Annotated in this window: 63 protein-coding genes and 1 pseudogene; 3 read left to right on the forward strand and 61 right to left on the reverse strand. The window is 59.7% G+C overall.

All coding sequences use genetic code 11. From position 1 onward, the window contains the following. The 3 genes from ONB25_07865 to ONB25_07875 all read left to right on the forward strand — a co-directional run. The coding region (locus ONB25_07865; protein MDZ7392792.1) for an ATP-dependent protease at positions 1–527 on the forward strand (527 nt) is incomplete at its 5' end. Between the two features lie 23 nt (positions 528–550). Next, positions 551–907 (forward strand): TSUP family transporter, encoded by a 357-nt coding sequence (locus tag ONB25_07870; protein MDZ7392793.1) that lies wholly within the window; start codon positions 551–553, stop codon positions 905–907. 93 nt (positions 908–1,000) lie between these two features. Continuing rightward, positions 1,001–1,792, forward strand: coding sequence for a metallophosphoesterase (locus ONB25_07875; GenBank protein ID MDZ7392794.1), 792 nt, complete (start codon positions 1,001–1,003; stop codon positions 1,790–1,792). 471 nt (positions 1,793–2,263) lie between these two features. Here ONB25_07875 and ONB25_07880 read toward each other — a convergent pair whose 3' ends face one another. From ONB25_07880 to tuf, 61 genes and pseudogenes are all read right to left on the reverse strand, one after another. Next, entirely contained in the window at positions 2,264–2,821 is a 558-nt protein-coding gene (locus ONB25_07880) for a Fe-S-containing hydro-lyase (protein ID MDZ7392795.1), read from the reverse strand. Between the two features lie 41 nt (positions 2,822–2,862). Continuing rightward, entirely contained in the window at positions 2,863–3,705 is an 843-nt protein-coding gene (locus ONB25_07885) for a fumarate hydratase (protein ID MDZ7392796.1), read from the reverse strand. Further along, entirely contained in the window at positions 3,702–4,364 is a 663-nt protein-coding gene (locus tag ONB25_07890) for an MBL fold metallo-hydrolase (protein ID MDZ7392797.1), read from the reverse strand. Before ONB25_07890 ends, ONB25_07885 begins: the two co-directional genes overlap by 4 nt. A gap of 100 nt (positions 4,365–4,464) precedes the next feature. Further along, positions 4,465–4,716 carry a 50S ribosomal protein L27 gene (gene rpmA / locus ONB25_07895; GenBank protein ID MDZ7392798.1) on the reverse strand — a complete coding sequence of 84 codons (252 nt, stop codon included), beginning with the start codon at positions 4,714–4,716 and terminating at the stop codon, positions 4,465–4,467. 25 nt (positions 4,717–4,741) lie between these two features. Then, a complete protein-coding gene (gene rplU, locus ONB25_07900; protein ID MDZ7392799.1) occupies positions 4,742–5,056 on the reverse strand; it encodes a 50S ribosomal protein L21 in 315 nt (104 codons plus the stop codon). 71 nt (positions 5,057–5,127) lie between these two features. Next, positions 5,128–6,648, reverse strand: coding sequence for an Rne/Rng family ribonuclease (locus tag ONB25_07905; protein MDZ7392800.1), 1,521 nt, complete (start codon positions 6,646–6,648; stop codon positions 5,128–5,130). Positions 6,649–6,937: 289 nt separating this feature from the next. Beyond that, positions 6,938–9,547, reverse strand: coding sequence for a TIGR03960 family B12-binding radical SAM protein (locus ONB25_07910; GenBank protein ID MDZ7392801.1), 2,610 nt, complete (start codon positions 9,545–9,547; stop codon positions 6,938–6,940). A 124-nt stretch (positions 9,548–9,671) separates the two neighbouring features. Further along, the gene (locus tag ONB25_07915; protein MDZ7392802.1) at positions 9,672–11,114 is read right to left on the reverse strand and encodes a 2-oxoacid:acceptor oxidoreductase family protein; all 1,443 of its coding nucleotides are present in this window, start codon (positions 11,112–11,114) and stop codon (positions 9,672–9,674) included. A gap of 2 nt (positions 11,115–11,116) precedes the next feature. After that, positions 11,117–12,166, reverse strand: a complete 1,050-nt coding sequence (locus tag ONB25_07920) for a 3-methyl-2-oxobutanoate dehydrogenase subunit VorB (protein ID MDZ7392803.1) — start codon at positions 12,164–12,166, stop codon at positions 11,117–11,119. Beyond that, on the reverse strand, positions 12,159–12,425 hold the full coding sequence (locus ONB25_07925) for a 4Fe-4S dicluster domain-containing protein (GenBank protein MDZ7392804.1): 267 nt from the start codon (positions 12,423–12,425) through the stop codon (positions 12,159–12,161). Before ONB25_07925 ends, ONB25_07920 begins: the two co-directional genes overlap by 8 nt. 243 nt (positions 12,426–12,668) lie before the next feature. Continuing rightward, positions 12,669–13,286, reverse strand: a complete 618-nt coding sequence (locus ONB25_07930) for an MBL fold metallo-hydrolase (protein ID MDZ7392805.1) — start codon at positions 13,284–13,286, stop codon at positions 12,669–12,671. Continuing rightward, positions 13,283–14,182, reverse strand: coding sequence for an ROK family protein (locus tag ONB25_07935; GenBank protein ID MDZ7392806.1), 900 nt, complete (start codon positions 14,180–14,182; stop codon positions 13,283–13,285). Before ONB25_07935 ends, ONB25_07930 begins: the two co-directional genes overlap by 4 nt. A gap of 11 nt (positions 14,183–14,193) precedes the next feature. Continuing rightward, the gene (locus ONB25_07940) at positions 14,194–15,381 is read right to left on the reverse strand and encodes a Xaa-Pro peptidase family protein (protein MDZ7392807.1); all 1,188 of its coding nucleotides are present in this window, start codon (positions 15,379–15,381) and stop codon (positions 14,194–14,196) included. Between the two features lie 27 nt (positions 15,382–15,408). Next, positions 15,409–17,268 (reverse strand): ASKHA domain-containing protein, encoded by a 1,860-nt coding sequence (locus ONB25_07945; GenBank protein ID MDZ7392808.1) that lies wholly within the window; start codon positions 17,266–17,268, stop codon positions 15,409–15,411. 15 nt (positions 17,269–17,283) lie between these two features. Then, the gene (locus ONB25_07950) at positions 17,284–18,159 is read right to left on the reverse strand and encodes a PHP domain-containing protein (protein ID MDZ7392809.1); all 876 of its coding nucleotides are present in this window, start codon (positions 18,157–18,159) and stop codon (positions 17,284–17,286) included. Positions 18,160–18,169: 10 nt separating this feature from the next. Continuing rightward, positions 18,170–19,237: a quinolinate synthase NadA gene (gene nadA / locus ONB25_07955; GenBank protein ID MDZ7392810.1), complete on the reverse strand. Its 1,068-nt coding sequence runs from the start codon at positions 19,235–19,237 to the stop codon at positions 18,170–18,172. A 35-nt stretch (positions 19,238–19,272) separates the two neighbouring features. After that, positions 19,273–20,019, reverse strand: coding sequence for a twin-arginine translocase subunit TatC (tatC, locus tag ONB25_07960; GenBank protein ID MDZ7392811.1), 747 nt, complete (start codon positions 20,017–20,019; stop codon positions 19,273–19,275). Between the two features lie 184 nt (positions 20,020–20,203). Then, positions 20,204–20,833 (reverse strand): electron transport complex subunit RsxA, encoded by a 630-nt coding sequence (gene rsxA, locus ONB25_07965; protein ID MDZ7392812.1) that lies wholly within the window; start codon positions 20,831–20,833, stop codon positions 20,204–20,206. Between the two features lie 37 nt (positions 20,834–20,870). After that, a complete protein-coding gene (locus ONB25_07970) occupies positions 20,871–21,470 on the reverse strand; it encodes an electron transport complex subunit E (protein MDZ7392813.1) in 600 nt (199 codons plus the stop codon). Positions 21,471–21,492: 22 nt separating this feature from the next. Beyond that, positions 21,493–22,125: an RnfABCDGE type electron transport complex subunit G gene (locus ONB25_07975; GenBank protein ID MDZ7392814.1), complete on the reverse strand. Its 633-nt coding sequence runs from the start codon at positions 22,123–22,125 to the stop codon at positions 21,493–21,495. After that, positions 22,122–23,180, reverse strand: coding sequence for an RnfABCDGE type electron transport complex subunit D (locus ONB25_07980; GenBank protein MDZ7392815.1), 1,059 nt, complete (start codon positions 23,178–23,180; stop codon positions 22,122–22,124). Before ONB25_07980 ends, ONB25_07975 begins: the two co-directional genes overlap by 4 nt. 48 nt (positions 23,181–23,228) lie before the next feature. After that, positions 23,229–24,575, reverse strand: coding sequence for an electron transport complex subunit RsxC (rsxC, locus tag ONB25_07985; GenBank protein MDZ7392816.1), 1,347 nt, complete (start codon positions 24,573–24,575; stop codon positions 23,229–23,231). Positions 24,576–24,693: 118 nt separating this feature from the next. Continuing rightward, positions 24,694–25,146, reverse strand: a complete 453-nt coding sequence (nrdR, locus tag ONB25_07990) for a transcriptional regulator NrdR (protein MDZ7392817.1) — start codon at positions 25,144–25,146, stop codon at positions 24,694–24,696. A gap of 15 nt (positions 25,147–25,161) precedes the next feature. After that, complete coding sequence (locus ONB25_07995; protein MDZ7392818.1) at positions 25,162–26,469, reverse strand: serine hydroxymethyltransferase; 1,308 nt, start codon at positions 26,467–26,469, stop codon at positions 25,162–25,164. A 56-nt stretch (positions 26,470–26,525) separates the two neighbouring features. Beyond that, positions 26,526–27,818, reverse strand: a complete 1,293-nt coding sequence (locus ONB25_08000; protein ID MDZ7392819.1) for a tetratricopeptide repeat protein — start codon at positions 27,816–27,818, stop codon at positions 26,526–26,528. 104 nt (positions 27,819–27,922) lie between these two features. Continuing rightward, on the reverse strand, positions 27,923–29,047 hold the full coding sequence (locus ONB25_08005; protein MDZ7392820.1) for a hypothetical protein: 1,125 nt from the start codon (positions 29,045–29,047) through the stop codon (positions 27,923–27,925). 101 nt (positions 29,048–29,148) lie between these two features. Then, positions 29,149–30,309: a DNRLRE domain-containing protein gene (locus ONB25_08010; GenBank protein MDZ7392821.1), complete on the reverse strand. Its 1,161-nt coding sequence runs from the start codon at positions 30,307–30,309 to the stop codon at positions 29,149–29,151. Continuing rightward, positions 30,306–31,529: an imidazolonepropionase gene (gene hutI, locus ONB25_08015; protein ID MDZ7392822.1), complete on the reverse strand. Its 1,224-nt coding sequence runs from the start codon at positions 31,527–31,529 to the stop codon at positions 30,306–30,308. Before hutI ends, ONB25_08010 begins: the two co-directional genes overlap by 4 nt. Positions 31,530–31,615: 86 nt before the next feature. Further along, entirely contained in the window at positions 31,616–33,283 is a 1,668-nt protein-coding gene (hutU, locus tag ONB25_08020; GenBank protein ID MDZ7392823.1) for a urocanate hydratase, read from the reverse strand. A gap of 144 nt (positions 33,284–33,427) precedes the next feature. After that, on the reverse strand, positions 33,428–33,901 hold the full coding sequence (gene rplQ, locus ONB25_08025) for a 50S ribosomal protein L17 (GenBank protein ID MDZ7392824.1): 474 nt from the start codon (positions 33,899–33,901) through the stop codon (positions 33,428–33,430). A 28-nt stretch (positions 33,902–33,929) separates the two neighbouring features. Continuing rightward, positions 33,930–34,916 (reverse strand): DNA-directed RNA polymerase subunit alpha, encoded by a 987-nt coding sequence (locus tag ONB25_08030; GenBank protein MDZ7392825.1) that lies wholly within the window; start codon positions 34,914–34,916, stop codon positions 33,930–33,932. 64 nt (positions 34,917–34,980) lie between these two features. Continuing rightward, positions 34,981–35,610: a 30S ribosomal protein S4 gene (rpsD, locus tag ONB25_08035; GenBank protein ID MDZ7392826.1), complete on the reverse strand. Its 630-nt coding sequence runs from the start codon at positions 35,608–35,610 to the stop codon at positions 34,981–34,983. 44 nt (positions 35,611–35,654) lie between these two features. Then, on the reverse strand, positions 35,655–36,032 hold the full coding sequence (gene rpsK, locus ONB25_08040) for a 30S ribosomal protein S11 (GenBank protein MDZ7392827.1): 378 nt from the start codon (positions 36,030–36,032) through the stop codon (positions 35,655–35,657). Between the two features lie 45 nt (positions 36,033–36,077). Continuing rightward, positions 36,078–36,449, reverse strand: a complete 372-nt coding sequence (gene rpsM, locus ONB25_08045; protein MDZ7392828.1) for a 30S ribosomal protein S13 — start codon at positions 36,447–36,449, stop codon at positions 36,078–36,080. Between the two features lie 33 nt (positions 36,450–36,482). Continuing rightward, positions 36,483–36,596 (reverse strand): 50S ribosomal protein L36, encoded by a 114-nt coding sequence (gene rpmJ, locus ONB25_08050; protein MDZ7392829.1) that lies wholly within the window; start codon positions 36,594–36,596, stop codon positions 36,483–36,485. 95 nt (positions 36,597–36,691) lie between these two features. Further along, a complete protein-coding gene (gene infA / locus ONB25_08055) occupies positions 36,692–36,910 on the reverse strand; it encodes a translation initiation factor IF-1 (protein ID MDZ7392830.1) in 219 nt (72 codons plus the stop codon). Positions 36,911–36,928: 18 nt separating this feature from the next. Further along, entirely contained in the window at positions 36,929–37,681 is a 753-nt protein-coding gene (gene map / locus ONB25_08060) for a type I methionyl aminopeptidase (protein ID MDZ7392831.1), read from the reverse strand. After that, positions 37,672–38,340: an adenylate kinase gene (locus ONB25_08065; GenBank protein MDZ7392832.1), complete on the reverse strand. Its 669-nt coding sequence runs from the start codon at positions 38,338–38,340 to the stop codon at positions 37,672–37,674. Before ONB25_08065 ends, map begins: the two co-directional genes overlap by 10 nt. Before the next feature lie 31 nt (positions 38,341–38,371). Further along, entirely contained in the window at positions 38,372–39,745 is a 1,374-nt protein-coding gene (secY, locus tag ONB25_08070) for a preprotein translocase subunit SecY (protein MDZ7392833.1), read from the reverse strand. Further along, positions 39,742–40,182, reverse strand: coding sequence for a 50S ribosomal protein L15 (rplO, locus tag ONB25_08075; protein MDZ7392834.1), 441 nt, complete (start codon positions 40,180–40,182; stop codon positions 39,742–39,744). The genes secY and rplO overlap by 4 nt, the downstream gene beginning before the upstream one ends. Before the next feature lie 58 nt (positions 40,183–40,240). Continuing rightward, entirely contained in the window at positions 40,241–40,432 is a 192-nt protein-coding gene (gene rpmD, locus ONB25_08080) for a 50S ribosomal protein L30 (GenBank protein MDZ7392835.1), read from the reverse strand. A gap of 19 nt (positions 40,433–40,451) precedes the next feature. After that, positions 40,452–40,985: a 30S ribosomal protein S5 gene (gene rpsE / locus ONB25_08085; protein MDZ7392836.1), complete on the reverse strand. Its 534-nt coding sequence runs from the start codon at positions 40,983–40,985 to the stop codon at positions 40,452–40,454. Between the two features lie 53 nt (positions 40,986–41,038). After that, positions 41,039–41,410, reverse strand: a complete 372-nt coding sequence (gene rplR, locus ONB25_08090) for a 50S ribosomal protein L18 (GenBank protein MDZ7392837.1) — start codon at positions 41,408–41,410, stop codon at positions 41,039–41,041. Positions 41,411–41,459: 49 nt separating this feature from the next. Then, a complete protein-coding gene (gene rplF, locus ONB25_08095; GenBank protein MDZ7392838.1) occupies positions 41,460–41,996 on the reverse strand; it encodes a 50S ribosomal protein L6 in 537 nt (178 codons plus the stop codon). 25 nt (positions 41,997–42,021) lie between these two features. Next, the gene (gene rpsH / locus ONB25_08100) at positions 42,022–42,420 is read right to left on the reverse strand and encodes a 30S ribosomal protein S8 (protein MDZ7392839.1); all 399 of its coding nucleotides are present in this window, start codon (positions 42,418–42,420) and stop codon (positions 42,022–42,024) included. A 32-nt stretch (positions 42,421–42,452) separates the two neighbouring features. After that, positions 42,453–42,638 (reverse strand): type Z 30S ribosomal protein S14, encoded by a 186-nt coding sequence (locus tag ONB25_08105; protein ID MDZ7392840.1) that lies wholly within the window; start codon positions 42,636–42,638, stop codon positions 42,453–42,455. Positions 42,639–42,665: 27 nt separating this feature from the next. Next, complete coding sequence (rplE, locus tag ONB25_08110) at positions 42,666–43,226, reverse strand: 50S ribosomal protein L5 (GenBank protein ID MDZ7392841.1); 561 nt, start codon at positions 43,224–43,226, stop codon at positions 42,666–42,668. A gap of 19 nt (positions 43,227–43,245) precedes the next feature. After that, on the reverse strand, positions 43,246–43,581 hold the full coding sequence (gene rplX / locus ONB25_08115; protein MDZ7392842.1) for a 50S ribosomal protein L24: 336 nt from the start codon (positions 43,579–43,581) through the stop codon (positions 43,246–43,248). A 38-nt stretch (positions 43,582–43,619) separates the two neighbouring features. Continuing rightward, the gene (gene rplN / locus ONB25_08120) at positions 43,620–43,988 is read right to left on the reverse strand and encodes a 50S ribosomal protein L14 (GenBank protein ID MDZ7392843.1); all 369 of its coding nucleotides are present in this window, start codon (positions 43,986–43,988) and stop codon (positions 43,620–43,622) included. A gap of 40 nt (positions 43,989–44,028) precedes the next feature. Beyond that, positions 44,029–44,286 carry a 30S ribosomal protein S17 gene (gene rpsQ / locus ONB25_08125; protein ID MDZ7392844.1) on the reverse strand — a complete coding sequence of 86 codons (258 nt, stop codon included), beginning with the start codon at positions 44,284–44,286 and terminating at the stop codon, positions 44,029–44,031. Between the two features lie 49 nt (positions 44,287–44,335). Beyond that, on the reverse strand, positions 44,336–44,545 hold the full coding sequence (gene rpmC / locus ONB25_08130; protein MDZ7392845.1) for a 50S ribosomal protein L29: 210 nt from the start codon (positions 44,543–44,545) through the stop codon (positions 44,336–44,338). Positions 44,546–44,548: 3 nt separating this feature from the next. Further along, positions 44,549–44,968: a 50S ribosomal protein L16 gene (gene rplP, locus ONB25_08135; GenBank protein ID MDZ7392846.1), complete on the reverse strand. Its 420-nt coding sequence runs from the start codon at positions 44,966–44,968 to the stop codon at positions 44,549–44,551. A gap of 56 nt (positions 44,969–45,024) precedes the next feature. After that, positions 45,025–45,642: pseudogene (gene rpsC / locus ONB25_08140) on the reverse strand (30S ribosomal protein S3). A gap of 42 nt (positions 45,643–45,684) precedes the next feature. Further along, a complete protein-coding gene (gene rplV, locus ONB25_08145) occupies positions 45,685–46,044 on the reverse strand; it encodes a 50S ribosomal protein L22 (GenBank protein ID MDZ7392847.1) in 360 nt (119 codons plus the stop codon). A gap of 30 nt (positions 46,045–46,074) precedes the next feature. Continuing rightward, positions 46,075–46,362: a 30S ribosomal protein S19 gene (gene rpsS, locus ONB25_08150; GenBank protein MDZ7392848.1), complete on the reverse strand. Its 288-nt coding sequence runs from the start codon at positions 46,360–46,362 to the stop codon at positions 46,075–46,077. A 10-nt stretch (positions 46,363–46,372) separates the two neighbouring features. After that, positions 46,373–47,197 (reverse strand): 50S ribosomal protein L2, encoded by an 825-nt coding sequence (gene rplB / locus ONB25_08155; protein MDZ7392849.1) that lies wholly within the window; start codon positions 47,195–47,197, stop codon positions 46,373–46,375. A 23-nt stretch (positions 47,198–47,220) separates the two neighbouring features. Further along, positions 47,221–47,523 (reverse strand): 50S ribosomal protein L23, encoded by a 303-nt coding sequence (gene rplW / locus ONB25_08160; protein ID MDZ7392850.1) that lies wholly within the window; start codon positions 47,521–47,523, stop codon positions 47,221–47,223. Beyond that, a complete protein-coding gene (gene rplD, locus ONB25_08165) occupies positions 47,520–48,149 on the reverse strand; it encodes a 50S ribosomal protein L4 (protein MDZ7392851.1) in 630 nt (209 codons plus the stop codon). The genes rplW and rplD overlap by 4 nt, the downstream gene beginning before the upstream one ends. Before the next feature lie 8 nt (positions 48,150–48,157). Then, entirely contained in the window at positions 48,158–48,781 is a 624-nt protein-coding gene (gene rplC, locus ONB25_08170) for a 50S ribosomal protein L3 (protein MDZ7392852.1), read from the reverse strand. A 40-nt stretch (positions 48,782–48,821) separates the two neighbouring features. Continuing rightward, positions 48,822–49,130 carry a 30S ribosomal protein S10 gene (gene rpsJ, locus ONB25_08175; GenBank protein ID MDZ7392853.1) on the reverse strand — a complete coding sequence of 103 codons (309 nt, stop codon included), beginning with the start codon at positions 49,128–49,130 and terminating at the stop codon, positions 48,822–48,824. A 63-nt stretch (positions 49,131–49,193) separates the two neighbouring features. After that, positions 49,194–49,363: elongation factor Tu (gene tuf, locus ONB25_08180; protein ID MDZ7392854.1), on the reverse strand; the 170-nt coding region annotated here is incomplete at its 5' end.

Raw genomic sequence — 49,363 nt, forward strand, 5'->3', positions numbered from 1 at the left:
AGTTCGCCCAGGACAAGCCCTTGAGCATGAGCGCCAGCATCTGCTTCGAGCAGAACTATAGCGGTGTAGACGGCGACAGCGCGTCGTCCACCGAGATCTATGCCCTGCTCTCCAGCCTGGCAGATCTTCCTTTGCGGCAGGACATTGCGGTGACTGGGTCGGTGAATCAGAAGGGCGAGATTCAGCCCATCGGCGGGGTCAACGAAAAGATTGAGGGCTTTTTCCGCGTGTGCAAGGTGCGCGGGCTTACCGGTCGGCAGGGGGTCATCATCCCCAGGCGGAATGTGCAGGACCTGGCCCTGCACAAAGAGGTCGTCGAAGCAGTCAAGAAAGGCAAGTTTCACATCTATCCGGTCGACACCATCGATCAGGGCATTACGATTCTTACCGGGGTGCCTGCAGGGGAACGCGGGCCTGACGGCCGTTTCCCCGAGGGTACTGTCAACGCACGGGTCGATGCGCGCCTGCGCGAGCTAGCGGAGGGGCTTCGGCAGTTTGCCCCGTCACAGGCACTTGAGCGGGAATAGAACGGAACCAAGGAGCAGAGAGTATGCAGAGCTTTTACTTTGCCTTGTTAGGTCTGGCAGCGGGCATCCTGGGTGGGGCATTCGGCATCGGTGGCGGCGCGCTCATGGTGCCAGTAATGGTTCTATTCATGAATGTGGAACCACACACTGCAATCGGCACCTCCCTATCGATCATCATCCCCATTTCCATTGCCGCGACCATTCGCCACGTCACTCTGCACAATGTGGACATGAGCATTGTCATCCCTGGGGCAATCGGTGGCATCTTGGGTGGCGTGATCGGTGCCACCATCATCGCCAGTCTCCCTGCCGTGTACGCGAAGAAGGGGTTGGCCATCTTTATGATCTACATGGCCGTGCGGTTGCTCCTCTCCAAATAGCGCGGAAAAGGTCCGAACGTGCGAGGCAATAGGCCGGGGAAATTCACATTGTGGGTGGAGGACCTGAAGGCATCTTTACATCCGGGCAGGGTCGTGCTTCCTCTCCTCGGGCTGGGCAGCAGGGGGCGCCGCAACGCCTTGAATATCTGCGTTAGGCATGAGACCCTGGAGCTACCTACCCTCCCGTCGCCCTTTTCCGGCTTCACGATCCTCTTCATGTCCGACTTGCACATCGACCAGGACCCTGCGCTACAACAGGTGGTCTTGAAAAAGATAGCTGACCTCAGGGTAGACGTAGCCTGCTTGGCAGGGGACTTCCGGCGGCGCATTCTTGGCGACCCAAGCTTCGCCCTCCGGTTGCTTGAGCCTGTCATCGCGGCGATAAAGGCGCGTGAGGGGGTTTTTGCCGTGCGCGGCAACCATGACAGCGCGCGGCTTATTGAGGGGCTAAGTTCGTTGGGCGTGCAGATGCTCGACAATCGTGCCCACACGTTCGCTCGCTCTGGCCAACGCCTGTGGCTGGCAGGGGTGGACGACCCCCACCTGTATCGCGCCCACGACGTACAATCGGCGCTCAGTGAGGTTCCCGCTGGCGAGTGCGTCATCCTGCTTGCGCACTCGCCAGAGGCGTATGAGGAGGCGGCCAAGGCGGGCGTGAGCCTGTACCTTTGCGGCCACACTCACGGCGGGCAAGTTCTGATTCCCGGCATTGGCTCCCTGGTGAAGAACATGCGCGCACCTATGGACTTTCACCGCGGCTTCTGGCGGCACGAGGGGATGCTCGGGTACACAAGCACCGGTGTTGGCTCAGGCTCGGTCTTTGCCCGCTTCAATTGCCCGCCGGAGATTGTGGTGTTCACGCTCGAGCCAGCTCAACGTAAATAGCGCGTGCACTGCGGGGGGAAGCGGCACGGTGAGGAGGCACAGAGGCGCAAAACCACATAGGGTGAGTTCCTTTGCCCTCTTTGAGCTCAATCCCAGAGTTTCGCGCCTGTGTGCAGAACAAAGTGCTGAGGTCCTCTGGCTGGTCCTGGTGAACCTGAGGCATGGCTCTGCGGGGGCTAGGCGGTGCTTGTCGGATGTGCCCTAGGTGCTACTGATGTATGCATACGTGGACGGAAGGTGGGATCGGGCCTCCATACCCATCTTTAGGGGTGCTGGGAGCCCCGCGGAAGCGGGGCAAATTCACCCCCGGTATTGAGCACTGATTGATCTCGACTTTCGAGCGTGCAGGAAAACCGTCGGTCGCGGTTGTTCCGGTGAGAGCGCCGTGCATTGAGGCAGAAAAGGCCGGCTCACCAGGAGCCGGCCTTCGAGTCCTATTGTGTCCTCCGATGGCCCTCAGTGCGGCCCACGTCACTTCACCTCATACTTTGCCCGCCCCTCGCGATAGATGTTGCCGCCGTGGCAATCCTGGGCCACGATAGCGGGAAAGTTTTTCACTTCAAGACGTTGGATGGCTTCTGCACCCAGGTCCTCATAGGCGACCACTTCAGACTTGAGGATCGATTTGGCGATGAGGGCGGCCGCACCGCCCACCGCGGCAAAATAGACCGCCTTGTGGGCCTGCAGCGCCTGAGCTACTTCGGCCCCCATCTCGCCCTTGCCGATCATCCCCTTCAGCCCCTGGCGGATGAGGGCTGGGGCATAGGGGTCCATGCGGTAGCTTGTCGTTGGTCCTGCCGAGCCGATGGGCATCCCAGGCCGGGCGGGCGAGGGGCCGACGTAGTAGATGAGCTGCCCCTTTACGTCGAAAGGCAGCGGCTTGCCCTCGGCCAAAAGCTCCACCAGGCGCTTGTGGGCCGCATCCCGGCCGGTGTAGATGACCCCGGTGATCAGCACGCTATCCCCTACCCGCAACTTTTCCACCTGCTCATCGGTCAACGGGGTGGTAATCTTGATTGCCTCTGCCATATGACCTTCCCTCACGCGTTGGTGGCTTCCGATGTCTGGCCTCAGATGACCGCCGTCTTGTGGCGCGCGGCGTGGCATTGCATGTTCACCGCCGCCGGCAGCGAAGCGATGTGACAGGGGTAAACCTCCACGTGCACGTCCAGCGCCGTCGTCCGTCCACCCAGGCCCTGTGGTCCAATCCCCAGCCTGTTGATGCGCTCCAAGAGCTCCACTTCCATGTCTGCGTAGAACGGGTCAGGGTGACGCTGTCCAATGGGACGCAACAGGGCTTTCTTGGCCAGCCAGGCGCACTTGTCGAACGTGCCGCCAATCCCTACCCCCACGATTACCGGCGGGCAGGGGTTGCCGCCAGAACGACTGACCCGATCGACGACAAAGTTCTTCACCCCCTCCACGCCGTCTGCGGGCCGAAGCATCCGCACTTCGCTCATGTTCTCGCTGCCACCCCCTTTCGGGGCCACAGTGATAGTCAATTTGTCCCCTGGCACGATTTCCGTCCATACCACGGGCGGCGTGTTATCTTTGGTGTTGACCCGCCGCAACGGGTCGGCCACAATCGACTTGCGCAGATAACCCTCGCCGTAGCCCTTGCGCACCCCCTCGTTTAATGCCTCCCACAGGTCGCCGCCAACAATGTGCACCTCCTGGCCAATCTCCACAAAGAGCACGGCAAAGCCGGTGTCCTGGCACATAGGGAACAGGCCCTCGCGCGCAATAGCTGCATTCTCGATGAGCTGGTCCAGGATGGCACGGGCAGTGGGCGACTCCTCCTTCTCCCGGAAGTGCCTAAAGCTCTCGATAACGTCCTCGTCCAGCTCGTAGTTAGCGGCAATACAGAGCTCCGCAACGGTCTTGACAACCTGGTCCACGTGGATTTCTCTCATAGCAGGTGCTCCTCGATGACCACAATCTTCATTTCCGTGGGCAGCGTCTCCTTCGTCACCTCGAAGCTGCTCCCCTTGACTCGTTCCACGTTCTTCTTCCCCTTGAGGAACTCATCCACCTTGGCCAAGGGGAACCCCAGGACATCGGTCTTGTAGTGCATGGGCACCACAATTCTTGGCTTGAGGGCGGTGACCACCTCCCAGGCCTCGTTATGGTCGATGGTGAAAAAGCCCCCTACTGGTACGAAGAGGATGTCCACAGGGCCGATCTCCTGCACATGCGCAGGCGAGAGGGTGTGCCCCAGGTCGCCGCAGTGGCATATGCGCAGGCCATCGGCCTCCATGACAAAAACCGTGTTGCGGCCACGCTCTTTGCCCCCGCTCTTGTCGTGAAAAGTGGCTACGCCTCTGAAGCTGATTCCCTTGGCTTCGTGTGTGCCGGCGCCAAGCACAACCTGGGGTGCCCCGGGAAGACCTTTGTGCCCAGCATGGTCTGGGTGGGTGTCATGGCTCACAAAGACCACGTCCACCTTTTGCGTAATCGGCTTGTACCCCACTGCTCCGTCGTAGGAACCGGCCACATAGGGGTCGCTGAGGACCTTCACCCCTTGGTCTGTCTCAAACAAGAAGGCATCATGACCAAGCCACGTGATCTTCATGGTGGGTCCCTCCTCTCGCTTAGCGTCACCGACTGTGGACAAACAAAAAGGTGGGCCTTTGCCTTAAGGAGCCCACCTCCTACGCTCTCTGCGTCATTGTTCAGGCGTAGACGCTGACCACTTTCTTGGCTCTGCCGCGACGCTCAAACTTGACGGTCCCGTCCGTGAGGGCAAAAAGCGTATTGTCTCTGCCGATGCCCACGTTTGCTCCTGGGTGGATGCGCGTCCCGCGCTGGCGGACCAAAATGCTGCCAGCAGTGACAAACTGACCATCAAAACGCTTCACTCCCAGCATCTGCGGGTTGCTGTCGCGTCCGTTTCTAGAGCTCCCAACACCCTTCTTATGCGCCATGTTACCAACCTCCTCCCAAGCCGCCTCAGGCGGCGACAATTTTCTCAATTCTCAGCCGCGTAAACGGCTGCCGGTGCCCCTTCTTGACCTTGTACCCTTTGCGGCGCTTCTTCTTAAACACGATCACCTTGGGCCCCTTGCCGTGCGCCACTACCGTGGCCTGAATCGTAGCCCCCTCAATCGTTGGCGTCCCGACCCGCACCTCCCCTTCGCGGGCCAAGAGATAGACCTGACCCAAGTCCACAGTGGCACCGACCTCAGCATCGACACGTGGCGCAATGACCTCAGCACCTTGTTCTACCCGAAACTGCTTTCCTGCTATGTCTACGATAGCGTACATGAAAAGGAACCTCCGTGGTTCATTGTCGTCCAAAGAAAGGCACGCAAATATAGCAAATCGGAGCCTCTTTGTCAAGCCTTAAATGTGTCGGTGATGTCCGCGTTGGTCTTCTTGGAGATGACGCGAAACTCGTTGAGGGGCAGGCTCGGCTCGGGCGTCACGGCAATATGCACGCGAAAGCGCCACATCATCTGTCTGATCCTACTCACCAACCCGCTCTCCAAGAAATCCGCCATAGCCGGATGGACGCGTAGTTCCAGGCGGCGCAGGCGACTCTGCGAGCGGAAGCGCTTTAACCAGCGCTCTATCTGGGTGGCCACAGTGGTCTTGGAGATCACCCGCCCGGTTCCCTCGCAGGTGGGACAGGGCTCGCTCAGGGCGTAGAGCAAGCTAGGACGGATGCGCTCGCGCGTCATTTCTATGATGCCGAACTCGCTGATCGGGGCAACGTTGACCTGGGCCCGATCTTTCTTCAGTTCCTGCATGAACTCGTTGTACAGGCGCTGCTTGTTCTTCTCGTCCGTCATGTCAATGAAATCGATAACGATGAGCCCCCCGAGGTCCCGGAGCCGCAGCTGACGGGCGATCTCCTTGGCAGCCTCGAGGTTGATCTTGAGGATGTTCTGCTCGTGGTCGCGTTTGCCCAAGTACTTGCCGCTGTTCACGTCGATGACCACCATGGCCTCGGTGTGATCCACAATGATGTAGCCCCCGCTCTTCAGCCACACTTTGCGGGCAATGCTCTTCTCGATCTCGGTCTCGATGTTGTAGGCATCGAATATCGGCTGGTTCTTCGTGTACAGCTGGACACGGTTGACCAGCGAGGGCGCCACGTCCTTAAGATAGGCCACAATCTCCTTGTAAAGCTTCTTGGAGTCGACTACCAGGCTGGTGATATCGCTGGTGAACAGGTCGCGAATCACGCTGGAGGCCATCCCTACGTCCTTGTGTACCAGAGCCGGGGGGCTCATCCGCTTCGCTTTTTGGTTGAGCTTCTCCCAGGAGGCGAGGAGCCCTTCCAAGTCGTTGCGCAATACCTCTTCGCTTTTGCCTTCCGCAACCGTGCGCACGATGAGCCCGAATCCCTCTGGGCAGATGCGCTTGGCAAGCTTCTTCAGGCGGTTGCGCTCGCGCACATTGGCAATCTTGCGCGAGACGCCGATCATCGGATCGTCAGGAACCAATACCAGGAATCTGCCGGGCAAAGAAAGCTCGGTGGTGACGCGCGCACCCTTGCTACCGATGGGCTCCTTGGTCACCTGCACCAGAAGCTCCTGCCCCTCGCGGATTGATGGCCCACTGTAGGCGTGGCGACGCTCTTTGCTCCGACGCCTGACCTCGATGACCGAATCGTAGGCACGAATCGTTTCACCCACGTCGGAAAAGTGCAAGAACGCATCTTGCGGCAGTCCGATGTCCACAAAGGCGGCGTCCATCCCTTTGACCACATTGACGACGCGGCCTATGTAGATATCGCCTACCATCCTCTCGCTCTCCGGCCGCTCGATGAACAGCTCCACCAGCCGGCCGTCCTCGAGAATGGCGATGCGCGTTTCGCTCGTTGCTGCGTTTATGATGATGTCCTTCTTCATATCCTCTATCCTAATGTTCCGCTGGTCAAGTGCAAGCTTCGCACGTGCCCAGCCTGTGTTGCCTTCCATCCAGGAGCCTCGGCGCTCGACACGGCCAACTTCCTCCCCGTGCGGTGCATCGGCGCGGGATACACGAGCGCCGACCGAGAGACGACCGGCGGGCTACCTTTTGCCTCACGCGGGCAAGCCGCAGCGTGCCTGGACTTGGCGCTAACGACCTCGCCACAAGGGGCTGCTGTGCAAGAGGGCTCAATTGCCGAGCGCGCGGGGCCGCGGCGTTTTCTGCTCCTCACACTTCCAGTGGAGTGCGAGCTACTTCGCCAAAGTTGATAGCCAGATTCGTTCGCAGAACGCGCATCGGGGGCAGGGCTGCCTCGGGACAATCAAGCAGCGCCGCCACCACCTCTTCAACGCGTGCGGTCTTGCCATTATCCAGGCCCAGCACAATAAACAACTCCTGGCCATCTGCCCGGACCTCGATGCGCCGCACGAAGGGCCTGATATCCACCTCGACGGTCCCGTCCGCCTTCTGCCGCTGCACGCGAATTGTCTCTCGCGCCAGAAGGGCCTCGATCCTCTTGGCCAGATCATCCGCTGGAGCCCCATTGGGGAAGGTGACCACGTACTCGGCTTGGGTGATCAGCGCGTTCAACGAGCTCCCCTTGCCGTACAGCGGTCGCATCTCCATCACCTCCAGCCCTTCCGGTAGCTCCGCCCCCACCAGTGCGGCCAAGTTGGCCTGCGGCGCGTGGAGGTACTGGAAGTCCAAGTATTCCGCCTCGCTCTCATGCCCCACCGCCAAGGCTGGTCCGTAGGCGATTTTTGGCCTTGGGTTAAAGCCCTGGGAGAAAGCCAGCTCAACCCCCGCTCGTGCGAACGCACGCTCGAATACACGGACCACGTCCAGATGGGAGAGAAAGCGCGCCAAACCGCGCTTGCGATAGCGCATACGCATGACCCGCGGCACGGGCGGTTGGCTCGCAGCCACAGCCCTTTTTCGACCTCGGCCGTAAAGGCCTGCTTTAGCGTCTTGCGCGATGGGCGCGACCGTCGGCTTTTTCCCCATCACCTTTTGGCATGCGACGTGCTCCATGAGGCCACAGGCATGACACCGGTCAAGGCGGCAATCTTCCGTAGGAGTGGCCCTCGCCGCCTTCAGGCGCTCGTTCACCAGAAAACGCTTACTCACCCCTTTGTCGATGTGGTCCCAGGGCAAAAGCGCATCGAGCGCCCGCGCCCCAAGATAAACCTCGGGATCGATCCCCATGCGGGCAAAAGCCTCTTCCCACACTCTGACGTCAAAGAGCTCCGACCACCCCTCAAGACGTGCGCCGGCGCGCCAGGCCTGCTCAATTGCCGCGCCCAAGGCCCGATCCCCACGCGCGAGCACCCCCTCAAGCCAGGCCACATTCGCATCGCGCCAGCTAATGTGGACGTTCTTTGCCTGCACCTTCCGGCAGATGTGCTGGATCTTGTCCTCCATCGTCCGCCGGTCGCACTGCTCTTCCCACTGAAAGGGCGTGTGTGGCTTGGGCACAAATGGCGAGAGCGACACATTCACCTTGTTTCCTTGACCATGCCGCCGGGCAACTCTCGCCACCTGGTTGATGAGCTCGGCAATGCCGTCCAGGTCCTCGGCCGTCTCGGTGGGCTGTCCAACCATGAAGTACAGCTTGATAACCGTCCACCCTTCGCTGAACGCCAGCTCGGCGGCACGAAGGAGGTCTTCGTTGGTGTTGGTTTTGTTGATCACCGCCCGTAGCCTCGCGGTGCCGGCTTCAGGAGCCAGGGTCAGCCCAGATTTCCGCACCCCCTTGGCGAACTGCGCCAGCTGACTGGTAAAGTGCTCTGGCCGCATGGACGGAAAGGAGACGTTCACCATCTTGTCCTTGAACGCAGCGCTCAGCCTTTCCAAGAGTTGGGGCAGCTGACTGTAGTCGGAGGTGGAGAGCGACAGCAGGGAAACCTCCTCGAAGCCAGAACGCTCGATCCCCGCTTGCGCCTGGTTCAGGATGTCCTGCACGCTGCGCTCCCGCACCGGGCGGTAGATGAAGCCGGCGTTGCAGAAGCGGCACCCTCTCGTGCAGCCGCGCATCACCTCGATGGTCAAGCGGTCATGGGAGATGCCGATGAGTGGCACTAACGGCGCCTGGGGGTAGTACTCAGACTTCAGCTCTTCCACTACGCGCGCCTGGATTTTCTCGGGCACGCGGCCATCCAACGGGCGAACCGCACGAGTGGGTGGAACCGAGCCCGGCGTCGGCTCATAGAACCGCGGCACATAGACCCCCGGCACCTCTGCCAGGCGGAGAAGCGCCTCTTCGCGCGAAAGCCCCTCCCTCTTAGCCGCAAGGACAACCCGGGCAATTTCCAAAGATGCCTCTTCCCCATCCCCAATCAGAAACGCATCAACAAAATCGGCCATGGGCTCCGGGTTGAAGGCGCACGGCCCTCCTGCCACCACCAAGGGGGTGAGTTCTCGGCGTTCCGCGGCCCGGATTGGAATTCCCCCCAACTCCAGCATGCTAAGCACAGTCGTGTAATGGAGCTCGTACTGGAGCGTGAAGCCGACGATGTCAAAGTCCGCTAGCGCATGCCGGGACTCCAGGGAGAAGAGGGGCATCTTCTCCCGGCGGAGGGCTTCCTCCATGTCCGTCCATGGCGCATACACCCGCTCGGCCACCAACCAGGGCTCCCGGTTCAACAGATGGTAGAGGATGTCAAAGCCGACATAGGACATCCCCATTTCGTACACATCGGGAAAAGCGAGCACAACCCGCAGTTCTGCATCGGCAAATGACTTGCGGACCACGTTCACTTCATTGCCCAGGTAACGGCCTGGTTTGGTGACGTGGGGCAGTATCCGCTGCTCCAAGACGTCTTTGTCAATAACCGCCATCTACCTTCAATGGGTCAAACCATAGCGAAAAATCCCCGTCACAGCACTCAGACGGGGATAACCCGCACCTGCGATCTGTCCCCCCCGAAGAGTTCCCTCTGAGCCAGGCCTTCCCCAGTCGAGCTCAGTTCCTGCTCCGAAACTCCTGCGCGTACTGGAACCCCGCCTGGACCGCCTTTTCGTTGATGGCGAGGAGTTCCTTCCGCTTGATGGCTTCGGGCAGAGTTGCCAGCACCTGTTTCTCGCTCAGAATCTCCGTAAACCCTATGTAAGCCCCGAGGGCCACCATGTTCGCGACGCGCGTGTTGCCCAACTCGTCGGCCATCTTTGTCGCGGGCAAGGGGAGCACTTCCACATCAGTGCGCTGCACCGACCGGTCAATGAGCGAGCTGTCGTAGATGATGAGCCCGCCCTGCTCTACCTCAGGCTCGAACCGGTCAAGCGACGGCAGGTTCATCGCGATGAGCACCGTCGGCACCGACACCACCGGTGAACCAACACGCAACGTGGAAAGGTTGACGTGGCAGTTGGCAGTGCCGCCCCTCATTTCCGGCCCGTAGGAAGGGATCCATGAGACGTTGTACCCGGCGCGCATGCCTGCCTCGGCCAGTACCAGACCCAGCAAGAGAACCCCCTGTCCACCAAAGCCAGCAATTTTCAGACGCGGATTCCGGTAGCGTTCCGCGGGCAAGACAAGCGCTTCGGCGTGGGCAGAAGGGCCAACCGGGATTTCCAGCAGCTCAGCCAGATTCTCGCTTACAAACGCTCGAGGCGCAAGCGGAGTGGCGGGTATCTCCTCGCTTCTGTCCCGGTACACGCCAAGGGGGAAGTAGTTCTGGAGTCGTTCTTCGATCCAACGCACCGCCTCGGTTGGGGCCATCTTCCACCCAGAGGGACAGGCAGAGAGGACTTCCACCAACGAGAAGCCTTTGCCTTCGGCCTGCACCTGCAAGGCTTTGCGCACTGCGCGTCGCGCCTGGGCGATGTGCTTGGCATCGGTCAACGCCACCCGCTCGATGTACACGGGCGCCTCCAGGGTTGCCAAGAGCTCGCACACGCGGATCGGGTACCCCTCGTTGGCCGCGTCACGACCCCGCGGCGAGGTGGTGGTCTTTTGCCCAATCAGCGTGGTGGGCGCCATCTGGCCCCCGGTCATACCGTAAATGGCGTTGTTGACGAAAAAGACAGTTATTTTCTCGCCGCGGTTGGCCGCGTGCACAATCTCGGCCGTGCCGATGGCGGCCAGATCCCCGTCTCCCTGGTAGCTAATCACGATGCTCTGTGGATGCACCCGCTTGATCCCGGTGGCTACCGCCGGAGCCCTTCCGTGCGCACACTGGATATTGCCGGTGCGAAAATAGTAGTAGGCAAACACACTACATCCCACCGGGCTGATCATGATCGTCCGATCCCGGAGGTCAAAATCATCCAGCGCCTCGGCAATGAGCTTATGCAGGATGCCGTGTCCGCACCCTGGACAATAGTGAGTGGTTAGCTTGTCCGCCCCCGTCTTTCGTTCGTAGACTTTATAAAACGAACTGGCTTTCCTCAGCACTTTCTCCGCCATGGTCAGCCCTCGATGTAGTTCAGAATGACCTGCTGCACTTCCTCGGTAGTAGGCACCATGCCTCCCATGCGGCCGTAGAACTCGACCGGGCACTTTCCCATCACTGCCAAACGGACATCGTCCACCATCTGTCCATTGGAGAGTTCGATGACCAAGAGTCGCTCAACGCGTGCCGCCAGGTCAGCCAGAACCTGCTTCGGGAAAGGCCACAAGGTGATGGGCCGCAGCATCCCCACCCTCTTCCCCTGACCACGAAGTAGGTCCACTGCCGATTGCACCACCCGTGAGACGATCCCATAGGCGACGACCACAAGGCGCGCCTCATCCACCTGGTAGGGCTCGTAGCGCACCTCATGACGCTCGATCTCGGCGTATTTAGCCTGGAGCTTTTTGTTGTGGCGCTCCAGGATCTCCGGCTCCAGCTCGATCGAGGTCACCAGCCGGAATTGGTCCTCATCATCTGCGTGAAGGGCCCAGTCCTTGGGCGGCAGAGAGGTGACCGGCGGCGGAAACTCCACCGGCTCCATCATCTGGCCGATGAAACCATCTACCAGGAGCGCAGCCGGGTTGCGGTACTTATCCGCCAGCTCAAACGCCAGCATCGTGAGGTCGCACATTTCCTGTGCCGAATTGGGCGCGAGCACAATGAGCTTGTAGTTGCCGTGCCCTCCGCCTTTGACCATCTGGTTGTAGTCGCTCTGCTCCGGGGCAATGTTGCCCAGTCCAGGGCCACCGCGATTGACATTCACCACCACCAGCGGCAGCTCCGCACCTGCGGCGTAGGACAGGCCCTCTTGCTTCAAGCTAATGCCCGGACTGGAGGAGGCGGTCATGACCCGTTGCCCGCCTGAAGCTGCCCCATACACCATGTTGATGGAAGCGATCTCGCTTTCCGCCTGAAGGAATGTGCCGCCAACACGCGGCATGTAGTAGGCAGCGGCCTCGGCGATTTCGGAAGCGGGCGTAATTGGATAGCCGAAGAAGTAGCGACAGCCCGCCAGGATCGCGCCTTTCACCACTGCCTCGTTGCCTTTGATCAGCTGCTTAGCCATTGACTTCCCCCTCCTCCCCCACGTATCCCTTCTTGTACACCGTGATGGCACCCGGTTCAGGACAAGCATAAAAGCAGATACCGCATCCAGTGCACCCCTCCCCTTTGTACCCGGCGGGATGATACCCCATGCGGTTCAATTTTGCCTGCGCATAGAGCACTTTCACTGGACATGCGGCAATGCATAACCCGCACCCCTTGCATTCATCCTCACGAAATACGACCTTCGCTTTTGTTAACACGGCCTGGGTTTCCACCATCGCGCCATCGCCTCCGAGTTGCGTTGCTCTCCTTCGCCCAACAAAAAGGGAGCCATCTTGACACTTTGGCTCCCTGAGGGTTAGTGCGGAATGTGGTTCGCCACTGCGTGAAAAAGCTTTGCTATTCTCCAGGGTCCTACCATTCAGTCCTTCCACCACAAGCGACCGCCTCAGAACCGGGCTAATTATAGCAAATTCCCGCTCAATATACAAGTGGTTTTTCCTTCGAGGCAGCAGGTCGAACTACAGGTATGGGTTAAGCCGGCGTTCGTCGCCGATCGTGGTGGCCTCGCCATGACCAGGGAGCACACGGAATTCATCAGGCAAAACAAGCAGCTTGTTCTTGATTGAGCGGCTCAAGTCGCGATATGAACCGCCAGGGAGATCGGTGCGTCCAACTGATTCGCGGAAGAGGGTGTCGCCAGAAAAGAGCACGTGGTCGTGGAGAAAGCAGATGCTTCCCGGGGTATGCCCTGGTGTGTGCACCACACGGAAGAGCAGACTCCCCACTTCCAGCTCGTCACCGTCTGCCAACCAAGTGTTCACCACCACCGCTTCCGGTTCAGGAAGGCCAAACAGCCGCGCTTGCAGCGACAGGGTGTCCAACACCTTTGCTTCCCCCCGATGGGCGTAGACTGAGGCCCCAGTCTTTCTTGCAATCGCCGGGACGGCAGAAACGTGATCGATGTGGCCGTGCGTGAGGAGAATCGCTCTGAGACGGAGGCCAAGACGTTGCAACTCGGCCACCAGAAGCTCGGGTTCGTCCCCCGGGTCAATGATGGCTCCCGTGTGGGTTTCCTCGCACCCGACCAGATAGCAATTGGTAGCAAAGGGGCTGAGCACGTACGCCTGGAGGATCACCCTCCTTCCTCCTTGTGTTGCCAGACGAGCGCCGCAGCCCCCACCACTCCGGCAAGGTTCCCTAAAGCCGCCTTGCGAACTTGCACATGTTGCGCGGGCAGGGGATTGACGTGCTGCCGCAGGGAGTCGAGCAGATGGCGACAGAAGAATTCCCACCCTTCGCTCACCGAGCCGCCCACCACCACGACGTCTGGATCAAGAGTATTCACAACGTAGGAGAGCATCACCCCCAAGTCCGCACCATAGTCTTGCCATGCCTGGAGGGCTTGCGTTTCGCCTTGTTTAGCGCGGAGAAAGACTTCGCTCGGGGGTACCCGAGCCCCGGTGAGGCGGGCGTAGGCAGCAGCCAGACCTCGCGAAGAACCATAGTCTTCAAAGCGGCCGTCCTTGAAAGGGCACATCCACAGTTCGGCCGCAGTTCCTGTGGCCCCGTTCAGCAGCGCCCCCTCGATAACGATGCCCCCGCCGAATCCGGTCCCCAGGGTCACACCGCAGACAATCCCGCAGCCCCGGCCTGCGCCATACAGCGCCTCGCCCAAGGCGAAACAATTGCCGTCGTTGTTTAGCCGCACTGGCTTCTGGACGCGCTCTTGAAGAGCAGCGGCGAGGGGGAAATGGTGGAGAGAGCGCAAATTGGGAGGGGTAAGCACGGTCCCGGTCACCAGGTCGAGGGGGCCTGGTGCTCCTACCCCCACGCCTTCGACCTCGGCGAGCCTCACACCTGCCGCGAGCGCTGCACCTTCTGCCACACGGGCGATATCTGCGACAATAGCCTCTGCGGCCCGCTCCGCACCAGTAGGCCTCTGCAGGAGTTCGCCCACCATCCGGCCCTTTTCGTCTATCACGGCCGCCCCGATCTTGGTACCGCCCAGGTCAACACCGATCGCCAATGCCATAATGACTCCTGCTATGCCCCCACCAAGTACAGCTCCTGTTGGGGCACTGAAAGAAACTCACAACCGTCTTCATGGACGACCACAATTTCCTCGATGGTGGCTATGCCGTGCCCGGGCACGGTGACGCGCGGCTCGAGGGTGTAGACTTGCCCTTGCTCCACACGCTCGTAGGGCCGGTTGCCATAACGCTCCCAGCGCGGGCAGAGGATGCCAGCACCGTCATGAGCCTTGCGCCCAATTTGATGACCCAAGGCGTGCGGGTACTCTTCGAAGCCACAGGAGACAATGTGGCTCCGTGCCACATCATCCACGGTCCAGCACTCCACACCGGGCTTCAGGGCCATGCTCGCCAGATCGATGGCCTCGCGCACCGCGGCGAACCCTCGCCGCACCTCTGCAGGCGCCTCCTTTTCGCCCGGACGCAGAAAATACCACGTGCGCTGCAAGTCAGAGCAGTAACCCTGATAGCGGATGCCAAAGTCGATATTGAGCAAGTGTCCGGGAGCGATGCGCCTGTCGGTGGGACCCGCATGCGCACCCGCTGATTCCGGGCCTGTGAACACCGCCGGGCACATCTCGGGGTCCCAAGCTAGTTCCACGCCGTGCTTTGCCACTTCATCCAGAAGGAGCTGCGCCACCTCCTTCTCGGTGAGGCCGATGCGCAGCTTCGGGCTGAGCACCTCGAACATCCGCAGGGTCAGCTCCACCGCCTGGCGGATCGCCTGCTGCTCGCTGGGAGACTTGCGCCCGCGCAGGGCGGCAACGATGCGCTCGGAGGAGATGAGACGCTCCCCGTAGGGGGTTCCATCCAAGTATTTCTGCAAAAGGAGAAACATGCCATGAGTCAGGCCGTCGGCCATGTTGTCCGATTCGGAGAAGTTGACTGCAATACTCCGCGGCGCCCACCTTTCGAGCACTTCCACTAACTGGGGACGGATAGACTCTTGATAGCCGATCACCTCGCGGTAGTAGCCGTGCTGCTTCTGATTGGCCACATCCAGGCTACCCACAATGGCCACCGTGTCACCATTGGCGCTAATGAGGAAGGCGGACTGCCAGGTACAGCTTGTGCCGACTATGAGCTCCAGGCATGGGTCCGGCATTGTGCCGCTTTCCCGGACAAAGGTCAGCCACACATCCACCCCCTGCTCACGCAGGATTGCTATTGTCTGGGCAATCTTTTCTTGGACAATGGACATGAGCGTCCTCTCTTTCGGGCAGGGCATTCAGCGCCCGCCTGCCGCCGCTTCTCCATCGGGAAACATCATCTCTTCGGCAAAGATGTCCTGAAAGTCGGGTATCGCCGAGATTTCCACGTACTCGACCTGGCGCGCCGCTGCCTCTGCGCGCTCCCTTTGCACCGTGGAAAGGAGGGCCATCTCCGCACCAGCGCAAGCAGCATTGCCCACAAAGCTGACCTTATGCGGCTCAACGGCCGGCAAGAGCCCGATGCGGATTGCATTGTCACGGCGCAGGAAGTTGCCGAACGCGCCGGCGAGGAGAATCTCCTCCAGATCTTCCGTGCGCACATTCAACGTGCGCATAAGAATGCGCGCGCCGGCCGCAATGGCTCCTTTGGCCAGCTGCACCTCCCGGAGGTCGCGCTGGGTGATGAACACGCCTTCAGCCAATAGGAAGGCGCGCTCGCCGTTTACGTTTTGTAGTCGGGACCGCAACGCCTGGGCGATCGAGGCCGGGCATTCTTCAGGTGCCAGCAGGCGACCGCTGGGCTCTACCAGTCCTGCGTGAAGGAGCACGGCCACCGCGTCGATCAATCCTGAGCCGCACACGCCTTGCGGCTGAGCCTCTCCCACCACGTGGCAGCGAATGTCGCCGTCCACCAGGTCCACGCGATCGATGGCCCCGGTTGCCGCACGCATGCCGTGACTAATGTGCGCGCCTTCGAATGCCGGGCCGGCAGCAGTGGAGCAGGCCACCAACCTCCCGCGCGCGCCCAGGACGATCTCACCGTTGGTGCCCACGTCGACGGCAAGCCTAGTGCGCCGATCGGCGTCCAGCCCCGCGGCAATGATGACCCCGACAGTGTCGCCGCCCACGAATCGGCCGATGCCAGGAAAGAAGTACACATGCGCGTGTTCATCAATGGCAATGCCCAGGTCCCCAGCCCGGCAATGGACTGAGCTGGTGAACGCCGGCACGTAGGGGTATTGCGCCAGCCAGTGAGGCGTGACACCCAGAGCCAGATGAGTCATGACCGTGTTGCCCACACACACCATTTCGACAATGTCGGTTGGTTCTGCACGCCCCTGGCATAACTCGGCGACGATTTCGTTAATCACACCAATCACTCGCTCCTGCAGGGCCCGCAGCTCAGCATGCGAACGACTGGCATATTGGATGCGCGCAATCACGTCCTCGCCGAAGACGCGCTGGGCATTGAGCCGTGCACTCACCGCCAGCACACGTCCGCTCCGCAGATCAAAGAGCTTGCCCACCACGGTGGTGGTGCCAATGTCCATCGCCACGCCCAGCAGAGGCCGATTGACTGCGGAGGGGTAGAGGTGCACCAGTTCGTTGCCCACGATGTGGGCGCGAAGGGAAGGCCCGGCCTCCCGCAGGGTTGCCGGGAGAAGGCGAAGCATGCCCAGGGGCACGGTCACCCGAGACTGGCCAGCCTCTGCCAGCGCCGCCACCAGGTCCTCAAGGTCTGAGGGGTTTCGCTCCAAGCTCTGTGACGGCAGGGTCAATTCCACTTCGCGGGCATTTGGGGCAGGTGCCACCTGTTCTCGGCGCCCTTCGGTGAGAATTGCCGGCAGGGTGAGAACGCGACTGTCTGGCGATTCCACAGCGCACAACCCCAGCACCTTCGCCTGGCAGGCTAAGCGTATCCCCGCGCGAAGTTCGTCTGGATCGAGAAGCCCCCGTTCCTCTTCACTGGGGTCACTTATCCGGCCACTCACGCGCACCCGGCACTTGCCACAGGTGCCGGCACCACCACACAGGGCATCGATTTCCACCCCCAGCTCGACCAACGCGCGCAAGAGGCTCGTGCCCACGGGAAAGTGCCCGGTGAGCCTTTGCGCTCCGTCGCTGTAAGAGACCTCCGCAGACAAATCGTGCCGCACTGCTTCACCGCCTCTCTACGTTAGTGGCCTTGCACCGTTACCAACTCGCGCGTGGTTTGCGCTTGCTGCGTACATCTTGCCCACTGCAGTGTAAGGGACCACGTAGGTACCAAGGGGAGCCTCATGCGCACCACCATGAAAATCCGACCCCCCGGTCTCCAACAGTCCGTGCCTGGCCACGAAGGAACGGTAGCGGTATACCTCACCGGGAGCGTGGCGCGGATGGACAGTCTCAATGCCCTGCAATCCCTGCTTCACCAAACTGAGGATGAAACTCTCCGGCATGCCACTCCCCGGGTGGGCCAAAAAACTCACCCCTCCGGCAGCGCTGATGAGCCGGAGGGCTTCTCCCGCGGAGATCCTGTACTTGGGCACGAAGGCCGGGCAATCGTCACCCAAGTAAAGCGCAAACGCTTCGCCCGCCGAATTGACAAACCCCGATTGGACCATGGCCTGTGCCACATGGGGTCTTCCCACACTGCCGCGCGGACTGAGTCGCATCACACTCTCGTAGGAAACCGGGCACCCCATGCTTTGCAGCAATTCCACCATCTTGTGCACGCGCCTAATGCGCTCCTCCCGGAAAAGGCGCAGATACTCGTTGAGTTCAGGGTGCGTAGGGTCAACCATATAGCCAAGGACATGGACATCCACGCCGCGCTCTGTGCTACTGAGTTCAACCCCAGGGATGACCTCCACATTAAGCTCTTTCCCTTCCTGCCGAGCCTCCTCACAACCTTCCACCGCGTCGTGATCCGTTATGCTAATGGCCTTCAACCCCGCCGCAGCTGCCAGCCTTACCAGCTCCGGAGGGCTATACAGGCCATCCGAGTACGTGGAGTGCAAGTGGAGGTCTGCCTTCACATTTCCGCTCAAAGGCAATAGCTGCATGCTGTGCTCCTCACCGCAGTTCGAGCATGCGCTCTAAGGCAATCAGGGCCTCGGAACGTATGGGTTCGACCACCGTGATCTCGTTCACCGAACCCAGCTCCTCCAGCGTCCAGCACAGATTGCGCAAGTTGATCCGGTACATGTTGGGACAGAGCGAATGACCCAGCGGGACTACCGTGCGGTCGGTGTATTGGGCAGCAAGACGCTGTACCAGGTGGATCTCCGTGCCGACGACGATTGTGGTCCCTGGTGCCGCCCCGGCCACGTATTTGACGATGTACGAAGTGGACCCCACGGCATCAGCCGCGGCGACCACCTCATGCACGCATTCGGGATGAACCACGACACGGCAGCCAGGGTACTTTCGTCTTGCCGCCTCCACCTGCTGAACGGTGAACCACGTATGGACATGGCAGTGTCCGTTCCACAGCACGATTACCGCCCTTTCGATATCCTGGCGGTGCAGCCCGCCTTGCTCATCCGCAGGGTCCCACAGCACTATCTGGTCGGGACGAATGCCCTTAGCCAGTGCCACATTCCTGCCCAAGTGCTGGTCTGGGAAGAAGAAAACCTTTTGCCCACGCGCTAATGCCCAATCCATAGCGGCGGCAGCATTCGTGGAGGTGCAGACCACGCCGCCATTGCGGCCACAGAAGGCCTTCAGCTCGGCCTTTGAATTGATGTAGGTTACCGGCACCACGTGCCGCAGGTCGCAATGCTGACCGATCAGTTGCCAAGCCTCCTGGACATCCTCCAGTTCGGCCATGGCCGCCAGCGGGCACCCGGCCAGATGGTCAGGCAGGAATACCCGTTGCACGGGGGTGCAGAGGATACGCGCGCTCTCGGCCATGAAATGCACGCCGCAAAACACGATAAAGCGGGCGGTATGGTGCTCCGCCGCCCTCTTGGCCAATGCATATGAATCCCCCACAAAGTCGGCCAGGGCAACGATCTCGTCGCGCTGGTAGTAGTGGGCGAGGAGCAACAGGTCTTGCCCAAGGCGCCCCTTCAACTCTTTGATGCGCCCCACCAGCTGTTCGCTATCTAACTCCTCGTAGCGCTGTGGCATAATGTCCATAGTACTCACCCTTCAGCCTTGCCAGGCTTGTACCCCTAGTCTGAAGACTTGCGCCTACGCTTTCCCCTGCGTGCAGCCAAGCCCGCCGTCAAGATGCTCACCTCGTAAAGAAGCATCATCGGCGCGGCCAAGAGAATCTGACTCAGCACGTCCGGCGGGGTGAGGATGGCCGCAATGGTCAAAATGGCCACCACGGCGTAAGGCCTCTTGGAGCGCAGGAACCTGGGTGTGAGCAACCCGAGGCGACCCAGAAAGAAACTGAGTAGCGGCATCTCAAAAACCACCCCGGACGCTAACATCATGTTGGTCACGAAGGCCAGATATTCGTTCACCCGGATAGTGGCCACAAGATTTGCGCTCTCAAAACCGAGGAAGAACTGAATGGCCAGAGGCACGATAACCAGGTACGCAAAGGCAGCGCCGAGTACAAAAGAGAAGGTGGAGATAAGCACTACCGATGGCACATAGCGCCGCTCCTTCTCCACCAGTCCCGGTGCCACGAACTGCCACAGCTGGTAGAACACCACTGGCAGGGCAAGCACAAGACCTCCGAACAACGAGACCTTGAGCCTCACCATGAACCCCTCAGCTGGGGAAAGAAACACCAGCTGCTTCGGAAACGGCTTCGTCAGATATGCCATCAGTTGGCCAGACACCCCGTAGCAAATCACACAACCAACGGCAATTGCGACCAAGCTCTTTATGAGCCGCCAGCGCAGCTCCTCCAGGTGGTCGAGGAACGGCATCCTCTTTTCGTCTCTTGTCTTCTTGCCTTTTACCACACCGTCCTCAGCCTCGGCTCGGCGCCCTGTTCAGTTCCTCCATGGCGGCCTGTCCCACCGTGCAAAGGTAGCTTTCTGGGCCCTTGTTGCGCTTTCAAGACAGATGAGCCCCTCGCAGCTGACCGACATCTCGGGAGGGGCTCAAGCAAACGGCGTTGACCTGCGCGGCGGAGGGGGCATGTGATCATTTCAGGGTCAGGCCGGAGAAACCGAGGAAGGCGATCGACATGAGGCCGGCCATGATAAAGGCAATAGGCACGCCCCGCAGTGCCGCGGGCACATCCGCCAGTTCCAACTTCTCCCGGATACTGGACATTAGCACCAGCGCAAGGGTAAAGCCCACCCCGGCCGAAAAGCCGTTTACCGCGCTCTGGATGAAATTAAAGTTTTCCCCCTGGTTCAACAAGGCCACGCCCAAGACCGCGCAGTTTGTGGTGATGAGCGGCAAGTAGATGCCCAGCGACTTGTACAGAGCAGGACTGCTCTTCTGGATGACCATCTCCACGAACTGCACAAGGCTGGCGATGGTGAGAATGTAGGCAATGGTGCGCAAGAAACGCAGATCGGGCGCCTGGTGCCCGGCCAAAATCAGCTTGAACACGCTGGACTCAGGAACCAACAGGTACTTCTCCACCAAAAAGGTGACCACCGAGGCCAACGTCATCACAAAGATCACCGCCGCACCCATGCCCACCGCCGAGTCCAAAGACTTGGACACGCCGATGTAGGGACAGATGCCCAAAAAGCGCATGAGCACAAAGTTGTTGATAAAGATCGCTCCGACGGCAATGATTAACAGGCTGCGGACATCCATACCAGACCTTCCAGTTTGCTGATGGCATGCCAGGAGATCAGGACCTGGCGCGTCTACGGTCCAACCAGTTAAACAGCCCCAGCAGGAAACCCACGGTGAGGAAACCACCCGGCGCCAAGATCATCAGAAGTACCGGCTCGAACCTCTCGCCAAAGACCGGATGACCCATTATCTTCCCCGCCCCCAGGAGCTCGCGGATCACAGCCAACACCAACAGGGCGAAGGTGAACCCCGCGCCCATGCCGATACCATCCAGCAGAGACAGGCCGACGCTGTTCTTCCCCGCAAACGCCTCAGCCCGCCCTAGGATGATGCAGTTGACAACGATCAACGGGACGAAAATGCCGAGTGCCTTGTAAAGCACCGGCGCAAAGGCGGCCATGACCATATCCACGATGGTCACGAATGTGGCAATGACCACGATGTAGATGGGGATGCGGATCTTGGCTGGCACACCTTTGCGGATAAGCGAAACAATCACATTCGAGCAGCAAAGAACAAAGGTGGCCGCTGCCCCCATGCCTATTGCATTTTCAATAGAAGTCGACACCGCCAGTGTGGGACACAGCCCCAGCACCTGTCTGAATACCGGGTTCTGCTCGTAGACCCCTTTCACCAACTCGCGTCGTGCTGACATCCTGAACAGTTCCTTCTTGGTCCTACTGCCTCACCTGCGTGGAGTACTCCGGGGAAGCCCCCTGGCCCTGTTCGGGCAAAGACACGCTCGCGCGCAGCCAGACCCGCAGGGAATCGATCGCAGCTGCTACCCCGGCGGCTACAGCCCGCGAGGAGATAGTAGCGCCGATGATGCTGACAATCGGACCGCCGTCTTTGTCCACCTTGCACTGCTCAGCCGTGCGTCCAACAAACTGGGCCTGGAAGTAAGGAACCTCTTCTCCCGCACGTGTCTCCATGATCTTTGTTCCAAGACCAGGTGTTTCGCGCTGAGCCAAGACCCTGATGCCCTTGATAGTGAACGCCGTATCTACCCCCACCAGTGTCTCCACATCGCCAGCGTACCCTTTGCTCTTTCCGGGCACCGCGTAGCCCAGCACGTGTTCCTTGCCAGCCCCTTGGAAGCCTACATAGTAGAGCACGCGACCGTCACGCGTCACGGCTTCTACTTGCTCTGCAGACACGCCCGGAAGCACCCACGCCAGTGCCTCCAGAGTTTTTAGCTGCCGCTGTCGCTCGATGCGCGGCTTGGTTATGCTATTCACTGCCGACAGGGACCCTGCAGCAACCACAGTCACCAGCAGCAAGATGCCGCTGAACTTCGCAATCTCCTTCACTTCTTCTCTCCCAAAATCCTCGGTCTGGTCGAGCGATCCAGCAAGGGAACGGTCAGATTCATGAGCAAGATCGAATAGCACACCCCTTCCGGATAACCGCCGATGAGCCTGATGATCATGGTAATGACCCCGCATCCCGCTCCGAACAGCAGGCGGCCGCGGAAGGTGACCGGCGAAGTCACCATGTCGGTAGCCATGTAGAAGGCACCAAGCATCACCCCGCCGGAAAGGAGATGGAATAGTGGCTTTCCAGAGAAAAGGCCGTCTGTGCCGGCAAAAATCCACGACAACAAGGCTACCGTGCCGAGATAAGCAAATGGGATTTTCCAGCCGATGTAGCGTTTGTAGAGGAGGAACAGCGCGCCAACAAGGAGGAGAAACGCAGAGGTTTCGCCTATGCACCCGCCCACTTTGCCCCAGAACAGGTTGCCGTAGGAGTCGTACAGAGCATTGACCGCCTTGGCATAGTCAGCGTACTTCGCCGGATCAGCCACCGCTGAGTTGGCCAGGACTTCACGCGCTCCCTTGAGCAGCTTCAATGGAGTGGCCTGGGTCACCGCATCGAGGCCAAGAGCGCTAATGGTAGCAGGCTCAATGCCGGAAAGAGAGCCCCCGCGTGGCGCAGCTGTAAAGACCGTCATGTGCGTGGGCCACGAAGCCAGCAAGAACGCCCGCCCCAAGAGGGCTGGGTTCATGGGGTTGTAACCAAGACCACCAAACGCATGCTTGCCCACGACAATCCCAAAAATCGCCCCCAGGGCCGGCATCCACAGCGGAACAGAGGCCGGCACGTTGAAGGCGACCAGGATGCCAGTGACCAGCGCGCTGCCATCTGCGATTGTGATCCTCTTGTGCAACGCCGCCTGTACTGCCGCCTCACTGCCAATCGCAGCCGCCGAGGCAATCAAGATAATCCACAGGGCCTTGAGCCCGAAGAAGTAGACTGCGCCCACCGCCGCTGGCAAAAGCGCCAGCACCACTCCATACATGATCTTCGGGATCGACTCCCCGTCACTCACATGTGGCGATGCCGAGAGATAACGCTCCTGCTCCATTCTCCATCCGCCTTACCTTGCCGGTCTGTTCCGCGCTGTGCCGCTGGGCTACGCGCTTTTTGCCCCCGCTGCCCTCTCCAGCTGATAGACTTTCATCTTTCCGTACTTCATCAAGTGCACAAAGGGGATACCGGCTGGACAGACAAAGCCGCAGCACCCGCACTCTATGCAATCCAGCAAACCATAGGTCTTGGCCATGCCAAAGCGTTCATGCCTGACAAGGGTCTGAATATGCGTCGGCACCAGTTTCATTGGGCAGGCGTCTACACATCGGGCGCAGCCAATACAGGGATGGGGCGCTGGCACTTTGCTCTCCGCTTTGCTGAGCACGACCACGCCGGATGTGCCCTTGATCACCGGCACCTCATCGGAAAACTGCGCAATGCCCATCATTGGCCCCCCCATGATGATCTTGCCTGCGTCCTCACTCAGGCCTCCGCACTGGGCAAAAAGGTGCGCAAAAGGAGTACCAAGGGGGACACGCAGATTCTTGGGCGAACGGACGCCTGCCCCGGTCACCGTCACCACCCGCTCCACGAGGGGCTTGCGCAAGGCCACAGCCTCGTAGATGGCTTTCGCCGTACCCACGTTGTGGACCAAGCAGCCCACATCCATGGGCAGGCCCCCGCGAGGCACTTCTCGCCCCGTGGCCGCCTTGATCAGCTGCTTTTCGGCACCTTGCGGGTACTTCGCCCGAAATGGGAGCACCTGATAGGGGTATCCACCCTCGGCGACCGCTCTACGCATCGTCTCGATAGCGTCAGGCTTGTTATCCTCGATGGCGATGAAACACCTCTTGCAGCCGAGAATCTTCACGATGACCTGAACACCGGCAAGGATCTCGCGCGGATGTTCAAGCATCAATCGGTGGTCTGAGGTCAAGTAAGGCTCGCACTCCGCCCCATTGATGATGAGCGTGTCGATGGGCTTGTTTGCCGGTGGGGAGAGCTTCACATGCGTGGGGAATGCTGCTCCTCCCATGCCGGCCAGTCCGGCTTCGCGAATGCGGCTGCGAAGCTCATCGGGGGAGCGCTCTAAGTAGCCATCGTCCGGTACCAGCGACGGACTCACTTCACCCTTGCCGTCGTTTTCTATGACTACCGACAAGACTTTGCCCCCCAATGGGTGCAGGCGGGGCTCCACTGCCTTCACCGTCCCGGAGACCGAGGCATGGCACGGTACGGAGACAAACCCTTTTGCCTCTCCGATTTTGTCGCCGATTTTCACCATGTCGCCCACTTGGCACACGGGTTCAGCCGGTGCACCGAGGTGCTGCTGGAGCGGGATCACCACCATGGGCGGCGGGACTATGTCCTCGATGGGAAGGCGCGCGGTGAGTTTGTTTTGTGGAGGGTGTACTCCTCCAGAAAAGGTTCGATGCTGTAGTATCCGCAAGGTAGACTCCGTCAGGATAGAACCCACACACCGAAAAGGGCACGACTCGACCCGCGTGGGTCGTGTCTGCCCTGTTTTTCACCATGCCGGGGTAGACCCTGGCAGGTCAGCGCCGAGGTCACTCACCCTTCAGCTGGCGCAGCTCTTCCAGGAACCCCTCTTTAGTCTGGAATTTGCGGTAAACCGAGGCAAACCGCACGTAGGCAACATCGTCCAACTCTTTGAGGCGTTGCGCTACCTTCTCGCCGATGAGCTTTGATTCCACCTCTTCCGCCCCCAGCTCGCGCAGTTCTGCTTCCACGCCCGCTACGAGGTCTTCCATAGCCTGGACCGAGATCGGTCGTTTGGTGCACGCCAATTGCACACCGTGCAGGATCTTGTTGCGGTCGAACGGCTCTCGGCGCCCATCGGCCTTAATGACCAGGATGGGGCCCACATCGGCATATTCTTTGGTGGTGAAGCGTTTACCGCACGCCAGGCACTCGCGTCGTCGCCGCACGAACTGCCCGTCGCCTCGCGTGCGCGAGTCGATTACGTGCGTATCCGGATGAGCACAAAATGGGCACTTCATACCGCCCTCGCCACGCTACTGGGCTACAGCCGCAGCCTCCATGAACGTGTACAGCGGGAACCGGGTACAGAGCTCGCGCACCGCGCCACGCACCTGAGTGTACACCTTCTCGTCGCCCATGTGCGACAGCACCTGGTCAATGAGCTCCGCGATGTAGACCATCTCGGGTTCCTTCATGCCACGCGTCGTGAGCGCCGGCGACCCCAGCCGGATGCCACTGGTCACAAATGGGCTCTGGTCATCAAAAGGCACCATATTTTTGTTAACCGTGATGCCGGCCTGCTCCAGTGCCCGCTCGGCATCCCTGCCGGTCAACCCTTTGTTCCGCAGATCCACCAACATGAGGTGGGTGTCGGTTCCGCCGGAGACGATCTGATAGCCACGTTCCATCAAGGCATTGGCGAGCGCCTTGGCATTGGCAATGACCTGCGCCGAATAGGACCTGAATTCCGGCTCCAGCGCCTCCTTGAACGCCACCGCCTTGGCTGCAATCACGTGCATCAGCGGTCCGCCTTGAAACCCGGGGAAGACGTTCGAGTCGATGATCTCGGAGATCATCTTCAGTCTGCCCTTGGGGGTGGTCAATCCCATGTCGTTTTCCTGATCTTTGCCTATCAGGATGAGTCCGCCCCGAGGGCCACGGAGCGTCTTATGAGTGGTGGAGGTGACCACATGGCAGTGCGGTAGCGGACTCGGCAGGAGGCCACAAGCGATCAGCCCCGCCGGGTGGGCAATATCGGCGATGAGCTTGGCACCCACGCTGTCGGCGATTTGGCGGAAGGCCGCATAGTCGATGGCCCGCGAATAGGCACTGGCGCCCGTGATGATCAATCGGGGACGCTCCCGCCGGGCCACTGCCTCCACCTCCCCCATGTCAATGTATCCGCTCCGGTCAACGCCATAGAACACCATCCGGAGGAAGCGGCCAGAGAAGTTGACCGGACTGCCATGGGTCAAATGCCCCCCGTGTGCCAAGTTCATCCCCATCACGGTATCGCCAGGATTGACAAAGGCAAAGTACGCGGCCATGTTCGCTTGGGAGCCGGAGTGGGGTTGTACGTTCGCGTGCTCGGCCCCGAAGAGCTTCTTGGCGCGTTCCCTAGCGAGCTCCTCCACCACATCTACGTGTTCGCAGCCGCCGTAGTATCGCTTACCGGGGTAGCCTTCGGCGTATTTGTTGGTCATCACCTGGCCCATCGCCTGGAGCACTGCCACGCTGACAAAATTCTCCGATGCGATGAGCTCCAGTTTGTCGTTTTGCCTGGCCACCTCGTCGGCAATGGCCTTGTAGACCTCTGGATCAGTGCGGCGTAGTTCTTCCACCTTCGTCCCCTCGTGAGTGGGAACAAGCCCTGCGGACTATGCCACCTTCATTGGCCTCAGTAGATCCACTGATAGCAATCCAGCCGTGTCCGCTTCTTGGTCCACTCCTCCTTGTGAAAGAAGATATCGTCCTCCGTGGGAATGAGGTTCTTCAGATAAGCCATGCGGCGCTGCGCATAGTCGCGCGTCTCGAGGTCTTCAGCCGCCTTCCGGTACTCCTCGTAGGCAAACCAGTAGACCAGCTTGTCATCAAACTTTGGGCTCCGCTCACCCCGCTGCGTCATGCAGGCATCAACGGATGCCTCATAGATCTCGCCGGCAACAAAGTAGGCATAGCCGTACTTTGGGTCCATCGAGGAGACCTTCCGTACCAACGCGCGAGCTTTGGCAAATTGCCCCAGCTCCTTGTAACATGACGCCTGTTCGCAATAGGCCCGCTTGTTGTCGGGTTTCAGCGCTATGACCTTGTCGTAGACCGCGATGGCCTCCTTGAACCGTTTCATGTTCTGGAGCGCACCCGCCTGAAGCTCCATGGCGTAGGTGTCGTTGGGCGTTTTGGCCAGGAGTTTCTCCAGGATGGTGACCGCCTTCTGATTCTCGTTGCGGTCGTAGTATGCCTTGCCCAGCTTGAGCATGGTCTCGGTATTCTCCGGGTCCAGCTGGTGCGCCTTTTCCAAGGCCTGCACGTAGCCCATTTCATCCCCACTTGCCCGGTACAGCGAGCTCAAGGTCTCCTGGCTTTGCTTGTCACCCGGATCCACCTCTAGCACTTTTTCCAACTGCAGTATGGCACCGTCTATGTTCTCAGCCTTGATGTAAAGGTTCGCAAGGGCCCGACGGTCGTCGACTCGGTTCGGTTCGATCTTCAACGCCTCTTCGTACTGGTGGATCGCCTCGGGCACACGGCCGATCACGCCGTAAAGATAGCCAAGGCTGCGGTGGAGGTGGGCATTTTGCGGAAACACCTCCACTCCCAGCTCATAGACGAGGAGCGCGCTATCAGGAACATTCAGCTTGATATAGGCATCGCCAAGAACAGTGTAGACCTCCTTCATCTCGTGCTGGGCCGTGTCCATCTCGATGACTTTCCAAAAGTGCGGGATGGCATCGCGGTAGCTTTTGTTCTTGTAGTGCTCATAGCCAAGACTCCACTTCTTGAGGATCTCGAGGCGCTGAGCGGCCCTGATAGAGTCCTGGATTGCTTTTCTACGGGCCATCTCCTGTTCCGGCGAGATCTTTGGGCCCGTCGCAGCACAGCCGGACCAAAGCGCGATGGAGCACAACCATGCACCCACAACCCCCACTGCCGTGATTCCAGCTACCATCCCCGGAAGGACCGTCCTTTTCACTGGCAAATCCTCCTCCAGCTACTATCCTTGACAACGATAACGGATTGGAATTTGAATTTGGCAAATTCGATGAAAAAAAGCAAGCACTATTTGCTGCGCTGCATCTACTGGCGTTGGAACCAGCGCTCTGCTCCGCCCAGGCCTATCAATACCCGGTGTACTCTCTCACGGGCTGGGTCCACACTCTCAGAGCCGCGGAGGATGAGTTCATAGGTAAGGTCAACCCTTCCCAAGAATGAAAAGAAGGGAAAGCCAAGCCCTGTCGTGAACACATATTCGGTTGGCCTTCGATCTCCGCTGGTCAAAACCGGGACATGGCCATAGCGAAAACCCGCGCGGTACGCCACTTTCCTGAGGTATGGATCGCTGAGCTTGCGACTTGGTACGTATTCGACGCCACCCATGAGAAAAGCCGCGTCCGCGTAGCTATACCTTTGGTCAGGGGAGCGTTCGACCGCCCCCCACTCTTGCCGGTAATAGTCGACGGCCAACGTAAGACCAAAGGGCCATTGGTAGCTTGCTCCCACGCCCCACATTACAGGCAAGTGCAAGACGCGCGTAAGGGAAGTGTCCGCTCCAATAAACGCATGCCGGATGTCTGTCGCAGCGTCCAAGTCCGTGCCAGGAGTGAGCACGGCGCCAAGAGCCAGGCGGCTGGTCGGACGGGTCAGAATCCCTACAGTGCCCCCAAAACCTTGAAGATGGGTGGAGAAACGATCGTGTGCACTGGTAAAGTCAGTGGAGGAGAATGTGGTCTTCCACGTCTCTTGGATTCGCCCGAAGTAAAGCTGAGCGGAAACTCCGAGATAAAGATAGTTGCTCGGCTTAACAAACACTGCGAGCTCGCCTCGGCTTAGGCCTCCCTGACCAGTCACCTCCCGCCAATACTGATACCCGGGCAAGGTATCTGTGTCGGAAACGGCATATCGCACCTCGCTGGCCGGCCCCAGTATGGCGGACAGAGAGATCTTTGATCCCAGGGGTACAAGCATAGAAAAGCTGTTCGCCTGGGCAAAGTGCGAGCGTGCATTTCCGTACTTCGTGGAGATGGTGCTGAAGTCGAAGGAGGCGTCAGTGAACACGCGCGTGAAGCCAGCAGGAAAGCGCGCCGCAGGGTTTCGCAGGTTAATTGAGAGATTGTCAGTGAGCGCGATACCCACGCCGCCCATGGCAGCGCCCTGACTGCCTGGATAGATCCGCCAGAAGCCGATTCCTTTGGAACTGTACACCGATCCGGCCCTCCCTGCATGGCAGGCAGAAAGCGCCACCGCGCACGCAAGCAGCGCCCGAAGGCAAGGTAAACGCAACCAACTCACGATCTCATCCTCCATCAAGGACGCGGTGGCAAGGTGTACTCAACCAGAAGGCGTGGCGGGCGAGCCTCGACAGCCCCAGATGCATACACCACGGCCTCCGAAATATCCAGTCCCTCACCAGTGGAGTAAAGCATCAGGCCACGGTTCGGCAATCTGCCCGACGTCCACGCCTGTACCATGGCGGTGAAATCGCTAATCTCACTGGACACCGAAAACGTTATCTTTTCGCTGGCCGGGACAATTGCCGCCACAGGCACGCTCATCGTCGTGTCCACAGCAATGGAAGCGGGGTCCCACGTATCACTTACCACCGGCCTTCCTGCAATTGCCATCCCAGTCTCACGCAATTTGGTAGAGGTTTGATCCAACCACAGCTCAAGCCGCGCGCGGTTGATGGTCGCATCTCTTGGAATGGAGTCCAGAGAGAATTTGAGCAGGATGCGCCAGCCCGTCCCATTGGCAATCATCAATCGGCCTTGTGGCGCGTCCCCCTCGTGAGTCACAAGGAAGGCATCGCGATCTGGTCGGATCAAGGTTGTGCCGGCAACGCCCTTGCGCACGTAACTCAGTTCCAGCTTGGGATAGCGCGTCGTATCCGTCGCTTGTCTGGAGTGAAACTCAACAATGGTCTGGCCGGTGCCGGTCACGTAGAGCCCGTAGTTTGGCGCGGTGCTATCGATCCACGCTTGTACCAGTGCGGGGTCAATCGACAGGCCCACCCGCAGCGAATCACCAGCCACCACTGTGCCCCACCCCACCTGTGGACCGTTTGGCCCAACAAGGCTATCCCACGTCACCGACTCTTCGCCCCAGCCCGCAACGACTTGGTGCACCGAAAGCTCAACTTGACCGGGTTCCCCGCGATAGGACGCGGGCGAGAGCCAGAGCGTCGCGCGGTCGACCACCGAGCTATCCGGCAGTGCGGCAAAGCGCACCACAAAAGCCGTCCGATAGCCTTCGGCCTGGCCCACAAGCAGAAAGGGGCTCTTCCCAGTAGTCACGCCCCCTCGCTCGTATGTGGCCTCAGCGACGGGTGGCGAGATCTCCACCTGCTTCACGCCGCCGACGTCGACTCGATCCAGGAGGGCAATGCCGTAGGGAAGCTTTTCGTTTCTCGTGCACCCGATGGCGAATACCACCATCGCCACCCCTATCGCGGCACACAAATGTCTCATGAACATCCCTCACTCGCTGCAGTAGCGTACTCTCGCGTAACTCCGGACGAAGGCCGCTGATACACAACGTGCCCTCTCTTGACTACCAAATCAACCAGTTGCACGCCGAAATGGTAGGCGATGTGGCGATAGTCTGGCACGTCCCATACGACGCAATCAGCCTGGGCGCCGGTCTCCAGGCGGCCAAGGCCCTCGCGACGGTCGATGGCCTGAGCCGCATGGAGCGTTGTGGCCATAAGGGCCTCTGCGGGCGTCATGTGCATGTGCGTGCAAGCCAACGTCATCATGAGAGGCAGGGACTCCGTCATGCAGGTGCCCGGGTTAAAGTCGGTGGACAATGCCACCGGCAAGCCAGCCTCAATCATCGCCCGCGCAGGTGCGTAGCGGTTCCTGCCCAGGAAGAACACAGCGCCCGGCAAAAGCACGGGTACCACCCCAGCTGCACGCAACGCACGAATACCAGCCTCATCTACAAAATCAAGATGGTCGGCAGAAATTGCGCCCACTTCAGAGGCCAGGCGCGCGCCACCTGAAGGTGCAAGCTGCTCCGCATGCACCTTGGGCTTCAGTCCATGCGCCTTTCCCGCCAACAGTACCTGGCGTGCTTCCTCTACGCTGAACACACCCTCTTCACAGAACACGTCGCAAAACTCTGCCAGTTTCCGCGCCGCCACGGCCGGGATAATCTTTTCTACCACCAGCTGGAGATAAGCGGCCCGATCGGCGCGAAACTCATCTGGCACCTCATGTGCCGCGAGCAGCGTGGGCACCACCTCCACCGGGTGGCAGCGTTGCAGCTCGACTACCACCTCCAGGGACTTGATTTCGTCCGCATAGCTGAGACCGTACCCGCTTTTCACTTCAATGGTGGTGACGCCGTTTGCCAAAAAGCGGTCCAGTCTTTCCAACGCTGCAGCCACCAGCTCGTCCTTGCGTGCGGCGCGCAACTGGCGCACGCTGGCTCGGATTCCTCCGCCTGCGGCAGCAATCTCCTGGTAGCTCTTGCCCATGGCTCGCAGCTCGAACTCCTGCTCCCTGCTCCCAGCAAACACGAGGTGGGTGTGCGCGTCTATCAGGCCAGGAGTCACAACCTTACCGGCGGCATCGATAACTACCGTATTGCGATGGCGCGCCACGGAAGCCAGTACCTCGTCCGTTGGGCCTACGGCCACCACCCTCTCGCCCCTGATCGCCACCGCTCCATCCTGGAATGTAACCATTCGTGCGTCCCCAGTGCCGGACGACTGGCCTAACTGGGGCGTCACGACTTGGGCAGCATGCAGGATAAGCAGGTCTGCGCGCACCTCTACCCCTGCGGCCACATAGGGATTTTCACCCCTTTTCCCCTGGCAGTGGCGATTGCCTCTGGGTAGCCGGCGTCCACGTGGCGCGCGATGCCGATTCCTGGGTCGTTGGTGAGCACCCTGTCCAGGCGCACCGCCATCTCTGGTGTCCCATCCGCTACGATCACCTGGCCTGCATGGATCGCCTTGCCATGACCCACGCCGCCGCCATCATGCACGGCCACCCAGCTTGCCCCCGACACCGCATTGAGGAGCGCGTTAAGAATCGGCCAGTCGGCCACGGCATCGGAGCCGTCCCGCATCCCCTCGGTCTCGCGCAAGGGCGAAGCCACCGACCCGCAGTCCAAGTGATCGCGCCCTATGACAATGGGCGCCTTCAGCTCCCCTGTCCTCACCATGTCATTGATCCGGAGCCCAAGCTTGGCCCTGTCCCCGTAACCCAGCCAACAGACTCTGGCGGGCAACCCCGGCAAGCGGGCAAAATCCAGGTACTTCTGCGCGAGCGTAATCCAATTCACCAGCACCCTGTCGTGGGAAAATTCGTCTAAAATGACAGCGTCGATTTTGAAGATGTCCTCTGGGTCTCCCGACAGGGCGGCCCAGCGGAATGGACCGCGCCCCTCACAGAAGAGCGGCCGAATGTATTCCAAGACGAACCCTTTGATGTCAAAGGCGTCGGCCACGCCCTTCTCGTATGCATACTGGCGGATACCGTTACCATAGTCAAACACCACCGCCCCGCGGCGCTTGAACCCAAGCATGGCGCGCACGTGCTCGGCCATAGACTCTTTTGCCAGCTCCACATACTTCTCCGGGTCCTCTTCACGCAGGCGCTCCGCTTGCTGGCGTGAAAGCCCTTTTGGCCAGTACCTCTTTGGCTCATGGGCCGACGTCTGATCGGTGACCACATCCGGAATGATGTTCCGGCGCAAGATCTCTGGATGCGTCTCCGCCGTGTTCCCCACCAGGCCGACAGAGAGCGCCTCGCCCCTCTCTTTGGCCGCCAACACCAACTGGAGCGCCTCGTCCAGGTTTTCGCAGAGGCGGTCACACAATCCCTCACGAATGACGCGCTCGATGACCTCGCGCCGGAACTCCACGCCCAAAAAGGCGGCACCGTTCATTTTGGCCGCAAGGGCCTGAGCCCCTCCCATGTTACCCAGGCCACCGGTCAGCAGAAACTTGCCGCGGAGCGAACCGCCGAAATGGCGTTTGGCTGCCGCAGCAAAAGTCTCGTACGTCCCCTGCAGTATCCCTTGCTGGCCGATGAAAATCCAACTTCCGGCGGTCATCTGACCGTACATGATGAGCCCCTTGGCGTCGAGCTCATCGAAGTAGGCGTCATTGTCCCACTGGGGGACGATCAGGGAGTTGGCAATCAGCACACGCGGCGCGTAGGTGTGGGTCCTGAATATGCCTACCGGCTTGCCCGATTGAATGAGGAGCGTCTCATCGTTCTCCAGGTCCTTAAGGCATCTCACGATGGCGTCGTACGCGTCCCAGTTGCGCGCCGCCTTGCCGCTGCCACCGTAGATGACCAGGTGCTCGGGGTCTGCTCCCTGCTCCAAGTTGTTCATGAGCATACGCAGGGCGGCTTCTTGGTGCCACCCCTTGCACACGAGGTTCAACCCTCGCGGTGCTTTGATGGTTCCTCTTATCCTTTCACCCACAGCTCACCTCCAGACCATGGAGCTACAAACGTGCCTCTTGGTCCAGAAAAGCAAAAGGCAACCCTGGGTTGCCTGCTGCACCATATCGCCTCGTGGGATACATCAGATTGCTGGTCCGTGAGCACCAGGCCCCTTGACACCGTGTCAATCACCGCTCTCGGCCGCAGGGGCAGGAGCCTTCTCCTCTGCCTGCTTTTCCTTCTCTTTCTTCTTGGCCTCGCGCTTCTCACGCTGCGCCTCGATGCGGGCCTTCTGCACGCCCTCGTACCCCACCAGCTCGAGGATGGCTAGCTCCGCGCCATCGCCGTAGCGGCGCCCTAACGCCACCACCCTGGTGTACCCGCCTTTCCGCTCCGCATAACGCGGCGCAATCTCAGAGAATAGCTTCCGCACCACCGCCTTATCACGCACGGTGGCCAGCACAAGGCGGCGCGAGTGCAAGTCGTTGCGCTTGGCGATGTTGATGAGTCGGTCCGCAAGGCGCCGTGCCTCTTTGGCCTTGGCCAATGTAGTTTTGATGCTCAGGTGTTCGAACAAAGCGCTGACCAGATTGGACAGCAGCGCCCGGCGATGGCTAGCCGTCCTGCCCAGTTTCTTCAGTTTCCTGTTATGTCGCATCGACGCTCGTCCTGACTAAGGTGACGTTCTACTTTGGTTCTTCTTGCAAATACTTGTCCACATCCATACCAAAGTGCAGGCCCCTGGACTCCAAGATCCTGTTCAATTCCTGCAGTGACTTGCGCCCAAAGTTGCGGAAGCGAAGCATCTCCTGTTCGTCGCGCCGCACTAGGTCCGCGATGGTCTCGATGTTGGCCGCCCGCAGGCAGTTGGAGGCCCGCACCGAAAGCTCCAGCTCCTCGACGCTCATCTTCAGCAGCTTGCGAATCCGCGCTGCCTCCTCGTCCACCTCCACCGGCTCCTCTTCCTCCGGCTCCACTTCAAAGTTAATGAAGAGCTGGATGTGGTCCTGAAGGATTTGACCCGCGTACGTGAGGGCATCGTCCGGCGTGATGCTGCCATCGGTATCGATCTCCAGGATCAGGCGCTCATAGTCGGTGCGCTGTCCCACCCGGGTGTTCTCGACCGTGTAGCGCACATTCTTGATGGGCGTATAGATGGCATCAATGGGAATCGAACCAATGGGCTGATCTGGGAGGCGATTCTCCTCTGCCGGCACATACCCCCTCCCACGCCCGATGCGCAGCTCGATCTTGAAGTCGGCCTTCTCATTAAGCGTGGCAATGTGGTGCTCGGGATTAAGCACCTCAAAATCCGCGGGGTTGACGGCAATATCGCCGGCCTTGAACTCACGCGGGCCCTTCAGGTGCAGCACCACTTTGTCGGGCTTTCGGTTAATGAGCTTGAGGCGCACCTCCTTCAGGTTCATGACGATCTCGGCCACGTCCTCTTTGACGCCGGGAATCGTCGAGAACTCGTGTTGCACTTTGTCGATGCGCACCATGGTGATGGCCGCACCCGGCAGGGAGGACAGGAGTACCCGGCGCAGCGCATTGCCGATGGTGACGCCGAAACCCTTCTCCAAGGGTTGCACAATGAATCGGCCGTGGGTGTTGCTATAGACCGATTCGTCGAGCTCGATGCTCTCCGGCATCTGAAAATTGGGTAAGCTCATGTATCTTCACTCCACAAATGTGTCCACTCCGTGTTCCGCCGCTGCCCGCACAAGGGGCACGCTATCACTTGGAGTAGAGCTCCACAATGAGACTCTCGTTCGCCGGCAGCGGGATATCGGCGCGATTGGGAATTTCCAGGAGCGTTCCCGACATGTTCGCCTTGTCCAGGGCCAGCCAGGGCAGCTGTTTCCCGTCACGCATGCGCCGCATGGAGGCATGGAAGATTTCCAGCTGCCGACTCTTTGCCCTGACCTTCACCTCATCGCCCGGCTTGAGTCGGTACGATGGGACATCGACGATGCGATTGTTGACCAAGAAGTGGCGGTGGCGAACCAGCTGTCGCGCTGCCTTCCGCGATGGAGCCAGGCCCAGGCGGTACACCACATTGTCCAGACGAGTCTCCAACAGCCGCAGGAGGTTCTCGCCGGTGATGCCAGGCTGGCGCACTGCCTTTTCAAAATAGTTGCGGAACTGCGCCTCGAGCACGCCGTAGATACGCCGCACTTTTTGCTTTTCGCGCAGCTGCAAGGCAAACTGCGACTGCTTGAAGCGGCGTGTGCGGCCGTGCTGGCCCGGGGCATAGCCGCGCTTCTCGAATGGGCACTTGGCGCTGTCGCACTTGGTGCCCTTGAGAAACAGCTTCTGCCCTTCGCGACGGCATAGCTTGCAGTCCGGTCCAGTATATCGTGCCATGAAAAACTGCCTCCAGTGCTCCGGTTCTTATTCTCTACGCGGCGTCAGACCCGACGGCGCTTTGGCGGACGACAGCCGTTGTGCGGGATGGGGGTGACGTCCTTTATGGCCACCACCTGCAGACCGGCCGCCTGCAACGATCGTACGGCTGCTTCACGGCCGGCGCCCGGTCCCTTGATCATCACTTCCACACGGCGCAGGCCAAGCTCAAGAGCCTCCTTCGCCGCTGCTTCGGCAGCAAGCTGGGCGGCAAAAGGGGTGCTCTTGCGCGAGCCCTTGAAGCCGATCCGCCCCGCTGACGCCCAGGAGATCACGTTGCCGTAACTATCGGTCAACGAAACAATGGTGTTGTTGAAGGTGGCCTTGATATGGGCCACGCCGTTTGCCTCGACACTTGTGCGCTTACGCGCACGCCTTCGCATTGCGCCCAAACTTTACCTCCGCATGGCAATTTCTTCACGTCCGCGCTACGATTTCTTCTTCACGCCCACGATGCGCCGGCGCCCACGGCGCGTGCGGGCGTTGGTGTGCGTGCGCTGGCCGCGCACCGGAAGATTACGGCGGTGCCGAAGCCCACGGTAGCAGCCAATGTCCATCAACCGCTTGATGTTCATCGTCTCTTCCGCGCGCAGAGCGCCTTCCACCTTGTACTCCGCCGCAATGATGGAACGGATCTTCGCTGCATCATCGGGCGAAAGGTCCTTGACGCGAATGTCGGGGTTAACCCCAGCCTTGGCCAGAATCTTCCGCGACGAAGTTAGACCTATGCCATAGATGTAGGTCAGGGCTATCTCGATTCGCTTCTCGCGCGGCAAGTCAATTCCAGCGATACGTGCCAAAACGGCCTCCTCGAAAGAAAGTCACACCCTTGCTCAACCCTGCCGCTGCTTATGGCGCGGGTTCTTGCAGATCACCATCACCACGCCCTTGCGCCGAACAATCTTGCAGCTCTCACAAATCTTCTTTACTGATGAACGCACTTTCATCGTTCTACTCCGACTCCACGCACCCGTCGCACCTGACAGGCACAATGGCCTGCCCGTTGCTCCCTGAGATCCCCCTCATCTCAGGCTATGTGGCCTTACTTGTACCGGTACGTAATCCGCCCCCGGGTCAAGTCGTACGGCGACAGTTCCACGGTCACCTTGTCACCCGGCAAAATCCTTATAAAGTGCATGCGCATTTTGCCGGAAATGTGCGCCAGCACCTGGTGACCGTTTTCCAACTCCACCCGGAATGCGGCGTTGGGCAACGTCTCAATGATTGTGCCGTCAACTCGTATCGGTTGCTCTTTGGCCATGGACCTCCTGCTCCACAACTACTTGACCAGGTCTTCGGTCAGGATTAGCGGCTCACCGTCCGTGACGACAATCGTGTGTTCGAAGTGCGCCGACGGTAACCTGTCCTTCGTTACCACCGTCCAGCCGTCCGCAAGCGTGGTCACTTCGTGACTTCCCATGTTAACCATGGGCTCGATCGCCAAGACCATGCCTGGGCGCAGCCTTGGGCCTCGGTGAGGGGCGCCGAAGTTGGGCACCTGAGGTGGCTCGTGAAGGCTCCGGCCTATGCCGTGTCCCACCAGTGCCCTCACCACGGAAAAACCTGCCTGCTCCACCGTGGTCTGTATGGCGTGCGAAATATCCGACAGCCGATTCCCCGCGCGCGCCCGAGCGATGCCCGCATACAGTGCCTCGCGCGTGGCGCGCAGCAGGCGCTCCTTCTCCGGTGAGATGTCCCCCACCGGGAACGTCCTGGACGCATCGGCGTAGTACCCAGCCATTTCTACGCCAATATCGACCCCCACGATCTCCCCTTCACTCAAAACTCTTGCACCTGGGATACCGTGCACCACCTCTTCGTCAACGGACACGCAGATATGGGCCGGAAAGCCCATGTAGTTCTTGAACGCCGCCCGAGCCCCTCGTCCCAACAGGAAGCGCGCCACCTCCTGATCCAGCACTTCGGTGCGTAGCCCAGGCCTGATCAGCGACTCTGCCAGCTCCAGCGCTTCTGCAACCAGTCTCCCACATGCCCGCAGGAGCTCGATCTCGCGCTGAGTCCTCAGCGCGATGTTGTGCTCATACCTGCCCGCTGCACCGCCTCCAGAATAGCCCTGTGCACCTCAGCGATCGACCGGTCCCCCTGGATGGCACATAGCTTCCCCTGCTTCTCGTAGTATTTCCGCACCGGTTCGGTTTGCCGCGCATACACGCGCAGACGTTCGCGCACGGTCTCCTCATTATCGTCCGCGCGCTGCACAAGGGCCCCTCCGCATTTGGGGCACACACCCGTACGCGCCGGCTCGTCGCTGAGCAAGTTATACACGGTCCCACAGGTTGCGCAGACCCTCCGGCTGCTGAGGCGTCTGACAATCTCCGCCTCCGGAACCTCCAAAAGCACTACAAGGTCGACGGTCTTGCCCTTTGCGCCCAATAGTCGGTCAAGAGCCTCAGCCTGCGCAACCGTACGGGGGAAGCCGTCCAGGATAAAACCCCTGGCGCAATCATCTGCTGCCAGACGCTCCTCAACTACTCGAACCATGAGCGCATCAGGGACCAACTTCCCCTCGGCCATCACCCCTTCCACCTCTTTGCCCAGTGGCGTCCTCTGTGCCACCGCCTCGCGCAGCATGTCGCCTGTAGAGATATGGGCTACGCCAAGCTCGGTGGCAAGCAGACTAGCCTGGGTTCCCTTGCCGGTGCCGGGTGCACCGAGCATGATGACGCGCATGGTCTGGTGCCGCTCCCACTCACCGTGCGCTTCACATGCGCCGGCGCCCTTTGATTCTGCCAGTCTTCAAGAACCCATCATAGTGACGCATCAACAGGTGCGACTCTACCTGCTGCAGCGTGTCCAACACCACACCCACCACAATCAGCAACGAAGTGCCACCATAGAATGAAGCAAAGTCATACGACACGTTGGACACCTTGGTCAAGAAGTAGGGGAATATGGCCACGATAGCCAGCGCGATCGACCCCGGCAAAGTGATGCGCGTCAGGATGTGGTCTATGAACTCACTGGTCTTGGCACCGGGTCGCACACCTGGAATAAACCCGCCATACTTCTTCATGTTGTCGGCCACGTCCACCGGGTTAAAGGCAATCGCAGTGTAGAAGTAGGTGAAGAAGACGATGAGCAACCCGTAGATCAGCCAGTACACGACCGACGTGGCAGAAAACATGTTGTTCAGAGACTCCACAAACCCGCTCTTCGGCAAAAAGGTGTGGATCGTCTGGGGCACAAAGAGAATCGATTGCGCAAAGATGATGGGCATGACGCCTGCCGTATTCACTCGCAGCGGCAAATGGGTGCTCTGCCCCCCGTAGATCTTGCGTCCAATGATGCGTTTTGCGTACTGGACCGGTATCTTACGGGTGCCTTGCGTCAATGCGACGGTGGCGGCTACGGTTCCCACAAAGACAGCGATGAGCAAAACCTCGGTCAAGAGCCCCCTGTTGCCGGCTAGAGCCTGCTGAATCTCATTAAAGATCGAGTTGGGGAACCTGGCGATGATGCCGATGAAAATGATGAGCGAAATGCCATTCCCGATTCCGCGCTCAGTGATCTGCTCCCCTAGCCACATGATCAGCACCGTGCCGGCCGCTAAGGTAAGCATAGTCAGGAAAGTAAAGAGAATGATCTGTCCTGTCGTGTCGGCCGAGACCACGCGGAGCAAGATGCGCTCACCTGTTTTGGTGGTAGTTTCCACCGGCGGAATTGAGCGCAGAAAGACTGAGACGCCATACGCCTGGAAAGCGGAGATAAGCACCGTGCCGTAGCGCGTGTACTGCGTTATCTTCTTGCGCCCCGCTTCTCCCTCCTTTTGCAGTTTCTGGAAGTACGGGACCACCGCCCCCAGCAACTGCAAGATGATTGAGGCAGAGATGTACGGCATGATGCCCAGAGCAAAGACCGTGGCGCGCTTGAGTGCCCCACCTGCGAAAAGGTCATAGAGCCCAAGGAGTCCGCCTCCACCCATCGCCGAGTCGATGTAGGCAGTCAAGGCAGGACCGCTCACCATGGGGATGGGCACGTGACCACCAATTCGGTAGACCACCAGGATGCCAAGCGTGAAAAGAATCTTCCGCTTCAGCTCCGGGATCTTGAAGGCGCTCTGGAATTCCCTGATCATAGCACCGTCACCTTCCCGCCCGCACTCTCGATTTTTTCTCTGGCGGACTTGCTGAACGCGTGAGCCGACACTTCCAAGGGGCGAGTGACCTCACCGGTGCCGAGGATCTTCACCGGCACTGTCTTCTTCTTGATGAGCCCTCTCTCGTGGAGCACTTTCGGATCAACTGTGGTGACCGACTCCAACCGGGCCAGGTCGCGAAGGTTCACCACCTGATACTCCTGTTTGAACGGGTTAGTGAATCCGCGCTTTGGTACCCGTCGCTGGAGTGGCATTTGGCCGCCCTCAAACCAGGCGCGATGCTTGGCACCCGACCGAGAGTGTTGGCCCTTGTGGCCGCGGCCGGAGGTACCGCCGTGCCCCGATGCATCGCCTCGTCCCAGACGTTTTCGCTGCTTTCGTGATCCTGCAGGTGGTTTTAGTCGCGATAGATTCATCGTTCCTCAATCTCGCTTATGGCGCAACTTTGCTGCGCGGCTCCAAGGGTAAGCAGCGCTACAGCTCCTGGACATTCACCAAATGGCTCACCTTGGCGATCATGCCGCGGATCTGTGGCGTGTCGCTGTGCTCAACACTCTGGTGAAGCTTCCGCAACCCCAACGCCCTCACGGTGAGCTTCTGTCGCCAGTGCCTGCCAATCGTGCTGCGCACCAAGGTTACCCGCAGTTTTTTCGTCTTCTTTGTCATCGCCTTATCCGCCGCCCGTCTACTCATTCTGCGCTTCAACCGTTGCTTCGTCGAGCCCAAAAAGCTGTCTCAAGCTCATGTCACGCCTCTTGGCTACCATACGAGCGTCGACCAGCTTGCTCAAAGCCACCATGGTGGCTTTGACCACGTTGTGAGGATTTGACGACCCCAGCGACTTGGTCAACACATCACGCACGCCTGCCGCCTCCATAATAGCGCGCACGGCGCCGCCCGCGATGACGCCTGTGCCAGGAGAGGCTGGGCGCAAGAGAACCTTGCCGGCACCATACTTGCCGATGACCAGGTGGGGAATAGTCGAACCCACTATCGGCACCCGCATGATGTTCTTCTTGGCGGCCTCAGACCCTTTGGCAATGGCATCGGTCACCTCGTTGGCCTTTCCCAGGCCTACGCCCACATGCCCTTTGCCATCTCCGACTACGACGATGGCGTTGAAGCTAAAGCGACGCCCGCCCTTGACCACCTTGGCCACGCGGTTGACGTGCACTACCTGCTCTTTCAGGTCCAATTCACTCGGGTTGATGCGCTCCAAACCTCGCTCCTGCTCTTTGCCAGTTCATGATCTCCGACGCATGAGGAAGCCGCTCAAAATTGCAGTCCACCCTCACGCGCCCCATCGGCCAAAGCCTTCACCCGACCATGGTACAGATAGCCACCCCGGTCAAACACAACCTTGCTGATATTGAGCGCCTTGGCCTTGTCCGCAATCCCTTTGCCAACTACCTTTGCCACCTCAACTTTGCTCTTCGCCTCCCTTAGTGCCGGCCGAAGAGCCTCGGTCAAACTAGAAACTCCTGTCAGCACACGATGGGTGGTATCGTCCACCAGTTGGGCGTAGATGTGGCGGTTACTGCGGAAGACCACTAGCCTGGGACGCTCCGGGGTACCATAGATCCGTTTCCGAATGCGCTTCTTCTTCCTTGCCCGCGCCTCTGCCTTCAGATTCGCTTTCTTCATCTCGCACTTGCGTTTTGTTCACCGTCTCATGACACTCTATCACCGCGCATTATGCGCCACTCTTGCCAGCCTTCTTGCGCACATGCTCCCCTTCGTACCGGATCCCCTTGCCCTTGTACGGCTCAGGCGGCTTAAGGGACCGTACTTTGGCCGCCACCTGTCCCACCAACGCCTTATCGATGCCCTTGACCACGATGTTGTTGGGGGTAGGCACCTCAAACGTGATGCCGGCCGGCGGCACGAATACCACAGGATGAGAAAAGCCCAGTTGCAGCTTCAGGCGCCCATTGACCAACTCCGCACGATAACCGACGCCTACCACTTCCAGCCGCTTCTGGAACCCCTCAGTCACGCCCACGATCATGTTGGCAATGAGGGTCCGGAACAGCCCGTGCAGCGCTCTGCCGCGGGGCGCATCGGGGAGCACGTCCACTACCACCTTGCCGTCATTCACGGCGCAGGTGAGCTGTCCAGGGAGCTCCACCGCCAGCTCACCCTTGGGCCCCTTCGCTACCACCCGGTTGTCTGCGACCGTGACCGTGACGCCCGCAGGCACCGGAATGGGGACTTTGCCTACTCGTGACACTTCACTCTCCTACACTGAGCACTTTTCACCACACATAACAGAGCACTTCGCCGCCTACTCCGGCCTTGCGCGCCTGTTGGCCGGTCATCACCCCTTTGGAGGTGGAAAGGATAGCGATGCCCAAGTTGTTGAGCACCCGGGGTATCTCTGCGGCACCCACATATTTCCGCTGCCCGGGCTTGCTCACCCGCTCCAGTCCCGAGATCACAGGTTCCTCGTTCTCATCGTAGCGCAAATAGATGCGCAGAATCCCTTGCTTACCGTCCTCTACCAGGACAAAGCTATGAATAAAATGCTGCTCCTGCAGGATGCGAGTGATCTCGGTCTTGAGACGCGAGGCCGGAATATCAACCTTCTTGTGCCCCGCGCGCAAGGCATTGCGAATCCTGGTCAGGTAGTCAGCGATTGGATCGGTCATCGACATCTATACTCTCCTCTTGCCCAAGGCCATGTCGCTCACCAGCTGGACTTGATGACACCCGGGATCATGCCCTGGCCGGCCAGTTCCCGAAAGCAGATGCGGCAAAGGCCAAACTTGCGCAGATAGCCACGTGGTCGACCACACCGGCTGCAACGATTGCGGTGACGCACTGCAAACTTCTGGGGTTTCTTCATCTTCGCGATGCACGATGTTCGGGCCAAGATCTCCTCTCCTTCCTTCGTCCTATCTCACGCTGCTTCTTTGCGCACAAAAGGCATACCGAAGGCTGCAAGCAGCTCGTAGGCTTCCTCATCGCTCTTGGCAGTGGTCACAATCGTGATGTCCATGCCCCTAATCTTTTCCACCTTGTCGTAGTTGATTTCGGGAAAGATAATCTGCTCCTTGATGCCGAGGGAATAGTTGCCACGGCCGTCAAAGGAGCGGTCCGAAAGCCCACGAAAGTCCCTTACGCGGGGCAGCGCTATGCTGATGAGGCGGTCCAAGAACTCATACATGCGCCAGCCGCGCAGGGTGACGTAACACCCGATTGGGTTACCCGCGCGCAGTTTGAATGCAGAGATGGCCTTGCGAGCCCTGCTCATTGCCGGGCGCTGTCCGGCGATCAGCGCCATCTCGTCCATGGCCAGGTCCAAGAGCTTGCGGTTCTCCAGGGCATCACCCACACCCATGTTGAGCACAATTTTCTCCAGGCGGGGCACCTGCATCACGTTTTTGTACCCGAAACGTTTCATCAGATGAGGAACAATCTCCGTGCGATATTGTTCCAGTAACCTTGGTCTGTAGTCCATAGCCTCTTCGGTCCGCCTTTTATGAGCTCTTTACCAGCATCTCGCCGCAGCTTTTGCAGTAGCGCACGCGCGTCGCCCGGCCAGTGCGGCTGTCAGTGATGACCTTGACGCCCACCTTGGTCGTCTCGTTGCATTTGGGGCAAATGACCATCACATTGGAAACATGGATCGGAGCCTCTTTCTCCACAATGCCGCCCTGCGGGTTCTGTTGGGACGGCCGCGTGTGCCGTTTGATAAAGTTGACTCCCTCCACGATCACGCGGTTCTTTTCGGGAAACACCTTCAGCACCCGACCGCGCTTGCCACGGTCGTCACCGGTGATCACCAGCACCATATCGTCTTTTCGTACGTGCATGTCCTGTTGCGCCTTTGCTTTTCCCTCTTTGCCGGTCTTCACAGCACTTCAGAGGCAAGGGAGACGATCTTCAGAAACTGCTTGTCGCGCAGCTCGCGTGCCACTGGGCCAAAGATGCGCGTCCCTTTTGGCTCGCCAGCGTCATTTATCAACACGGCGGCGTTCTCGTCAAAGCGGATGTATGAACCATCGGGGCGCCGTGTCTCCTTCTTGGTGCGTACAATCACTGCTTTGCTCAGATCGCCTTTCTTGACGCTACCCCCGGGGAGCGCCGACTTGACAGTCACGACGATGACATCGCCCACGGTCGCATAGCGACGCTTACTGCCGCCGAGGATGCGGATACACATGACGCGCTTGGCGCCAGTGTTGTCTGCCACATTGAGCCGTGTGTACGTCTGGATCATTGCTCACACTTTCCTGTACTATCGCTGTCCGATGAGGTCACTACTTCGCCTTTTCCAAAATCTCCACCAATCTCCACCGCTTGCGGCGACTGAGGGGCCTGGTCTCCATAATGAGAACCTTGTCACCCACGTGACTCTCGTTGCCTTCGTCGTGGCACATGAAGGTAGACGTGCGCGTCACATACTTCTCGTACTGTGGGTGTTTAACACGCCTCGTCACGGCCACCACCCGGCTCTTGTTCATTTTGTCGGAGACCACCACTCCAATCTTCGTCTTGCGCGCGCCTCGCTCTGCCACTTCTAACTCCACAAAATGTGTCTGTTGCACGTTAGTCCCTGTGCCGAAATCAGCTCTTCGGTTTCCTTATGCCCAGCTCGTATTCGCGCAACACCGTCTTCAGTCGCGCGATGTCCTTACGCAGAAAGCGGATCTTCAGTGGATTATCCAGCTGGTGCGTGGCATGCTGAAAGCGGAGGTTATGCAACTCCTCCACTGCCTCTTCCAGGCGCAGCTTGAGTTCCTCCACTGGCAGCTGCTTGATTTCCTCCATCTTCATTGCTCACGCTCCGTACTCGGCTCGGGCCACTACTTTTGTCCTGATGGGCAGCTTGTGGGCCGCCAGGCGCAATGCCTCGCGTGCCAAATCTTCCGAAACACCCTCCAGCTCAAAGAGGATGCGACCCGGCTTTACCACGGCCACCCAGTATTCAGGGGCACCTTTCCCCTTACCCATGCGGGTTTCGGCCGGCTTCTTCGTCACCGGTTTGTCAGGGAAGATGCGGATCCAGACTCGCCCACCTCGCTTGATGTGGCGCGTCATGGCTATACGGGCGGCCTCGATCTGGCGCTGGGTAATCCACGCCGGCTCCAGCGCCTTGAGCCCAAAATGGCCAAAGGTGAGGGTCGCCCCTCGCGTGGCGATGCCCTTCATGCGACCACGCTGCTGTTTGCGCCACTTTGTGCGCTTTGGCATCAACATAGGTTACCGTCTCCGTGTGCGTCTCAACTATGTTCCGTGGCGCCTGGGGCGCCCAATACTTCACCCTTGCAGATCCACACTTTCACGCCCACCGTGCCATAGGTGGTGCGCGCCACTGCGCGCGCAAAGTCGATGTCGGCGCGGAAGGTGTGCAGCGGGATTCTCCCTTCGCGGTACTGCTCGGTGCGCGCCATCTCCGCACCACCCAGTCTGCCAGAGCAGATGATGCGCACACCTTCGGCGCCCATGCGCATCGTGGACATGATCGCGCGCTTCATGGCCTTGCGGAACGAGACCTTGGCGACCAATTGGCTCGCGACATTCTCTGCCACAAGGTAGGCATCCAACTCCGGCCGCTTGATCTCCTGGATGTTGACGTGTACTTCCGTCTTGGTCAGGCGCTCCAGCTCCTCTTTGATCTTGTCTACTTCCGCGCCCTTGCGGCCGATGACGATGCCCGGGCGCGCCGTGTGAATGGTGATCTTAATGTGCTTGGCCGTGCGCTCAATCTCAATCTTGGAAATGCCTGCGCGCTGCAGCCGGTTCATGATGTACTTTCTGAGGAGCAGGTCCTCCGCCAGCTTGTTGGCAAAGTCGCGCTCGTCGAACCAGTTTGACTCCCAGGTGCGGGTGATCCCTATCCGCATGCCAATTGGATTCGCCTTCTGTCCCAAACTCTCCTCCTGCTGGTGATCAGGTTAATGATCTGCGGACACTCATGCGCTGGCCTGGTTGGCTGTGTCCGCCACGACAATGCGCACGTGGCAGGTGCGCTTGCGGATCCTGCTGGCCCGGCCCATCGAGCCGGCGCGATAGCGGCGCAGAGTGAATCCGGCGTTCACCTGAACCTCTTTCACGAAGAGCTCCTGTGGGGCAAGTTTTGCCCCTTCGTCGGTATTCATGAGGTTAGCCACTGCCGACCGAAGCGCTTTCTCCAGCGGTCGCGACGCCGCCTTCGGGCTAAAGTGCAAGATATTTAGCGCCTCCTCAACGCCCCGGCCGCGGATAAGATCGGCAACCTGTCGCATCTTCCGTGGCGACGTGCGCAGGTATTTAGCTATGCAACGTGCTTCCATTGACTCTCTCCACTCCCGATGCCTTTGCGATCAATGCACGCGTGTGGCTTTTTCCTTTGCCTTCTCCGGATGTCCGCGGAAGGTGCGTGTCGGCGCAAACTCGCCCAGCTTGTGGCCCACCATGTTCTCGGTGATGAACACAGGGATGAACTTGTTGCCGTTGTGCACGGCCAGTGTATGACCCACAAACTCTGGTGGGATCGTCGAACGCCGAGCCCACGTTTTGATGACCTTCTTCTGGTTGGCCTTGTTCAGAGCTTCGATCTTCTTCAGCAACTTCTGATCGACGTACGGACCTTTCTTTACCGAGCGCGCCATGTCTCCTCGCTTAGGCTTTTCTTCTCCTGATGATAAGCTTGTCAGAAGGTTTCCGCCCGCGGGTCTTCAGACCCTTGGCCAGCTGACCCCAGGGCGAACAGGGGTGACGACCACCGGAGCTTTTCCCCTCTCCGCCGCCCATGGGGTGGTCCACCGGGTTCATTGCCACACCTCGCACCTTGGGGCGACGGCCGAGCCACCGCGAGGCGCCCGCCTTGCCCAAACTGAGCGCATCGTGCTCCACGTTTCCCACCTGACCCAGCGTGGCCCGGCATTCCAGCCTAATGAGCCGCACCTCTCCTGAAGGCAGGCGTACATGGCCGTAATCACCCTCCTTTGCCACAAGCTGCGCATAGGTTCCCGCGCCGCGTGCGATCTGACCACCCTTGCCCGGCTTGAGCTCCACGTTGTGGATAAAAGTGCCCAACGGGATATTGCGCAATGGCATGGCATTGCCAATCCTAATCTCGGGCTTGTCACCAGACACTACCTCGTCGCCTACCTTCAAGCCCACTGGCGCCAGGATGTAGCGCTTCTCGCCGTCCGCATAGTGCAACAATGCCACATTGGCCGAACGATTGGGATCGTACTGGATAGAGGCCACCCGCGCCGGAATCTCCAATTTGTCGCGTTTGAAGTCGATGATTCGATAGGCACGTTTGTGCCCTCCACCTCGCCGCCGGCTGGTAATCCTGCCCGTGTTGTTCCGACCACCCGTCTTATTCAGCGGAAGCAACAAACTCTTTTCCGGCTTGCTCTCGGTAATCTCGTCGAATGCCGAGACCGTGCGAAACCTCAGTGTGGGCGTTACCGGTTTGAACGTCTTGATCGCCATCAGAGTCTCTCTACGTTACGTGGTCAGCGTGTGCCGAAGAAATCGATGGAATCTCCCTCGCGCAGTGTGACAATGGCCTTTCGCCAATTGGCCCGTTTTCCGTGCGTCAGACCGCGTCGGGTGTTCATGCGCTTGGGCTTGCCCTTGACGTTAAGGATGCGCACGCCTTCCACCGTGACATCGAACTTTTTCTCCACCGCCTGCTTCACGGTAACCTTCGTGGCTTCCGGGTCGACTTCGAAGGCATACTGCCGCCGCGTCTCCTGGAGTTTCAGCATCTTCTCGGTCACAATGGGCCGGCGGAGGATTATGTGCGGCTTTTTCATGACACTAACACCTTCTGCATTTGCTCCAAGGCGCTCTTCTGGATGACCAACACCTCGCAGTTCAAGATGTCGTAGGTGGAAACTGTGTTGGCCATGCGGATCTGCAGATTGGGAAGATTACGCCCAGCTCTGAGCAACATCTGGTCGGCGCTGGGAATGAGCAGCAGCGTCTTCTTGTCCGCAACGCCGATCCCCTTGAGGATGCCGAGCATGTCCCGCGTCTTGCCGCTTTCGACGGCAAAGTCTTCCACTACCAACACCTCGTTGGCCTTCGCCTTGGCCGACAGGGCCGAGATACGGGCCAGGCGCTTCATCTTCTTGGGCATCCGCTGATGGTAGTCGCGAGGATGGGGCCCGAATACGCGCCCTCCTCCCACCCACAGGGGCGAACGAATGGTGCCCGCGCGGGCGGTTCCGCGTCCCTTTTGCCGCCAGGGCTTCCGACCGCCACCGCGCACCATCGAGCGCGTGCGCGTGGAGGCCGTCCCCTGGCGCCGGTTCGCAAGTTCCGCCAACACCGCCTGGTGAATCACACCCTCGTTTGGCTCGACGGCAAAAATCTCGTCTGGCACCTCCACCTCTGCGGCGGCGGTGCTCCCATCTGTCTTATGCAGCGCAAGTTTCATGTGCTGGTCTACTTCTTTTTAATGATGACGATGCCGTTGGGTGCGCCTGGTACGGCACCCTTCACTGCAATCAGGTTCTTGTCCGCGTCAACCTTGACCACCTTTAAGTTGCGCACGGTCACAGTCTCGCCGCCCATGCGGCCCGCCATGCGCAACCCTTTGAACGACCGGGATGGGAAAGAGGACGAGCCAATGGACCCCGGCGCACGATGGCGATCGCTCTGGCCGTGGCTCTTCGGCCCTCCACCGAAGTGGTGCCTCTTGACCACTCCCGCAAACCCACGCCCCTTGGACACACCGGTCACTGTTACCACATCCCCCGCATTGAACAGGTCAACCTTGAGCACGTCACCCGGCTTCACCTGGTCAGCCAAGGCAAAGTCGCGGAACTCGCGCAACACGCGCGCTGGCTTGATGCCTGCCTTCTGGCAGTGGCCAACAAGCGGCTTGGTGGCCACCTTGGCCCTTCGTTCGCCAAAGGCTAGCTGCACGGCGCTGTAGCCGTCTTTGTCTGGGGTCTTGATCTGCGCTACGTAGCACGGGCCCGCTTCGATGACGGTCACCGGCACCATATTGCCTGACTCATCGAAGAGCCTCGTCATGCCCACCTTTTTCCCAATCAATCCAAGCATGTCTTTCTCGTCAGTTGCCTAATGATCGTCTGGCCAATGCTCAGCCCTTGATCTCCACATCCACTCCCGCGGGCAGCTCCAGCTTCATCAGCGCATCCACCGTCTTGGGGGTCGAATTGTGGATGTCGATGAGTCGCTTGTGTACCCGCGTCTCGAACTGCTCTCGGGACTTTTTGTCCACGTGGGGTGAGCGCAAAACGGTGTACACTGTCCGCCGTGTAGGTAGCGGGATCGGGCCCGAAATGTCTGCGCCGGTACTTCTGGCGGTCTGGATGATTTTCTCGGTTGACTTGTCCAGAAGTCGGTGATCGTAAGCTCTCAGTTTGATTCTGATGGTCTGCCCAGCCATGCACGCTCCAGCTTAACGCGAACCGTCCTTGCCTCGAGTCTTTGGTAGCAAGCGCTCGCCTGCCTATTCGATGATTTTGCCGACCACGCCGGCGCCCACGGTGCGCCCACCCTCACGAATGGCAAACCGCAACCCCTCCTCCATCGCGATCGGCGTGATCAACTCCACCTCCATCGTCACATTGTCCCCCGGCATCACCATCTCCACCCCCTCCGGCAACCGTATCGTCCCCG

The sequence above is a fragment of the candidate division KSB1 bacterium genome (genome assembly GCA_034506335.1).
Classification (GTDB): Bacteria; Zhuqueibacterota; Zhuqueibacteria; order JANLFK01; family Oleimicrobiaceae; genus Oleimicrobium.

Excerpts from the sequence above, each read along its gene's own strand:
- nrdR (MDZ7392817.1), bottom strand. The coding sequence starts at position 25,146 with ATGAAGTGCCCATTTTGTGCTCATCCGGATACGCACGTAATCGACTCG.
- rpsS (MDZ7392848.1), bottom strand. The coding sequence starts at position 46,362 with ATGGCGCGCTCGGTAAAGAAAGGTCCGTACGTCGATCAGAAGTTGCTG.
- rplQ (MDZ7392824.1), bottom strand. The coding sequence starts at position 33,901 with ATGCGACATAACAGGAAACTGAAGAAACTGGGCAGGACGGCTAGCCAT.
- infA (MDZ7392830.1), bottom strand. The coding sequence starts at position 36,910 with ATGGCCAAAGAGCAACCGATACGAGTTGACGGCACAATCATTGAGACG.
- rplV (MDZ7392847.1), bottom strand. The coding sequence starts at position 46,044 with ATGGAAGCACGTTGCATAGCTAAATACCTGCGCACGTCGCCACGGAAG.
- rplR (MDZ7392837.1), bottom strand. The coding sequence starts at position 41,410 with ATGAAGAAAGCGAATCTGAAGGCAGAGGCGCGGGCAAGGAAGAAGAAG.
- ONB25_08030 (MDZ7392825.1), bottom strand. The coding sequence starts at position 34,916 with ATGAGCTTACCCAATTTTCAGATGCCGGAGAGCATCGAGCTCGACGAA.
- rpsK (MDZ7392827.1), bottom strand. The coding sequence starts at position 36,032 with ATGCGAAGGCGTGCGCGTAAGCGCACAAGTGTCGAGGCAAACGGCGTG.
- rplP (MDZ7392846.1), bottom strand. The coding sequence starts at position 44,968 with ATGTTGATGCCAAAGCGCACAAAGTGGCGCAAACAGCAGCGTGGTCGC.
- nadA (MDZ7392810.1), bottom strand. The coding sequence starts at position 19,237 with ATGGACATTATGCCACAGCGCTACGAGGAGTTAGATAGCGAACAGCTG.
- ONB25_07980 (MDZ7392815.1), bottom strand. The coding sequence starts at position 23,180 with ATGGAGCAGGAGCGTTATCTCTCGGCATCGCCACATGTGAGTGACGGG.
- hutI (MDZ7392822.1), bottom strand. The coding sequence starts at position 31,529 with ATGGTTACATTCCAGGATGGAGCGGTGGCGATCAGGGGCGAGAGGGTG.
- rplB (MDZ7392849.1), bottom strand. The coding sequence starts at position 47,197 with ATGGCGATCAAGACGTTCAAACCGGTAACGCCCACACTGAGGTTTCGC.
- rpsH (MDZ7392839.1), bottom strand. The coding sequence starts at position 42,420 with ATGTCGATGACCGATCCAATCGCTGACTACCTGACCAGGATTCGCAAT.
- rpmC (MDZ7392845.1), bottom strand. The coding sequence starts at position 44,545 with ATGAAGATGGAGGAAATCAAGCAGCTGCCAGTGGAGGAACTCAAGCTG.
- ONB25_07940 (MDZ7392807.1), bottom strand. The coding sequence starts at position 15,381 with ATGTCCATTGTCCAAGAAAAGATTGCCCAGACAATAGCAATCCTGCGT.
- ONB25_08010 (MDZ7392821.1), bottom strand. The coding sequence starts at position 30,309 with ATGAGACATTTGTGTGCCGCGATAGGGGTGGCGATGGTGGTATTCGCC.
- ONB25_07920 (MDZ7392803.1), bottom strand. The coding sequence starts at position 12,166 with ATGGCTAAGCAGCTGATCAAAGGCAACGAGGCAGTGGTGAAAGGCGCG.
- rplE (MDZ7392841.1), bottom strand. The coding sequence starts at position 43,226 with ATGGACTACAGACCAAGGTTACTGGAACAATATCGCACGGAGATTGTT.
- ONB25_07910 (MDZ7392801.1), bottom strand. The coding sequence starts at position 9,547 with ATGGCGGTTATTGACAAAGACGTCTTGGAGCAGCGGATACTGCCCCAC.
- rplO (MDZ7392834.1), bottom strand. The coding sequence starts at position 40,182 with ATGAATCTATCGCGACTAAAACCACCTGCAGGATCACGAAAGCAGCGA.
- rsxA (MDZ7392812.1), bottom strand. The coding sequence starts at position 20,833 with ATGGATGTCCGCAGCCTGTTAATCATTGCCGTCGGAGCGATCTTTATC.
- rplN (MDZ7392843.1), bottom strand. The coding sequence starts at position 43,988 with ATGATCCAGACGTACACACGGCTCAATGTGGCAGACAACACTGGCGCC.
- ONB25_07880 (MDZ7392795.1), bottom strand. The coding sequence starts at position 2,821 with ATGGCAGAGGCAATCAAGATTACCACCCCGTTGACCGATGAGCAGGTG.
- ONB25_07950 (MDZ7392809.1), bottom strand. The coding sequence starts at position 18,159 with ATGCAGCTATTGCCTTTGAGCGGAAATGTGAAGGCAGACCTCCACTTG.
- rpsD (MDZ7392826.1), bottom strand. The coding sequence starts at position 35,610 with ATGGCACGATATACTGGACCGGACTGCAAGCTATGCCGTCGCGAAGGG.
- rpmA (MDZ7392798.1), bottom strand. The coding sequence starts at position 4,716 with ATGGCGCATAAGAAGGGTGTTGGGAGCTCTAGAAACGGACGCGACAGC.
- rplC (MDZ7392852.1), bottom strand. The coding sequence starts at position 48,781 with ATGCTTGGATTGATTGGGAAAAAGGTGGGCATGACGAGGCTCTTCGAT.
- rplW (MDZ7392850.1), bottom strand. The coding sequence starts at position 47,523 with ATGAAAAAGCCGCACATAATCCTCCGCCGGCCCATTGTGACCGAGAAG.
- rpmD (MDZ7392835.1), bottom strand. The coding sequence starts at position 40,432 with ATGACAAAGAAGACGAAAAAACTGCGGGTAACCTTGGTGCGCAGCACG.
- ONB25_07905 (MDZ7392800.1), bottom strand. The coding sequence starts at position 6,648 with ATGAAGAAGGACATCATCATAAACGCAGCAACGAGCGAAACGCGCATC.
- ONB25_07970 (MDZ7392813.1), bottom strand. The coding sequence starts at position 21,470 with ATGTCAGCACGACGCGAGTTGGTGAAAGGGGTCTACGAGCAGAACCCG.
- ONB25_07890 (MDZ7392797.1), bottom strand. The coding sequence starts at position 4,364 with ATGAAGATCACGTGGCTTGGTCATGATGCCTTCTTGTTTGAGACAGAC.
- rpsJ (MDZ7392853.1), bottom strand. The coding sequence starts at position 49,130 with ATGGCTGGGCAGACCATCAGAATCAAACTGAGAGCTTACGATCACCGA.
- ONB25_07935 (MDZ7392806.1), bottom strand. The coding sequence starts at position 14,182 with ATGGCATTGGCGATCGGTGTTGACCTGGGCGGTACCAAGATCGGGGCG.
- ONB25_07915 (MDZ7392802.1), bottom strand. The coding sequence starts at position 11,114 with ATGGCGGAGAAAGTGCTGAGGAAAGCCAGTTCGTTTTATAAAGTCTAC.
- secY (MDZ7392833.1), bottom strand. The coding sequence starts at position 39,745 with ATGATCAGGGAATTCCAGAGCGCCTTCAAGATCCCGGAGCTGAAGCGG.
- ONB25_08065 (MDZ7392832.1), bottom strand. The coding sequence starts at position 38,340 with ATGCGCGTCATCATGCTCGGTGCACCCGGCACCGGCAAGGGAACCCAG.
- ONB25_07885 (MDZ7392796.1), bottom strand. The coding sequence starts at position 3,705 with ATGAGAGAAATCCACGTGGACCAGGTTGTCAAGACCGTTGCGGAGCTC.
- rplU (MDZ7392799.1), bottom strand. The coding sequence starts at position 5,056 with ATGTACGCTATCGTAGACATAGCAGGAAAGCAGTTTCGGGTAGAACAA.
- rpmJ (MDZ7392829.1), bottom strand. The coding sequence starts at position 36,596 with ATGAAAGTGCGTTCATCAGTAAAGAAGATTTGTGAGAGCTGCAAGATT.
- rplX (MDZ7392842.1), bottom strand. The coding sequence starts at position 43,581 with ATGCACGTACGAAAAGACGATATGGTGCTGGTGATCACCGGTGACGAC.
- ONB25_07870 (MDZ7392793.1), top strand. The coding sequence starts at position 551 with ATGCAGAGCTTTTACTTTGCCTTGTTAGGTCTGGCAGCGGGCATCCTG.
- rplD (MDZ7392851.1), bottom strand. The coding sequence starts at position 48,149 with ATGAAACTTGCGCTGCATAAGACAGATGGGAGCACCGCCGCCGCAGAG.
- ONB25_07925 (MDZ7392804.1), bottom strand. The coding sequence starts at position 12,425 with ATGGTGGAAACCCAGGCCGTGTTAACAAAAGCGAAGGTCGTATTTCGT.